This is a genomic window from Neobacillus massiliamazoniensis (assembly GCF_001048695.1).
Taxonomy (GTDB): Bacteria; Bacillota; Bacilli; order Bacillales; family Cytobacillaceae; genus Neobacillus; species Neobacillus massiliamazoniensis.
This window is the reverse complement of record NZ_CVRB01000008.1, coordinates 1-56914: the sequence shown is the minus strand read 5'-3', so window position 1 is coordinate 56914 and position 56914 is coordinate 1. Positions and strand designations below refer to the sequence as shown.

At 40.8% G+C, this 56914-nt stretch carries 69 protein-coding genes, 1 rRNA gene and 2 other annotated features; all 70 genes read right to left on the bottom strand.

What is annotated here, in order from left to right:
- Positions 1–74 precede the first annotated feature (74 nt).
- Entirely contained in the window at positions 75–797 is a 723-nt protein-coding gene (gene cwlD, locus BN1082_RS26295; RefSeq protein ID WP_090640325.1) for an N-acetylmuramoyl-L-alanine amidase CwlD, read from the bottom strand.
- Positions 798–870: 73 nt separating this feature from the next.
- The gene (locus BN1082_RS26290) at positions 871–1314 is read right to left on the bottom strand and encodes a YbaK family protein (RefSeq protein ID WP_090640323.1); all 444 of its coding nucleotides are present in this window, start codon (positions 1312–1314) and stop codon (positions 871–873) included.
- A gap of 118 nt (positions 1315–1432) precedes the next feature.
- Complete coding sequence (locus tag BN1082_RS26285; RefSeq protein ID WP_090640321.1) at positions 1433–2152, bottom strand: YebC/PmpR family DNA-binding transcriptional regulator; 720 nt, start codon at positions 2150–2152, stop codon at positions 1433–1435.
- Between the two features lie 80 nt (positions 2153–2232).
- Positions 2233–2625, bottom strand: a complete 393-nt coding sequence (rpsI, locus tag BN1082_RS26280; protein WP_090640318.1) for a 30S ribosomal protein S9 — start codon at positions 2623–2625, stop codon at positions 2233–2235.
- A 20-nt stretch (positions 2626–2645) separates the two neighbouring features.
- Entirely contained in the window at positions 2646–3083 is a 438-nt protein-coding gene (gene rplM / locus BN1082_RS26275) for a 50S ribosomal protein L13 (protein WP_090640315.1), read from the bottom strand.
- 245 nt (positions 3084–3328) lie between these two features.
- Positions 3329–4069, bottom strand: a complete 741-nt coding sequence (gene truA / locus BN1082_RS26270; protein ID WP_090640312.1) for a tRNA pseudouridine(38-40) synthase TruA — start codon at positions 4067–4069, stop codon at positions 3329–3331.
- Positions 4070–4081: 12 nt separating this feature from the next.
- Complete coding sequence (locus tag BN1082_RS26265; RefSeq protein WP_090640309.1) at positions 4082–4879, bottom strand: energy-coupling factor transporter transmembrane component T family protein; 798 nt, start codon at positions 4877–4879, stop codon at positions 4082–4084.
- On the bottom strand, positions 4876–5745 hold the full coding sequence (locus BN1082_RS26260) for an energy-coupling factor ABC transporter ATP-binding protein (protein ID WP_090640307.1): 870 nt from the start codon (positions 5743–5745) through the stop codon (positions 4876–4878). The genes BN1082_RS26265 and BN1082_RS26260 overlap by 4 nt, the downstream gene beginning before the upstream one ends.
- Entirely contained in the window at positions 5730–6560 is an 831-nt protein-coding gene (locus tag BN1082_RS26255; RefSeq protein ID WP_090640304.1) for an energy-coupling factor ABC transporter ATP-binding protein, read from the bottom strand. The genes BN1082_RS26260 and BN1082_RS26255 overlap by 16 nt, the downstream gene beginning before the upstream one ends.
- A gap of 508 nt (positions 6561–7068) precedes the next feature.
- The gene (gene rplQ, locus BN1082_RS26250) at positions 7069–7431 is read right to left on the bottom strand and encodes a 50S ribosomal protein L17 (RefSeq protein WP_090640303.1); all 363 of its coding nucleotides are present in this window, start codon (positions 7429–7431) and stop codon (positions 7069–7071) included.
- 63 nt (positions 7432–7494) lie between these two features.
- Positions 7495–8439: a DNA-directed RNA polymerase subunit alpha gene (locus tag BN1082_RS26245; RefSeq protein ID WP_090640300.1), complete on the bottom strand. Its 945-nt coding sequence runs from the start codon at positions 8437–8439 to the stop codon at positions 7495–7497.
- Between the two features lie 176 nt (positions 8440–8615).
- Entirely contained in the window at positions 8616–9005 is a 390-nt protein-coding gene (gene rpsK / locus BN1082_RS26240; protein ID WP_090640297.1) for a 30S ribosomal protein S11, read from the bottom strand.
- A gap of 22 nt (positions 9006–9027) precedes the next feature.
- Positions 9028–9393, bottom strand: coding sequence for a 30S ribosomal protein S13 (gene rpsM, locus BN1082_RS26235; RefSeq protein WP_026574108.1), 366 nt, complete (start codon positions 9391–9393; stop codon positions 9028–9030).
- Between the two features lie 23 nt (positions 9394–9416).
- Complete coding sequence (gene rpmJ, locus BN1082_RS26230) at positions 9417–9530, bottom strand: 50S ribosomal protein L36 (RefSeq protein ID WP_000868344.1); 114 nt, start codon at positions 9528–9530, stop codon at positions 9417–9419.
- 36 nt (positions 9531–9566) lie between these two features.
- On the bottom strand, positions 9567–9785 hold the full coding sequence (gene infA / locus BN1082_RS26225; protein WP_007085268.1) for a translation initiation factor IF-1: 219 nt from the start codon (positions 9783–9785) through the stop codon (positions 9567–9569).
- A 274-nt stretch (positions 9786–10059) separates the two neighbouring features.
- Positions 10060–10710 carry an adenylate kinase gene (locus BN1082_RS26220; protein ID WP_090640294.1) on the bottom strand — a complete coding sequence of 217 codons (651 nt, stop codon included), beginning with the start codon at positions 10708–10710 and terminating at the stop codon, positions 10060–10062.
- A gap of 59 nt (positions 10711–10769) precedes the next feature.
- A complete protein-coding gene (gene secY, locus BN1082_RS26215; protein WP_090640292.1) occupies positions 10770–12065 on the bottom strand; it encodes a preprotein translocase subunit SecY in 1296 nt (431 codons plus the stop codon).
- The gene (rplO, locus tag BN1082_RS26210; protein WP_090640289.1) at positions 12065–12505 is read right to left on the bottom strand and encodes a 50S ribosomal protein L15; all 441 of its coding nucleotides are present in this window, start codon (positions 12503–12505) and stop codon (positions 12065–12067) included. The genes secY and rplO overlap by 1 nt, the downstream gene beginning before the upstream one ends.
- Before the next feature lie 32 nt (positions 12506–12537).
- Entirely contained in the window at positions 12538–12720 is a 183-nt protein-coding gene (rpmD, locus tag BN1082_RS26205; protein ID WP_090640286.1) for a 50S ribosomal protein L30, read from the bottom strand.
- 13 nt (positions 12721–12733) lie between these two features.
- The gene (rpsE, locus tag BN1082_RS26200) at positions 12734–13234 is read right to left on the bottom strand and encodes a 30S ribosomal protein S5 (RefSeq protein WP_090640284.1); all 501 of its coding nucleotides are present in this window, start codon (positions 13232–13234) and stop codon (positions 12734–12736) included.
- Positions 13235–13258: 24 nt separating this feature from the next.
- The gene (gene rplR / locus BN1082_RS26195; RefSeq protein ID WP_090640281.1) at positions 13259–13621 is read right to left on the bottom strand and encodes a 50S ribosomal protein L18; all 363 of its coding nucleotides are present in this window, start codon (positions 13619–13621) and stop codon (positions 13259–13261) included.
- A 31-nt stretch (positions 13622–13652) separates the two neighbouring features.
- Positions 13653–14189, bottom strand: a complete 537-nt coding sequence (gene rplF / locus BN1082_RS26190) for a 50S ribosomal protein L6 (protein WP_090640278.1) — start codon at positions 14187–14189, stop codon at positions 13653–13655.
- A 31-nt stretch (positions 14190–14220) separates the two neighbouring features.
- Positions 14221–14619 (bottom strand): 30S ribosomal protein S8, encoded by a 399-nt coding sequence (rpsH, locus tag BN1082_RS26185; RefSeq protein ID WP_090640276.1) that lies wholly within the window; start codon positions 14617–14619, stop codon positions 14221–14223.
- Between the two features lie 30 nt (positions 14620–14649).
- Positions 14650–14835 carry a 30S ribosomal protein S14 gene (gene rpsN, locus BN1082_RS26180; RefSeq protein ID WP_001085700.1) on the bottom strand — a complete coding sequence of 62 codons (186 nt, stop codon included), beginning with the start codon at positions 14833–14835 and terminating at the stop codon, positions 14650–14652.
- A gap of 24 nt (positions 14836–14859) precedes the next feature.
- A complete protein-coding gene (gene rplE, locus BN1082_RS26175; protein WP_090640273.1) occupies positions 14860–15399 on the bottom strand; it encodes a 50S ribosomal protein L5 in 540 nt (179 codons plus the stop codon).
- 26 nt (positions 15400–15425) lie between these two features.
- Complete coding sequence (gene rplX, locus BN1082_RS26170) at positions 15426–15734, bottom strand: 50S ribosomal protein L24 (protein ID WP_090640270.1); 309 nt, start codon at positions 15732–15734, stop codon at positions 15426–15428.
- 34 nt (positions 15735–15768) lie between these two features.
- Positions 15769–16137 carry a 50S ribosomal protein L14 gene (rplN, locus tag BN1082_RS26165; protein WP_090640268.1) on the bottom strand — a complete coding sequence of 123 codons (369 nt, stop codon included), beginning with the start codon at positions 16135–16137 and terminating at the stop codon, positions 15769–15771.
- Positions 16138–16175: 38 nt separating this feature from the next.
- Positions 16176–16439 carry a 30S ribosomal protein S17 gene (gene rpsQ / locus BN1082_RS26160; RefSeq protein WP_042453972.1) on the bottom strand — a complete coding sequence of 88 codons (264 nt, stop codon included), beginning with the start codon at positions 16437–16439 and terminating at the stop codon, positions 16176–16178.
- 19 nt (positions 16440–16458) lie between these two features.
- Entirely contained in the window at positions 16459–16659 is a 201-nt protein-coding gene (rpmC, locus tag BN1082_RS26155; protein WP_090640267.1) for a 50S ribosomal protein L29, read from the bottom strand.
- Positions 16649–17083, bottom strand: a complete 435-nt coding sequence (gene rplP, locus BN1082_RS26150) for a 50S ribosomal protein L16 (protein ID WP_090640264.1) — start codon at positions 17081–17083, stop codon at positions 16649–16651. The genes rpmC and rplP overlap by 11 nt, the downstream gene beginning before the upstream one ends.
- A 2-nt stretch (positions 17084–17085) precedes the next feature.
- Entirely contained in the window at positions 17086–17742 is a 657-nt protein-coding gene (gene rpsC, locus BN1082_RS26145) for a 30S ribosomal protein S3 (protein WP_090640262.1), read from the bottom strand.
- A 3-nt stretch (positions 17743–17745) separates the two neighbouring features.
- On the bottom strand, positions 17746–18087 hold the full coding sequence (rplV, locus tag BN1082_RS26140) for a 50S ribosomal protein L22 (RefSeq protein ID WP_090640259.1): 342 nt from the start codon (positions 18085–18087) through the stop codon (positions 17746–17748).
- 17 nt (positions 18088–18104) lie between these two features.
- Positions 18105–18383 (bottom strand): 30S ribosomal protein S19, encoded by a 279-nt coding sequence (gene rpsS, locus BN1082_RS26135; protein WP_090640257.1) that lies wholly within the window; start codon positions 18381–18383, stop codon positions 18105–18107.
- Between the two features lie 60 nt (positions 18384–18443).
- On the bottom strand, positions 18444–19274 hold the full coding sequence (gene rplB / locus BN1082_RS26130; protein WP_090640255.1) for a 50S ribosomal protein L2: 831 nt from the start codon (positions 19272–19274) through the stop codon (positions 18444–18446).
- 29 nt (positions 19275–19303) lie between these two features.
- Entirely contained in the window at positions 19304–19588 is a 285-nt protein-coding gene (gene rplW, locus BN1082_RS26125) for a 50S ribosomal protein L23 (RefSeq protein ID WP_090640252.1), read from the bottom strand.
- Positions 19588–20211 carry a 50S ribosomal protein L4 gene (rplD, locus tag BN1082_RS26120; RefSeq protein WP_090640249.1) on the bottom strand — a complete coding sequence of 208 codons (624 nt, stop codon included), beginning with the start codon at positions 20209–20211 and terminating at the stop codon, positions 19588–19590. The genes rplW and rplD overlap by 1 nt, the downstream gene beginning before the upstream one ends.
- Before the next feature lie 29 nt (positions 20212–20240).
- The gene (gene rplC, locus BN1082_RS26115; RefSeq protein WP_090640246.1) at positions 20241–20867 is read right to left on the bottom strand and encodes a 50S ribosomal protein L3; all 627 of its coding nucleotides are present in this window, start codon (positions 20865–20867) and stop codon (positions 20241–20243) included.
- A gap of 39 nt (positions 20868–20906) precedes the next feature.
- Positions 20907–21215: a 30S ribosomal protein S10 gene (gene rpsJ / locus BN1082_RS26110; protein ID WP_034676072.1), complete on the bottom strand. Its 309-nt coding sequence runs from the start codon at positions 21213–21215 to the stop codon at positions 20907–20909.
- An 894-nt stretch (positions 21216–22109) separates the two neighbouring features.
- Positions 22110–23297: an elongation factor Tu gene (tuf, locus tag BN1082_RS26105; protein WP_090640243.1), complete on the bottom strand. Its 1188-nt coding sequence runs from the start codon at positions 23295–23297 to the stop codon at positions 22110–22112.
- Between the two features lie 129 nt (positions 23298–23426).
- The gene (fusA, locus tag BN1082_RS26100; RefSeq protein ID WP_090640241.1) at positions 23427–25508 is read right to left on the bottom strand and encodes an elongation factor G; all 2082 of its coding nucleotides are present in this window, start codon (positions 25506–25508) and stop codon (positions 23427–23429) included.
- A gap of 48 nt (positions 25509–25556) precedes the next feature.
- On the bottom strand, positions 25557–26027 hold the full coding sequence (gene rpsG / locus BN1082_RS26095; protein WP_090640239.1) for a 30S ribosomal protein S7: 471 nt from the start codon (positions 26025–26027) through the stop codon (positions 25557–25559).
- 41 nt (positions 26028–26068) lie between these two features.
- The gene (gene rpsL / locus BN1082_RS26090; protein ID WP_090640236.1) at positions 26069–26488 is read right to left on the bottom strand and encodes a 30S ribosomal protein S12; all 420 of its coding nucleotides are present in this window, start codon (positions 26486–26488) and stop codon (positions 26069–26071) included.
- 101 nt (positions 26489–26589) lie between these two features.
- Complete coding sequence (locus tag BN1082_RS26085; RefSeq protein ID WP_090640233.1) at positions 26590–26838, bottom strand: 50S ribosomal protein L7ae-like protein; 249 nt, start codon at positions 26836–26838, stop codon at positions 26590–26592.
- A 227-nt stretch (positions 26839–27065) separates the two neighbouring features.
- Entirely contained in the window at positions 27066–30665 is a 3600-nt protein-coding gene (gene rpoC, locus BN1082_RS26080) for a DNA-directed RNA polymerase subunit beta' (protein WP_090640231.1), read from the bottom strand.
- A gap of 191 nt (positions 30666–30856) precedes the next feature.
- Positions 30857–34417, bottom strand: a complete 3561-nt coding sequence (gene rpoB, locus BN1082_RS26075) for a DNA-directed RNA polymerase subunit beta (protein ID WP_090640230.1) — start codon at positions 34415–34417, stop codon at positions 30857–30859.
- Between the two features lie 255 nt (positions 34418–34672).
- The gene (locus BN1082_RS26070; RefSeq protein ID WP_090640227.1) at positions 34673–35272 is read right to left on the bottom strand and encodes a class I SAM-dependent methyltransferase; all 600 of its coding nucleotides are present in this window, start codon (positions 35270–35272) and stop codon (positions 34673–34675) included.
- Positions 35273–35554: 282 nt separating this feature from the next.
- Positions 35555–35917 carry a 50S ribosomal protein L7/L12 gene (gene rplL / locus BN1082_RS26065; RefSeq protein ID WP_090640225.1) on the bottom strand — a complete coding sequence of 121 codons (363 nt, stop codon included), beginning with the start codon at positions 35915–35917 and terminating at the stop codon, positions 35555–35557.
- Positions 35918–35973: 56 nt separating this feature from the next.
- Positions 35974–36474 (bottom strand): 50S ribosomal protein L10, encoded by a 501-nt coding sequence (gene rplJ / locus BN1082_RS26060; protein ID WP_090640223.1) that lies wholly within the window; start codon positions 36472–36474, stop codon positions 35974–35976.
- A gap of 34 nt (positions 36475–36508) precedes the next feature.
- Positions 36509–36650 (bottom strand) — a sequence feature (ribosomal protein L10 leader region).
- A gap of 52 nt (positions 36651–36702) precedes the next feature.
- A complete protein-coding gene (gene rplA, locus BN1082_RS26055; RefSeq protein ID WP_090640221.1) occupies positions 36703–37401 on the bottom strand; it encodes a 50S ribosomal protein L1 in 699 nt (232 codons plus the stop codon).
- 170 nt (positions 37402–37571) lie between these two features.
- Entirely contained in the window at positions 37572–37997 is a 426-nt protein-coding gene (gene rplK / locus BN1082_RS26050; RefSeq protein WP_042453928.1) for a 50S ribosomal protein L11, read from the bottom strand.
- A gap of 241 nt (positions 37998–38238) precedes the next feature.
- Complete coding sequence (gene nusG / locus BN1082_RS26045; protein WP_090640219.1) at positions 38239–38772, bottom strand: transcription termination/antitermination protein NusG; 534 nt, start codon at positions 38770–38772, stop codon at positions 38239–38241.
- A gap of 308 nt (positions 38773–39080) precedes the next feature.
- Complete coding sequence (secE, locus tag BN1082_RS26040) at positions 39081–39263, bottom strand: preprotein translocase subunit SecE (protein WP_090640217.1); 183 nt, start codon at positions 39261–39263, stop codon at positions 39081–39083.
- 48 nt (positions 39264–39311) lie between these two features.
- The gene (gene rpmG / locus BN1082_RS26035; protein WP_090640213.1) at positions 39312–39458 is read right to left on the bottom strand and encodes a 50S ribosomal protein L33; all 147 of its coding nucleotides are present in this window, start codon (positions 39456–39458) and stop codon (positions 39312–39314) included.
- A gap of 111 nt (positions 39459–39569) precedes the next feature.
- Complete coding sequence (gene sigH / locus BN1082_RS26030; protein WP_090640210.1) at positions 39570–40220, bottom strand: RNA polymerase sporulation sigma factor SigH; 651 nt, start codon at positions 40218–40220, stop codon at positions 39570–39572.
- A gap of 69 nt (positions 40221–40289) precedes the next feature.
- Positions 40290–40799 carry an NYN domain-containing protein gene (locus BN1082_RS26025; RefSeq protein ID WP_090640207.1) on the bottom strand — a complete coding sequence of 170 codons (510 nt, stop codon included), beginning with the start codon at positions 40797–40799 and terminating at the stop codon, positions 40290–40292.
- 2 nt (positions 40800–40801) lie between these two features.
- A complete protein-coding gene (gene rlmB / locus BN1082_RS26020) occupies positions 40802–41545 on the bottom strand; it encodes a 23S rRNA (guanosine(2251)-2'-O)-methyltransferase RlmB (RefSeq protein WP_090640204.1) in 744 nt (247 codons plus the stop codon).
- On the bottom strand, positions 41542–41967 hold the full coding sequence (locus BN1082_RS26015) for a Mini-ribonuclease 3 (RefSeq protein ID WP_090640202.1): 426 nt from the start codon (positions 41965–41967) through the stop codon (positions 41542–41544). The genes rlmB and BN1082_RS26015 overlap by 4 nt, the downstream gene beginning before the upstream one ends.
- A 3-nt stretch (positions 41968–41970) precedes the next feature.
- The gene (gene cysS / locus BN1082_RS26010) at positions 41971–43368 is read right to left on the bottom strand and encodes a cysteine--tRNA ligase (RefSeq protein ID WP_090640199.1); all 1398 of its coding nucleotides are present in this window, start codon (positions 43366–43368) and stop codon (positions 41971–41973) included.
- Complete coding sequence (gene cysE / locus BN1082_RS26005; RefSeq protein ID WP_090640197.1) at positions 43349–44017, bottom strand: serine O-acetyltransferase; 669 nt, start codon at positions 44015–44017, stop codon at positions 43349–43351. Before cysE ends, cysS begins: the two co-directional genes overlap by 20 nt.
- Before the next feature lie 319 nt (positions 44018–44336).
- Positions 44337–44595: a binding site (T-box leader), on the bottom strand.
- 47 nt (positions 44596–44642) lie between these two features.
- A complete protein-coding gene (gene gltX / locus BN1082_RS26000) occupies positions 44643–46100 on the bottom strand; it encodes a glutamate--tRNA ligase (protein ID WP_090640194.1) in 1458 nt (485 codons plus the stop codon).
- Positions 46101–46486: 386 nt separating this feature from the next.
- A complete protein-coding gene (gene ispF / locus BN1082_RS25995) occupies positions 46487–46975 on the bottom strand; it encodes a 2-C-methyl-D-erythritol 2,4-cyclodiphosphate synthase (protein WP_090640191.1) in 489 nt (162 codons plus the stop codon).
- A gap of 15 nt (positions 46976–46990) precedes the next feature.
- Positions 46991–47677, bottom strand: coding sequence for a 2-C-methyl-D-erythritol 4-phosphate cytidylyltransferase (gene ispD / locus BN1082_RS25990; protein ID WP_090640190.1), 687 nt, complete (start codon positions 47675–47677; stop codon positions 46991–46993).
- A 148-nt stretch (positions 47678–47825) separates the two neighbouring features.
- Positions 47826–48914, bottom strand: a complete 1089-nt coding sequence (locus BN1082_RS25985) for a PIN/TRAM domain-containing protein (protein ID WP_090640187.1) — start codon at positions 48912–48914, stop codon at positions 47826–47828.
- 216 nt (positions 48915–49130) lie between these two features.
- A complete protein-coding gene (gene disA, locus BN1082_RS25980) occupies positions 49131–50204 on the bottom strand; it encodes a DNA integrity scanning diadenylate cyclase DisA (protein ID WP_090640185.1) in 1074 nt (357 codons plus the stop codon).
- 3 nt (positions 50205–50207) lie between these two features.
- Positions 50208–51587, bottom strand: coding sequence for a DNA repair protein RadA (radA, locus tag BN1082_RS25975; RefSeq protein WP_090640182.1), 1380 nt, complete (start codon positions 51585–51587; stop codon positions 50208–50210).
- A gap of 108 nt (positions 51588–51695) precedes the next feature.
- Positions 51696–54140, bottom strand: a complete 2445-nt coding sequence (gene clpC / locus BN1082_RS25970) for an ATP-dependent protease ATP-binding subunit ClpC (protein ID WP_090640178.1) — start codon at positions 54138–54140, stop codon at positions 51696–51698.
- A 12-nt stretch (positions 54141–54152) separates the two neighbouring features.
- Positions 54153–55217 (bottom strand): protein-arginine kinase McsB, encoded by a 1065-nt coding sequence (gene mcsB / locus BN1082_RS25965; protein ID WP_090640176.1) that lies wholly within the window; start codon positions 55215–55217, stop codon positions 54153–54155.
- A gap of 1 nt (position 55218) precedes the next feature.
- Entirely contained in the window at positions 55219–55767 is a 549-nt protein-coding gene (gene mcsA, locus BN1082_RS25960; protein ID WP_090640173.1) for a protein-arginine kinase activator protein McsA, read from the bottom strand.
- Positions 55768–55794: 27 nt separating this feature from the next.
- On the bottom strand, positions 55795–56256 hold the full coding sequence (locus BN1082_RS25955; protein WP_090640170.1) for a CtsR family transcriptional regulator: 462 nt from the start codon (positions 56254–56256) through the stop codon (positions 55795–55797).
- A 539-nt stretch (positions 56257–56795) separates the two neighbouring features.
- Positions 56796–56912 (bottom strand): 5S ribosomal RNA (rrf, locus tag BN1082_RS25945).
- Between the last annotated feature and the right edge of the window lie 2 nt (positions 56913–56914).

Below are 56914 nucleotides of genomic sequence, written 5' to 3'. Positions count from 1 at the left end.
TACCATAACAAATTACCGATACAGTTAAATGAAAGCGTAAGAAAAAGAAATAAAGGAAGGTATCCTGACCTTCCTCACTCTGTTTCTTTTAATTCCTTTTCATTTGTAAAGTAACGCAATATCCCTTTATAAATGGATATAGACACTTTTTCCTGGTAGGAGTCTTTTTTTAGCTTTTCTTTTTCAGTTGGATTAGACAAAAAACCAACTTCGACTAAAACGCCGGGCTTCTTCGCATTTTTTAATATATAGACTTGGTTAATCGGCTTTGCCTTACGGTTTGTATTCCCTAAGTTTTTGCGAAGCTCCTCTTGAATAAATTTTGCCGCTCTTGCATTTTCCTCATGCTGTGGTGCATAAAAGGTTTGGGCCCCGCTCCATCTTGAAGACGGAATGGCATTTAAATGAATGCTGACAAAAAAATCATTATCTGAATCGTTGATCATTTTTAATCGTTGTTTCAAGTCTTCTACTTTTCTTCTGCTATAGCCTCTTGTATCGGGATCTGCTAGGTCTGTATCCGTTACTCTCGTCATGACAACAAGGGCACCTTGTTCCTGTAAATAATCCCTTACCTTTAACGTGATTTTTAAAGCAATGTCCTTTTCTAATGTATCACCACTGCCAGCTCCCCCATCCGGACCGCCATGACCCGGGTCAAGCAAAATTATTTTCCCCGACAAGGGTAGATTCCATGTTTTCCATGAAACTTTATCCAAAAAATTATGCTGTAAAATGAGAAATAAAACAGCCAGTCCAATGATGAAACCGATCGTTTTCAGCCAACGCTTTCTCAATCCAGATCATTCCTTCCCGCTCGCCCCTGTTCCCTTTAACTATATGGGACAAGGGGAAGTTTTAGAACTGATATTAATGAAGCCTCAGCTTATGCCGTCTCTGGCCCTTTTCGAAGCCCTCCCGCCACCACACCTGTACGTATTGCTCGCAATGGTAGAATAGAGACTCACTCATCGCTCCTTCATGACCGGATCCCCAATAAAGTAAAAAATTATACAAAGTATCCATTAAATGCTTTTCTTCACGCATACAGCGCAAGCGCACTTCTTCTATTCCTTCTCCGTGGAAGCCGAATTTGCTAAATTTCGCTCCTAACAGATAAGCTTCAAGCGCCACATCATAACATGCCTCTTCGATACCAGTGTTCATAAGAATGCTTGAAGCAATTCTAGTTGATCCAAAGTATTGCTTTACTCGTTCCTTTAACGTGTTTATCGATAAATCCCGCAGGACTGAACGCTCATATTTGACTTGCCTCTCACGGCGTTTATCATTAAGGGTTGTAATTACATTCACTTACATTTCACCTCTTAGGACTATTCTTCATCCCGCGATGTGAAGAAATACAAGGACTCGATTGCCAATATTTGATTTTAAAAAAACTCCAACCAAAAATGGCTGGAGTTTTTCCTAACTATTCACCTAAATCAACATTGTGGTACACTCGTTGAACATCATCTAAATCTTCTAAAACATCGATCATTTTTTCAAACTTTGCTTGTGCATCTTCTGGAAGAGTGAGATCATTTTGTGCAAGCATTGTTAGTTCAGCAACAGTAAATTCTGTTATCCCTGCATTTTTGAACGCTTCCTGAACTGCGTGGAACTGATCAGGCTCTGCATAAACGATGATCTGGTCCTCTTCTTCGATAATGTCACGAACATCTAGATCAGCTTCCATTAAAAGTTCTAACACTTCATCTGAAGATTTTCCCTCAACACCGATGACAGCTGTTTGATCAAACATATACGCAACAGAACCGCTTACGCCCATGTTCCCGCCATTTTTACCAAAAGCCGCACGCACATCAGAAGCTGTTCGGTTTACGTTATTTGTCAATGCATCTACAATGACCATGGAACCATTTGGACCGAAGCCTTCGTAACGAAGTTCGGAATAGGCTTCATCTGAATTGCCTTTCGCTTTGTCAATTGCACGATCAATAATGTGTCTTGGTACATTATATGTTTTTGCACGCTCGAGGACGAATTTTAGCGCCTGATTTCCTTCCGGATCTGGTACACCTTGCTTTGCTGCTACGTAAATTTCAACCCCAAACTTTGCATATATACGACTCGTATTAGCATCCTTTGATGCCTTTTTGTCTTTAATATTGTTCCATTTACGACCCATTATGAACACTCTCCTTCTTTTGTGAATCTCCAAAAAAGACTCCCAAACCAAATGGTCTGAGAGCCTTGAATACCAGCAAATTAACGCTTTGAGAACTGAGGCGCACGACGAGCACCTTTAAGACCGTATTTTTTACGTTCTTTCATACGTGGGTCACGAGTTAACAGACCAGCGCGTTTTAAAGATGGGCGGTATTCTGGATCAGCTTGAAGTAATGCGCGGGCAATACCGTGGCGAATTGCGCCAGCTTGACCAGTGTAACCTCCGCCGCCTACGTTTACAAGAACATCGTAGCTGCCAACTGTTTCAGTCGCAACTAATGGTTGTCTTACAATAACACGTAAAGCTTCAAATGGGATATAGTTTTCAATGTCACGATCGTTGATAATAATTTTTCCTGTGCCTGGAACTAGACGCACACGTGCGACAGAGCTCTTACGACGGCCAGTACCAATATATTGAACTTGTGCCAAGTTAATTCCCTCCTTCTAAATTAACCGCGAAGTTCGTAAACTTCTGGTTTTTGTGCTTGATGCGGATGTTCGCTACCAGCATATACATGTAATTTTTTGAACATTTGACGGCCAAGAGAATTCTTTGGAAGCATGCCGCGAACAGCAAGCTCAAGCATTTTCTCTGCATAGTTCGTACGCATTTCTAAAGCAGTTCTAGTTTTTAAACCACCTGGATGTAAGCTGTGACGGTAGTAGACTTTGTCAGTTAATTTCTTACCAGTTAACTCAACTTTAGATGCATTAAGAATGATAACATGATCACCAGTGTCAACATGTGGTGTGTAAGTTGGCTTATGTTTACCACGTAGGATTGATGCAACTTCAGAAGCAAGACGACCTAAAGTTTTGCCTTCTGCATCAACTACGTACCATTTGCGTTCGATATTATTGGCATTTGCCATAAACGTAGTACGCATGAATTTCCCTCCTAAAATAAATCCAATAAAGATTAATATTTTTCGCGTTTCAATGGAGCATTCTGAGCTTCAAACTGTTCCGGGAATGAAAGTCAAATGCCTTTTAACGCCTTAGTTTTGGTTTCGTATATTTCAATCACGATGAAGACTTTCCGGGGCTTTATCGTGGGATTAAAACACATACATATGATATGATAAACGCTTAATGCCACAAAGTCAAGAAAATGTTACACCAGGATGGGTTGTTATTTGTAAAAAACCTTCCACAAATATAATCCATGTCCCGGCGCCGTTTTTCCGGCGAAGCGGCGATCTCTTTTGGCTATAATATCCGGTATGTCAGATGGAAGTCTATCCCCTGTTCCAACCTCTAGTAATGTACCAACAAGAATACGAACCATATTATACAAAAATCCATTGCCAACAAAGCGAAAGCATAGCTTGTCTCCTTCTAGGGTGATCTCAATGGCATTAATCGTTCGAATACGGTCCTCTATCTCAGTCTTTGCCGAACAAAAGCTAGTAAAGTCATGCGTCCCTATTAAATATTGACTGGCTTCTTTTATTGTTTCCAGATCCAGCTTATAAGGGTATTGATACGCATAATTTCGCTGAAATGGGTCTCTCACCGATGACATTTGCAGATAATAGCGATATTCCTTCCCAATGGCATCGTATCTGGCATGGAAAGTATCCTTTGCCTTTTCAACCGATAAAACAGAAAGATCATCAGGCAACAAGGAGTTCAAAGCCATTGCCCACTTTTCCATTGGAATGACAAGTGGGGAATCAAAGTGAATAACCTGACCCTTTGCATGGACACCCGCATCGGTTCTTCCGGAAGCAGAAACCTTAACAGCCATGCCTTTATGCATTTTTGCTAAAACCGCCTCAAGCTCACTTTGAACCGTTCGTTTATTCGGTTGGACCTGATAACCGGAAAAGCCGATGCCGTCATATGAAATGATGCATTTATACCGTTGCATGATATCGCTCCATCATTTACGAAATAATAGTAAGAGAATGGTTAAAATGGCTAGGAACACAATTTGAAGTGAATCAGGAACGCTCCAGCTTAACTGCCGATACTTTGTTCTTCCCTCACCGCCACGATATCCTCTTGCCTCCATCGCAATAGCGAGCTCCTCAGCTCGTTTAAACGCACTGACAAACAATGGGATTAACAGAGGAATAACTGCTTTAATTCGATCTTTGATGGGACCGGAATTAAATTCCACTCCACGGGCTATTTGCGCCTTCATAATTTTGTCGGTCTCTTCCATAAGGGTTGGGATAAAACGTAAGGAAATGGACATCATCAACGCCATTTCATGTACGGGAAAACGGACCTTTTTTAATGGATTTAACAATGTTTCCAATCCATCTGTTATTTCAATAGGTGTCGTTGTTAATGTTAATAAGGATGTCATTAATATAAGGAAAAAGAATCGTAATGAGATAAAGATTCCTTGTTTAACACCTTCATCATAAATTTTAATAGGGCCTAGCTCATATAATAAATTCCCACTCTTTGTAAAAAACAATTGCAAAACTAATGTGAAAAGGACAAGCCAAATGACTGGTCTTAAACCTGCGTACAAAAAACGAACCGGGATTCGTGACAGTCCGAGCATCATAAAAGTATATATCGCTATAAGTGCGTATGTTACACCATTATTTGCGAGAAAAATAATACACACAAATAAAAAAATAATGATTAGCTTCGAGCGGGGGTCGAGCTTATGAATCGAAGAGTCAGCAGGTACATATCGGCCAAAGATCATTTTTTCCATCATACCCGCTCACCACTTTGTAAAAAATCTGTCACCGCTTTTGATAACTCATCAATCGACAAAAAGATTTTTCCTAATTTCTTGCCCATTCTTTTCTCTAATTTAAGCTGAAAGCGAACCACCTCTGGTACGTCGAGCCCCATTTGAATCAAGTCCGAAGGTGCAGAAAAAATCTCTTGCGGTGTACCTTTTTTCATTACTTTGCCATGCTGCATGATGACAATTTGATCTGCGTATCTAGCGGCATCCTCCATACTGTGAGTTACCAGGATCGTAGAAAGGTTACGTTCCTTATGGAGATGGTAAAACATATCCATAATCTCCTTGCGTCCGCGTGGGTCGAGTCCAGCCGTAGGCTCGTCCAATACGATTACTTCTGGGTCCATGGCCAGAACACCCGCAATCGCAACCCTGCGCATTTGGCCGCCTGACAAATCAAAAGGAGACTTTTCTAAAATTTCTTCCTGTAAGCCTACATGATTGAGAGCCATTCGCGCCCTCTTTTTCGCTTCTCCTTCTGATACCCCAAAATTCATCGGTCCAAAGATAATATCCTTTTCAACCGTTTCTTCAAACAATTGATGCTCAGGAAATTGAAAAACAATCCCTACCTTTTGGCGGATTGGTTTAAGATTTTTATTTTTTTGCTTTGCCTTCAATTCACGCTCCCCAATCCTAACGCTGCCATCAGTTGGCTGAAGGAGAGCATTTAAATGCTGCAAAACAGTGGATTTTCCAGAGCCGGTATGTCCAATGATTGCCATGTAGGTACCTGTCGGGATATCTATGGAAACATCTTGAATGGCAAGGTGTTCAAAGGGGGTGTTTGCCTGATAGCGAAAATCTACATGTGTTAGCGCGATGTCCATAGCTCATTCACCAACTCTTCTTCTGATAAATAGTGCTTTGAAAAATGAATCCCATTTTGACGAAATGCTTTACTCATTTTTACTGAGAATGGAATATCAAGCCCTAACTGAATTAATTGTTCATCCATTGAGAAAATTTCCTCAGGTGATCCTTCCCGGAATACTTCACCTTTATTCATCACGATAATCCTGTCAGCTTTGGCCGCTTCCTCTAAATCATGCGTAATCGAGATTACTGTTAACGATTTTTCATCCTTTAATTGGCGGACAGTCTCTAATACTTCTTCACGCCCTCTAGGGTCTAGCATCGAAGTCGCTTCATCTAAAATAATAATCGCGGGTCTCAAAGCAAGGACTCCCGCAATTGCTACCCGCTGCTTTTGACCGCCTGATAGATGGTGGGGCTCTTGATTAAGAAAACGATCCATTTTCACTCTTTTAAGTGAATCCTCGACCCGTTGGACCATTTCATCTCTAGGTATTCCGTGATTTTCTAAACCAAAAGCCACATCATCCTGAACCGAGGTACCAACGAATTGATTATCCGGGTTTTGAAAAACCATCCCTAATTTGCTCCGAATATCCCAAACGGATTCTTCGGTTAGTTTGCTGCCACACACATTGATTTCCCCTTGATTTGGGAAATGCAGCCCGTTTAACAGCTTAGCCATCGTCGATTTTCCAGATCCATTATGCCCGACAATCGCCAGCCATTCGCCTTCGTAAATATCGAAGGAGACATTATTAAGCGCATACCTGTCCCCTGTATCATATTGAAAACAAACACCCTTTAGAGATACAATCGATTTTTTCAAAGCACGAATCCTCCCCTCACCTAGTCTCAACTATTCTAGTCTATTTTAAGAAAACGCAAGCACCTTGGTCAGCCCCAACAAGAAAGCATAAAATGCTCCCAAGAGAAAATGCGCTTTTTGACTTCCTTTTGGGAGTGTCTTATTACCATAGAAGGGCTTGGCGCTTGAGTTAGACATTTCTCGAAGTTCAATAATAGAAAATCTGATTCTAACAAAAAAAGCCTGCACCTCTCCCTAGGCAAAAAACGATTTTCATCTGCCTACTAACGGAATTTCCTAAAATAGAAATAGGAGAGGTGCACCAGAGCTAGACGAGACGTGAAAAGGAAAAGCTTCTTCCTTCCAAAGAGATAGTTACTCTCTACAAATGCTCCAAAAAAGGAGTCACGCTCATCATAACACTCGCTTGGCTTGCTTCGTACGTATTATAGAATTCACTTACAGAAAAAGGGCAAAGAACAAGTTTGTTAGTAAACTGTCCAGCGCCCTTGTTGTCTGTGAAATAGTATTAAACTAACTCGATAATAACCATTGGTGCAGCGTCACCGCGGCGTGGTCCAATTTTCATGATTCGAGTATATCCGCCTTGACGCTCTTGATAACGTGGAGCGATATCAGCGAAAAGTTTTTGTACTGCATCTTGACCATTTTCAGCATTAGCAACTTCATTACGAACGTAAGAAGCAGCTTGACGACGAGCATGCATGTCACCGCGTTTGCCTAAAGTGATCATCTTCTCAACAGTTGAACGAATTTCTTTCGCACGAGTTTCTGTTGTTTCAATGCGCTCATTAATAATTAAATCTGTTGTTAAATCACGTAGCATAGCTTTACGTTGTGCACTTGTGCGTCCTAACTTTCTGTATGCCATGAAGGGTTCCCTCCTTTGTTGAAGTCATTAATCAGAGAGGATAGCGATAAAGATTAATCTAGGTTAATCATCTTTTCGCAAGCCTAATCCCAGCTCTTCTAATTTTGCTTTCACTTCTTCAAGTGATTTGCGGCCTAAATTCCGAACCTTCATCATATCTTCTTCAGTCTTATTCGCTAATTCCTGAACAGTGTTGATACCAGCACGTTTTAAGCAGTTATACGAACGAACGGATAGATCAAGCTCCTCAATTGTCATTTCAAGAACTTTTTCTTTCTGGTCTTCTTCTTTTTCAATCATTATTTCAGCATTCTGAGCTTCGTCGGTCATACCTACGAAAATATTCAAATGCTCAGTTAAAATTTTTGAACCAAGAGCAATTGCTTCTTTTGGCCCAGTGCTTCCATCTGTCCAAACATCAAGTGTCAGCTTATCATAGTTTGTCATTTGACCAACACGGGTATTCTCTACCTGATAGGACACACGAGAAATCGGAGTATAGATGGAATCAATCGGAATCACACCAATTGGCTGATCCTCTCTTTTGTTTTGGTCAGCCGGTGTATAGCCGCGACCGCGTCTAGCTGTTAACCGCATCCGAAGATGTCCGTTTGCTGCTAATGTAGCAATTTGAAGATCAGGGTTTAAAATTTCAACATCACTGTCATGGGTAATGTTTCCTGCCGTAACCGGTCCTTCGCCCTGAACATCAATTTCAAGTGTTTTCTCTTCGTCAGAGTAGATTTTTAAAGCTATTTTTTTAATGTTTAAGATGATGGAGGTTACGTCCTCTACGACGCCTTCAATTGTTGAGAACTCGTGAAGTACCCCATCGACCTGAATCGATGTTACAGCTGCACCTGGGAGTGAAGATAATAGGATACGACGTAAGGAGTTACCCAAAGTGGTACCATATCCACGCTCAAGTGGCTCTACGACGAACTTACCGTACTTGGCATCATCGCTGATCTCAACCGTCTCGATTTTTGGTTTTTCTATTTCGATCATCAACTAACCCTCCTTCAAAACGTCGAAACCTCGACTAGTAAATCCCTAATCGAAATTCCCCCATGTATACGTTCCCGTTTTGTGCACAACAACTGGAATAAATCTTCTGTAAAAAAGGCATAAAACAAGTATCATATCCCATTATAGACGGATGATACAAATTTTATACAGAAAAATTAAACACGACGACGTTTTGGTGGACGGCATCCATTATGAGGAACAGGTGTAACGTCTTTGATAGCTGTTACTTCAAGACCAGCAGCTTGAAGTGCACGAATTGCAGCTTCACGGCCTGCACCAGGTCCTTTAACGGTTACTTCTAATGTTTTCATACCGTGTTCAATCGAAGTTTTTGCAGCTGTTTCAGCGGCCATTTGTGCAGCATATGGAGTGGATTTACGTGAACCTTTAAATCCTAGTGCACCTGCACTTGACCATGAAATCGCATTACCATGAACATCAGTGATGGTTACGATCGTATTGTTAAAAGTTGAACGGATATGAGCAATACCTGCTTCAATATTCTTTTTAACACGACGTTTACGTGTATTTGTTTTACGTGCCATTTACATTAACCTCCTTTGCCGATTACTTCTTCTTGTTCGCAACAGTCTTACGAGGACCTTTGCGAGTACGAGCGTTGTTTTTCGTATTTTGTCCACGAACCGGTAAACCACGACGATGACGTAATCCACGGTAGCAGCCGATTTCCATCAATCGCTTAATGTTTAAAGAAATCTCACGACGAAGATCTCCTTCAACCTTTAACTTGTCGATGATGTCACGGATTTTATTTAATTCGTCTTCTGTTAAATCACGAACTCTAGTATCTTCAGAAACGCCAGCTTCTGCCAAGATCTTTTGAGCAGTATTTTTACCAATACCATAAATATATGTTAAAGAGATAACCACACGCTTTTCACGTGGAATATCTACACCAGCAATACGTGCCATATTTAAGCGCACCTCCTTCAGTATTAACCTTGTTTTTGTTTATGTTTAGGGTTTTCGCAGATAACCATAACTTTTCCGCGTCTACGGATAACTTTGCACTTTTCGCAGATCGGTTTTACAGATGGTCTTACTTTCATTATCCTAACCTCCTTAATAGTACGGAGTGCAACAGATTATTTAAAACGGTACGTAATTCTACCGCGAGTTAAGTCATATGGAGAAAGCTCAACAGTCACCTTGTCACCCGGAAGAATTCGAATGAAGTGCATCCGAATTTTACCAGAAACATGAGCTAACACAGTATGACCATTTTCTAATTCTACCTTAAACATTGCATTTGGCAAAGTTTCAATTACTTTACCCTCAATTTCAATTACATCATCTTTGGCCATCGATCGCATCTCCCTTCTTTTGTCAAACATAGTAAGCAGGTCTTTTCATTCGTACAGTATTAGCAACCTTACAATTTTAACATATTGTTTTGTCTTTGTCCGCAAGTAATTTCTACATTATGAGTAATACAGGTTTCCTCATGAAGTCTTGCCCAACTCTCGGTCCTACATACTCAGTACAATAGAAAAGCCATATGTTTTCGCATACTTATGAACCTTATGGGAGATGTTCGAGAGTCGCATGCCCGGTTTTTCGGGGTATTGCAAGGAATCATTAATGTAAGCCCCCGAATAATTGCTCGATATCAGCAAATACTTTATGAATATCCTGCTGACCATCAATCGTACGTAAATAACCCTTTGTTTCATAAAAATCCAATAATGGTTTGGACTGTTTGATGTTAACATCTAAACGATTTTGAACAGTCTCTTCGTTATCATCTGCTCTTTGGTATAGTTCTCCGCCGCAACGGTCACATACGCCCTCTTTTGCCGGAGGATTAAAAACAAGATGATAAGTAGCGCCACAATCCTTACAAATACGGCGGCCCGTCAAGCGCTCCAATAAAATGCCCTTATCAACATCAATATTGATCACATAATTGATCACTCTATCTAATTCAACAAGAAGATTTTCCAAAGCTTCTGCTTGAGGTACTGTTCTAGGAAAGCCATCAAGTAAAAAACCCTTTTGACAATCAGCTTTACATAATCGTTCACGAACAATTCCAATGGTGACTTCATCTGGAACAAGTTCACCTTTATCCATAAAGGATTTTGCTTTTCTGCCTAGTTCCGTTCCTTCTTTAATCGCTGCACGGAACATATCTCCGGTAGAGATATGAGGGATGCCGTATTTCTCGACGATTTTTTCGGCCTGCGTGCCTTTACCGGCACCTGGAAGCCCCATTAATACTAAATTCACACGTGTTCCCCCTCGTGCTATAAATAGGTTTCAGGGCCCATTAGGTCCCTAAAACCATTCTATTTTATAAAGCCTTTATAATGACGTTTAACCAATTGTGCTTCAAGTTGTTTCATCGTATCGAGGGCAACACCGACGAGGATGAGCAAGCTTGTTCCGCCGATCTGTGCTGATTGCGGCAGGTTTGCAAATTTTATAAATAAAACAGGCATGACTGCAACAACAGCTAGGAAAAGTGAACCGACAAAGGTTAAACGATATAAAACGCGTGTTAAGTATTCCTGCGTACTTTTCCCTGGACGAATACCAGGAATATATCCGCTTTGCTTTTGCAAGTTTTCCGCAGCTTGTTCCGGATTTACCTGAATAAAAGCATAGAAATACGTAAAAGCAATGATTAATGCTGCATAAATAATCATACCAACTGGTTTGGTATAATCAAATACATTCATAATCCAAGTTGTTACACTATTCTGTGGGAAGAATGATGCAATCGTCCTCGGTGTAACGATAAACGAAACGGCGAAGATGACAGGGATAACACCCGCAGCATTTACCTTTAACGGCATATGCGTAGATTGTCCCCCAACCGGATTACGACCAGCAACCATGTGCTTTGCATACTGGATAGGAATCTTACGGTTCGCTTGTTGGAAAAAAATAACCCCAACAATAATCGCAATGATGGCAATAGCAATGATGACTACAGTTACAATCCGTAAGAATAATGCATCTCCTGCATTCGTAAATTGTTGAGTTAAATATTGAGTAACGGTCGTTGGGATATTTGCAACAATACCTGCAAAGATGATAATAGAAATTCCATTTCCAACACCTTTTTCAGTAATCTGCTCCCCTAACCACATCAAGAAAGAAGTTCCGGCCGTTAACACAACAGCGATTAATAAATACGTTCCAATTCCAGGGTTTTTAATTAATTGACCGCCGGCTAAATTATTAAAACCATATGACATCCCAAGTGCTTCAATAAATCCAAGTACGATAGTCATATAGCGAGTCAATTGAGCCGTTTTTCGACGACCAGCTTCCCCTTGTTTCGACCATTCCGTTAATTTCGGAACAACGTCCATTTGCAAAAGCTGAATAATAATTGATGCAGTAATATACGGCATAATCCCCATGGCAAAGATGGAGAATTTTTTTAACGCTCCACCGCCAAAGGTATTTAAAACACCAAATACACTAAGTTTATCTTGAGCACCTAGTAAATCTGCATTTACATTCGGTACCGGAATAAACGTACCAAGTCGAAATACGACTAACATTAAAAGGGTGTATATAATCTTACGTCTTATATCACCCACGCGCATAAAATTGGAGATCGTCTGAAACATTAGAGCACCTCAGTAGTTCCACCAGCAGCTTCGATTGCTTCCTTAGCGGCAGAGGAAAATTTATGAGCTTTAACAGTCAATTTTTTCTCTAGCGTTCCTTTAGCAAGAATTTTGATTCCTGCTTTTTCGTTACTTACAACGCCTGTTTCGATCAGAAGTTCTGGAGTAACTTCTGTACCGACTTCAAAGCGGTTTAATGCATCAAGATTGACAACAGCGTACTCTACACGGTTGATATTGGTAAAACCACGTTTAGGTAAACGACGGAATAAAGGTGTTTGACCACCCTCGAATCCAAGACGTACACCACCACCAGAGCGGGCATTTTGACCTTTATGACCTTTTCCAGCAGTTTTTCCGTTACCAGAACCAATGCCGCGTCCCTTACGTTTACGTTCTTGACGAGAACCCTCCGCAGGTTTTAATTCATGAAGTTTCATATTGGCACCTCCTTATGAAAGAAAACAAACCATTATTGTTCTTTTACTGTTACAAGGTGAGCAACTTTGTTAATCATACCGCGAATAGCAGCGTTATCTGATTGCTCAACTGTTTGATGAATTTTTCGTAAACCTAAAGCTGTAACTGTTGCGCGTTGGTCCTCGGGGCGACCAATGACACTACGGTTGAGGGTAATTAAAAGTTTATTCGCCATTTGATTTCCCTCCTTATCCTAACAGTTCTTCTACTGATTTACCACGTAATTTTGCTACGTCCTCAGCACGTTTTAATTGTTTTAACCCCTCAACGGTTGCACGAACCATGTTGATTGGGGTATTTGTTCCTAGTGACTTAGAAAGGATATCAGCTATCCCAGCTAACTCAAGAACGGCACGAACCGGACCACCAGCGATAACTCCTGTACCTTCAGAAGCAGGTTTTAGAAGGATTTCGCCAGCACCAAAACGTCCAATTACTAGGTGAGGAACAGTTGTTCCAACCATTGGGACTTCAACCAAGTTTTTCTTTGCATCTTCAATTGCTTTACGAATTGCATCTGGTACTTCTTGCGCTTTACCAGTACCAAACCCGACATGACCGTTTTTATCTCCAACTACTACAAGAGCAGTGAAACGGAAACGACGTCCGCCTTTTACAACTTTAGCAACACGGTTAACCGTTACTACGCGTTCTTCTAGTTCAAGTTTGTTTGGATCAATACGACGCATCTTTTTGTGTCCCTCCTTTGTCTATTAAAATTGTAAGCCGTTTTCGCGGGCTGCATCTGCTAATACTTGAATACGTCCGTGATATAGGTAGCCTCCACGATCAAAGACAACAGCAGTGATACCTTTTTCTACCGCACGTTTTGCTACTAATTCTCCGACCTTTTTGGCAGCTTCAACGTTACTTGTAGAATCAAGAGATAAATCTTTGTCTAAAGTAGAAGCACTTGCTAAAGTAACACCATTTAGGTCATCGATTACTTGAGCATAAATATGTTTGTTTGAACGAAACACATTAAGACGTGGACGAGCTGAAGTTCCGCTAAGTTTCGCACGAACACGAGCATGTCTTTTCTTGCGAGTAGCGTTTTTATCAAGCTTCGTAATCATTTACGTCACTCCTTTCTTTACAAATAAGGCATTACTTACCTGTTTTACCTTCCTTACGGCGAACGAATTCACCTTCGTAACGAATCCCTTTACCTTTATAAGGCTCTGGAGGACGAACTCCACGAATATTGGCAGCTAATGCACCAACGCGTTCTTTGTCAGTACCTTTTACAGTGACCTTTGTATTCGTAGGCACTTCAATTTCTAAGCCTTTTTCAGGTTCAATTTCAACTGGGTGAGAGTATCCAACGTTTAATACAAGTTTGTTACCTTGCTTAGAAGCACGGTATCCAACCCCGATTAATTCTAAATTTCTTGCGAAACCATTGGAAACACCTTCAACCATATTGGCGAGGACTGCACGAGTTGTTCCGTGCAATGCGCGGTGTTTTTTCTCATCAGATGGACGAGAGATATTGATGATATTATCTTCAACTTTGATATCGATATCAGGATTAAAAGTACGAGTAAGTTCACCTTTTGGTCCTTTTACGATAACAGCACTATTGTTAACAGTAACTGTAACTCCTGCAGGAATTTCAATCGGTTTTTTCCCTATACGAGACATTTATTGCACCTCCATTCATTCAGATACAAGTTTACCAAACGTAAGCTAATACTTCTCCGCCGATTTGTTTGGAGCGAGCTTCTTTATCTGTGATAACACCTTGTGATGTTGATACTAGCGCGATACCAAGACCGTTAAGGACACGTGGTACCTCATTAGATTTTGCATATACGCGAAGTCCAGGTTTGCTTATGCGCTTCAACCCAGTAATAACACGTTCGTTATTTGCACCGTATTTTAAGAAGATACGGATAATACCTTGTTTGTTGTCTTCGATAAATTCGAAGTCACGTACGAAACCTTCACGCTTTAGAATTTCAGCGATTTGTTTCTTCACATTAGAAGCAGGCACTTCTAATTTTTCGTGACGTACCATGTTCGCATTACGAATGCGAGTAAGCATATCAGCAATAGGATCTGTCATGACCATTATTTTTACCTCCTTCCACAGCCTCTAGTTTTACCAGCTAGCTTTTTTAACACCAGGAATTTGTCCTTTGTATGCTAATTCACGGAAACAAATACGGCAAAGCTTAAATTTGCGGTATACAGAGTGTGGACGTCCGCAGCGTTCGCAGCGTGTGTACTCTTGTACTTTGAATTTAGGCGTGCGTTTTTGTTTCGCAATCATTGACTTTTTAGCCACGTTTTCGCCTCCCTTATTTAAGGATTACTTTTGGAACGGCATTCCAATTTGAGTTAAAAGTTCTCGAGATTCTTCATCAGTGTTTGCAGTCGTTACAATAACGATATCCATACCACGAACTTTGGTTACTTTATCGTAATCAATTTCAGGGAAGATTAATTGTTCTTTTACACCCAAAGTATAGTTACCACGACCATCGAATGCTTTCTTAGAAACACCACGGAAGTCACGTACACGAGGTAAAGAAACAGAAACTAATTTATCCATGAATTCGTACATGCGTGCACCGCGAAGAGTAACTTTTGCGCCGATTGGCATACCTTCGCGAAGACGGAAGCCAGCGATCGACTTTTTCGCACGAGTAACTACAGGTTTTTGTCCTGTAATTTGTGTTAGTTCTTCCACCGCATTATCAAGTGCTTTCGCGTTTTGAACGGCATCACCAACACCCATGTTTATCACGATTTTTTCAAGTTTTGGGACTTGCATAACTGAATTATAATTAAACTTGCTCATAAGAGCAGGAGTAATTTCTTTTACATACTTATCTTTTAGGCGGCTCATTCATTGTACCTCCCTTCTAATTTAAACTATTTATCTAGAACGTCACCGGATTTTGCTACGCGGACTTTTTTACCATCAACCACTTGGTATCCAACACGAGTTGGATTGCCAGACTTAGGATCGATTGGCATAACGTTTGATACATGAATCGGAGCCTCTTGGCTAATGATTCCGCCTTGCGGATTCACTTGAGAAGGTTTAGCGTGTTTTTTCACGATGTTAATACCTTCAACAAGTACGCGGGCTTCTTTTGGATAGGCAGCTAGGATTACGCCTGTTTTGCCTTTATCCTTACCAGAGATCACTCTTACCTTGTCGCCTTTTTTCACATGCATCCGAAAGCACCTCCTTAAAGGCAATTAAATTTTATTATAGTACTTCTGGAGCTAAAGAAACAATTTTCATGAAGTTGTTGTCGCGCAATTCGCGAGCAACTGGTCCGAAGATACGAGTTCCGCGTGGGCTCTTATCATCTTTAATGATGACACATGCGTTTTCATCAAAACGAATGTAAGAACCGTCTGGGCGGCGAACAGCGCTCTTTGTACGAACGATAACTGCTTTAACAACATCACCTTTTTTAACAACGCCACCTGGTGTTGCTTGTTTTACCGTACAAACAATAATGTCACCGATACCAGCAGTTTTGCGGCCGGAACCACCAAGGACTTTAATAGTAAGGACTTCACGTGCACCAGAGTTGTCAGCAACCTTTAAACGTGATTCTTGTTGAATCATGTGTGTAACCTCCCTTCGGATGAACCTAATCCGAACAATTAAATAATAACTGCTTTTTCTACAACTTCAACTAAACGGAAGCGTTTCGTAGCGGAAAGTGGGCGAGTTTCCATGATACGCACGATGTCGCCAACTTTTGCTTGGTTTTGCTCATCATGAGCTTTAAACTTTTTAGAGTATTTAACGCGTTTACCGTAAAGAGGATGCTTTTTATATGTTTCAACAAGAACAGTAACGGTTTTATCCATTTTGTCAGAAACAACGCGTCCAGTGTAAACTTTGCGTTGGTTACGTTCACTCATTATGTGAACCTCCTCTCATTTACTTGTTAACGCTGATTTCTCTTTCGCGAATCACAGTTTTCATGCGAGCAAGCGCTTTGCGCACTTCACGAATACGAGCTGTATTTTCAAGTTGTCCTGTCGCCAATTGAAAGCGAAGGTTGAAAAGCTCTTCTTTTAACGATTTTACTTTTTGTTCAATTTCAGCAGTGGTAAGGTCACGAAGTTCATTAGCTTTCATTTGATTCACCACCAATTTCTTCTCGTTTTACAAACTTACATTTTACAGGAAGTTTGTGTGATGCAAGACGAAGTGCTTCACGTGCGATTTCTTCAGAAACGCCAGCGATTTCAAACATAATTCTTCCAGGCTTAACAACTGCTACCCAGCCTTCAGGTGCCCCTTTACCGGAACCCATCCGCACTTCTAGTGGCTTAGCTGTATAAGGCTTATGAGGGAAAATTTTAATCCATACTTTACCGCCACGTTTCATATAACGAGTCATGGCAATACGAGCAGCTTCGATTTGGCGGTTAGTAATCCATGAAGCTTCTAATGATTGTAGGCCGTATTCACCGAATGATACTTCGGCACCGCCTTTTGCGTTTCCACGCATTTTACCGCGATGTTCACGGCGATATTTTACGCGTTTTGGCAATAACATAATTATTTGCCTCCTTCCGCATTTTTCTTCTTAGTAGGAAGGACTTCTCCACGATAGATCCATACTTTCACGCCAAGCTTACCATAAGTAGTATCAGCTTCAGCAGTAGCATAGTCGATGTCAGCGCGAAGAGTATGAAGTGGAACAGTTCCTTCGCTGTAGTGTTCTGCACGAGCAATATCAGCGCCGCCTAAACGACCGGATACCATTGTTTTAATACCTTTCGCACCAGCACGCATAGCACGTTGAATTGCTTGTTTTTGTGCACGACGGAAAGAAACACGGTTTTCTAATTGACGAGCAATATTTTCAGCAACTAGTTTCGCATCAACATCTGCTCTTTTGATTTCAAGAATGTTGATATGAACACGTTTGCCAGTAAGTTGATTTAATGCTTTACGAAGAGCTTCAACTTCAGTACCACCTTTACCAATTACCATACCAGGCTTAGCTGTATGGATGGTAACATTAACACGGTTAGCAGCACGTTCGATTTCTACTTTAGAAACAGAAGCATCTTTTAAACGTTTCGTGATGTACTCACGAACTCTAATGTCTTCGTGTAAAAGCTCAGCAAAGTCTTTACCTGCGTACCATTTTGATTCCCAATCACGGATGATCCCGATACGCAATCCGACTGGATTTACTTTTTGACCCACTGATTATCCCTCCTTCTTTTCAGATAAAACAATTGTAATGTGGCTAGTACGCTTGTTAATTTGGCTTGCACGGCCCATTGCGCGAGGACGGAAACGTTTTAAGGTTGGTCCTTCGTCAACAAAAGCTTGAGCAACTACCAAGTTATTTACGTCCATTTCATAGTTATGCTCGGCGTTTGCCATAGCGGATTTAAGTACTTTTTCTACGATTGGAGAAGCAGCCCTAGGAGTAAGATTTAAAATCGCTACCGCTTCACCAACTTGCTTTCCTCGAATTAAATCGACGACTAAACGTGCTTTACGAGGAGCAATACGAACTGTTCTTGCAACAGCTTTAGCTTGCATGTGGATGCCCTCCTCTCTTAACGTCTTGTTTTCTTATCATCGTTACCGTGGCCTTTGTAAGCACGTGTTGGAGCGAATTCTCCAAGCTTGTGTCCTACCATGTCTTCAGTAACATATACAGGCACATGTTTACGGCCATCATATACTGCGATTGTGTGACCAATAAATTGTGGGAAGATCGTAGAACGACGAGACCAAGTTTTAATAACTTGCTTACCCTCAGTTTCATTTAACTTTTCGACCTTAACCATTAAATGATCATCAACAAATGGTCCTTTTTTTAAGCTGCGACCCATGAAGGAACCTCCCTTCGTGATTGGTCTACGGTTCGTTCAGTGAACCGTAGTTCAACCCCGTTATTTTTTACGACGACGCACGATAAATTTATCTGATTTGTTTTTCTTCTTACGAGTTTTGTATCCAAGAGTTGGTTTACCCCATGGAGACATTGGTGACTTACGTCCGATTGGAGAACGACCTTCACCACCACCGTGTGGGTGATCGTTAGGGTTCATAACAGATCCACGAACAGTTGGGCGAATGCCTAACCAGCGTGAACGTCCAGCTTTACCAATGTTGATTAACTCGTGCTGCTCGTTACCAACTTGACCTATAGAAGCACGGCATTCAGCAAGGATCATACGAGTTTCACCAGAAGTTAAACGTACTAGTACGTATTTGCCTTCTTTACCAAGAACTTGGGCTGAAGTACCAGCAGAACGGACTAATTGACCGCCTTTACCAGGCTTCAACTCGATGTTGTGAACAACAGTACCAACAGGGATATTAGCAAGTGGAAGTGCATTTCCTACTTTAATATCTGCTTCTGGGCCAGACATAACTTCCATGCCCACTTCTAAGTTTTTAGGAGCTAAGATATAACGCTTTTCTCCATCAACATAATTAATTAATGCAATATTTGCAGAACGATTTGGATCGTACTCGATAGTGGCAACGCGTCCTGGAATGCCATCTTTGTTACGTTTAAAATCAATTAAACGATACTGACGCTTATGACCGCCACCTTGATGACGAACAGTTAACTTACCTTGGTTGTTACGGCCACCTTTGCTCTTTAATGGAGCTAAAAGTGATTTTTCCGGAGTGCTAGTTGTGATTTCAGCGAAATCAGATACTGTCATGCCGCGACGACCATTAGAGGTAGGTTTGTATTTTTTAATCGCCATTTTATTTCCCTCCTCTTCTTGTTAGGTTCTTATGCTTCAAAGAATTCGATTTCTTTGCTGTCAGCAGTTAGTTTGATAATTGCTTTACGGCGTTTGTTTGTGTAACCGCCGAATTTACCCATACGCTTGAATTTACCTTTATAGTTCATGATGTTTACTTTCTCAACATCAACACCAAAGATCTCTTCAACTGCATCTTTGACTTGTGTTTTGTTAGCTTTTACATCAACTTCGAACGTATATTTCTTTTCAGCCATTAGGTCAGTAGAACGTTCAGTGATAACGGGGCGCTTAATGATATCGCGTGCATCCATTATGCAAGCACCTCCTCTACTTTTTCAACCGCTTGTTTCGTCATAATTAACTTATCATGACTTACAACGTCTAATACATTAATTCCAGTTGCTGTTACTACTGTTACACCAGGAATGTTACGAGCAGAAAGTGCTACATTTTCATCTAGGTCAGCTGTAACGATTAGTGCTTTTTGATTAACAGAAAGACCGCTAAGTACTACTTTAAAGTCTTTTGTTTTTGGAGCATTGAAAGCAAGGCTTTCTAATACTACGATATTTTCTTCTAATACCTTTGAAGATAACGCAGATTTAATTGCTAAACGGCGAACCTTCTTAGGTAATTTATAGCTATAGCTACGTGGTTGTGGTCCAAATACAGTACCACCTCCGCGCCATTGTGGGGAACGGATTGACCCTTGACGAGCACGGCCTGTTCCTTTTTGGCGCCATGGCTTACGACCACCGCCAGCTACTTCAGAGCGATTTTTTACTTTATGAGTTCCTTGACGTAAAGAAGCTCTTTGCATAACGACAGCTTCAAAAATTACGTGTTGGTTAGGCTCGATACCGAAAACTGAATCATTAAGTTCGATTTCACCAACTTCTGATCCGTTTTGGTTTAATAATGCTACTTTTGGCATTCCAATGTTCCTCCTTTCTCACGAAGATTTTATGCTTTTACCGCACTTTTGATTTTTAGTAATGCTTTTTTAGCTCCTGGAACATTACCTTTGATTAGTAATAAATTACGTTCTACGTCAACTTTTACAATTTCAAGGTTTTGTACAGTAACTTGTTCTCCACCCATGCGACCAGGTAATAATTTACCTTTGAATACACGGTTTGGAGCAACAGGTCCCATTGAACCAGGACGACGGTGATAACGAGAACCGTGAGCCATTGGGCCGCGAGATTGTCCGTGGCGCTTAATCGCACCTTGGAAACCTTTACCTTTTGAGATTCCTGTAACATCTACCGCTTCGCCTGCAGCGAAAATATCAACTTTGACTTCTTGACCAACTTCATATGCTGCTAAGTCAACTCCGCCAATTTCGCGAACGAAGCGCTTAGGAGCAGTATTTGCTTTACTTACGTGTCCTTTTTCTGGTTTGTTAGCTAACTTTTCACGTTTATCTTCAAAACCAATTTGAATAGCTTCGTAGCCATCATTTTCAACTGTTTTCTTTTGAAGAACAACGTTAGAAGCTGCCTCAACAACAGTAACAGGAATTAAGAGCCCGTTTTCCGCAAATACTTGAGTCATACCAATCTTTCTTCCTAAGATTCCTTTGGTCATATCAGTCACACCTCCTAAATACTTGTTTATTTATTTTGATTAAAGTTTAATTTCGATATCAACACCGGATGGTAAGTCCAAACGCATCAAAGCATCAACAGTTTGTGGTGTTGGGTTAACGATGTCGATAAGACGCTTATGTGTCCGCATTTCGAATTGCTCACGAGAATCTTTGTACTTGTGAACCGCACGAAGAATCGTATAAATACTCTTTTCAGTTGGAAGCGGAATCGGACCCGAAACTGCCGCACCTGAACGTTTTGCTGTTTCAACGATTTTTTCTGCTGATTGATCAAGAATCCTGTGATCATACGCTTTTAACCGGATACGAATTTTTTGTTTTGCCATAATTTTCCCTCCTTTATCGCCTATTTTCTAAATAGACATTTCTCAGTGAAAATTTCCCACACACTCGCCATGGCAAAGCGGCCGGGTGTGTCAGCAACCTCTCACTTCATCGCAGTCAGAGACCAACATTGTCTATTATACATAAAACATAAAACAAACGCAAGCGTTAATTACGTTTTCCCTCATGTTTTAAACACTTTTCTTATTATAATGGCTCATAATCTTTTTTTCAACTGTAAAACGGGTTATCCAGTAAAATCCTAATACTTTTCTTTTATTTAGCAAAGCTATATATATAGTAGAAACTCAATTCTTTAAAAAGTAACTTATTGAAATTTTAGTAGGCCTATATAAAAGTGAGATAAAAGGAGTCTCTTTGCATTAAATGTGTCTGAAACAGTTATATGGGACGAATAGAATAGGTTTACGTGCACAAAAAGGGTTTAGATAAGTAGATTAGTTCACGTAGAATTGGCTCTACATGCATAAAAAGAGGTTGATACTGTGATTTCGTTTACGTAGATTGACTCTACGGGCATGAAAAGTGCTTGGTACTGCGGTTTCGTCCACTTAGATTGACTCTACGTGCACTAAAAGTGGTTGAAACTGTAGTTTCGTCCACGTAGATTGGCTCTACGTTCACAAAATGTACTTGATACTGTGGTTTCGTCCACGTAGATTGGCTCTACGTGCACAAAATGTACTTGAAACTCTAGATTCGTCCACGTAGATTGACTCTAAGTGCACAAAATGTACTTTATACTGTGGTTTCGTCCACGTAGGTCAACTATACGTACATAAATCATAAATCGATAATAAATAAAAAAACCAGGTGGATCGTCACCCACCTGGTTTTCGTGGATCGTCACCCACCTGGTTTTCTATGAAAATTTATTATTTTTCGATAGTAGTGATTGAACCTGAACCTACTGTACGGCCACCTTCACGAATTGAGAACTTAGTTCCTTCTTCAATCGCAACTGGAGCGATTAGCTCAACAGTCATTTCGATGTGGTCGCCAGGCATAACCATTTCAGTACCTTCTGGAAGGTTACAAATACCAGTGATATCAGAAGTACGGAAATAGAATTGTGGACGATAGTTTGTGAAGAATGGAGTATGACGTCCACCTTCTTCTTTTGTTAAAACGTAAACTTGTGCTTTGAACTTTGTGTGTGGAGTGATTGATTTTGGCTTAGCCAAAACTTGACCACGCTCAACTTCTTCACGTGCAACACCACGAAGAAGGGCACCAATGTTGTCACCAGCTTCTGCAAAGTCAAGAAGCTTACGGAACATTTCTACACCTGTTACAGTAGTAGATTTTGGTTCTTCAGTGAAACCTACGATTTCAACTACGTCACCAACTTTAACTTGACCACGCTCTACACGGCCAGTAGCAACTGTTCCACGGCCAGTGATTGAGAATACGTCCTCAACAGGCATCATGAATGGCTTATCAGTGTCACGTGTTGGAGTTGGGATATAGCTATCAACAGCGTCCATTAATTCATGGATTTTTGCTTCCCACTCAGCATTGCCTTCTAATGCTTTAAGAGCAGAACCTTTGATAACAGGGATATCATCGCCAGGGAAATCGTATTCAGAAAGAAGATCACGAACTTCCATTTCTACTAATTCAAGTAATTCTTCGTCGTCAACCATGTCACATTTGTTCATGAATACAACTAGGTATGGTACACCTACTTGACGAGAAAGAAGAATGTGTTCACGAGTTTGTGGCATTGGGCCGTCAGCAGCAGATACTACAAGAATACCACCGTCCATTTGCGCAGCACCAGTGATCATGTTTTTAACATAGTCAGCGTGTCCTGGGCAGTCAACGTGTGCATAGTGACGTGCTTCAGTTTCATATTCAACGTGTGCAGTAGAGATTGTGATACCACGTTCTCTTTCTTCTGGTGCACCGTCGATTTGATCGTATGCACGAGCTTCTGCTTTACCTTCTTTTGCAAGAACAGAAGTGATTGCAGCAGTTAAAGTAGTTTTACCATGGTCAACGTGTCCGATTGTACCAATGTTAACGTGTGGCTTTGAACGGTCGAATTTAGCTTTTGCCATTTGGAAAATCCTCCTTTGGATTATAAAAGTTAAGTATATTATAATATGGAAACTGCAAATAGGATTGTCCAATTACGCAGTTTCCACTCTTACATAAGTAGTTATACTTTAAAGAAAGGTGAAAATCAATTATTCACCTTTATTTTTTTTGATGATTTCTTCAGAAATTGATTTTGGTACTTCTTCATAGTGGTCAAAGTGCATAGAGAATACTCCACGACCTTGTGTACTTGAACGAAGTGCTGTTGCATAACCAAACATTTCTGAAAGTGGAACCATTGAACGAACCACTTGTGCATTACCGCGAGCTTCCATACCTTCAACACGACCACGGCGTGCAGTGATTTGTCCCATGATATCCCCTAGGTAATCTTCAGGGATAACAACCTCAACCCTCATAACAGGCTCAAGGATAACTGGTTTACACTTAGAAGCAGCATTTTTAAGAGCCATTGATGCGGCAATTTTGAACGCCATTTCAGAGGAGTCGACATCATGGTAGGATCCATCAAACAATCTTGCTTTAATATCAACTAAAGGATATCCAGCAAGTACCCCTCTATCAAGAGCATCTTCAAGACCAGCTTGAACCGCAGGGATGTATTCACGAGGAACGACACCACCGACAATACCGTTTTCAAATTCGAATCCTTTACCTTCTTCGTTTGGTGCGAATTCGATCCAAACGTGACCGTATTGTCCACGACCACCGGATTGACGAGCAAACTTACCTTCAACTTGTGCAGAAGCACGGAAAGTTTCACGATAAGCAACCTGTGGTGCACCTACGTTTGCTTCAACCTTAAATTCACGACGCATACGGTCAACGATGATATCAAGGTGAAGTTCACCCATACCAGCGATGATAACCTGCCCAGTTTCCTGGTCAGTATGCGCACGGAATGTTGGATCTTCTTCTTGAAGCTTTTGTAGTGCAGTAGTCATCTTGTCTTGGTCAGCTTTTGATTTTGGTTCAACGGAAAGTTGAATTACTGGTTCAGGGAATTGCATAGACTCTAGAATAACAAGGTTTTTGTCATCACAAAGAGTATCACCAGTTGTAGTATCTTTCAGACCTACAGCAGCAGCGATGTCACCAGCAAAAACCTTAGAGATTTCTTGACGGCTATTTGCGTGCATTTGTAGAATACGTCCGATACGTTCGCGCTTTCCTTTAGTAGAGTTTTGAACATATGATCCAGACTCTAAAGTACCAGAATAAACGCGGAAGAATGTTAATTTACCAACATAAGGGTCAGTCATAACTTTGAACGCAAGAGCAGAGAATGGCTCTTCATCACTTGAATGACGTTCAATAAGATCTTCTTCATCATCAACAGCATGACCTTTGATTGAAGGTACATCTAATGGAGATGGAAGATAGTCAATAACTGCATCCAGCATTAGCTGAACACCTTTGTTTTTGAATGCAGATCCACAGATTACTGGGTAGAATTCAACGTTTACAGTACCTTTACGAATCCCTGCTTTTAGTTCTTCTTTAGTGATTTCTTCACCACCAAGGTACTTTTCCATTAAATCTTCATCAAGTTCTGCAACTGCTTCAACAAGCTTTTCACGATATTCTTCAGCTTGTGCTTTGTATTCTTCTGGAATTTCACGAACTTCAATATCAGTTCCTAAATCGTTTCCGTAGAATACTGCATTCATTTCCACAAGGTCAATGATCGCTTCGAATTGATCTTCAGCACCGATTGGTAACTGAATTGGATGTGCATTTGCTTGCAGACGATCATGTATTGTTTTTACAGAGTACAAGAAGTCTGCACCAATTTTGTCCATCTTATTAACAAATACAACACGTGGAACGCCATAGGTAGTTGCTTGACGCCAAACTGTTTCAGTTTGTGGCTCTACGCCTGATTGCGCATCAAGTACAGCTACTGCACCATCAAGTACACGTAGGGAACGTTCTACTTCAACTGTGAAGTCTACGTGCCCTGGTGTGTCGATGATGTTAACACGGTGGCCCTTCCACGATGCAGTTGTTGCAGCGGAAGTGATAGTGATTCCACGCTCTTGTTCCTGCTCCATCCAGTCCATCTGTGAAGCACCTTCGTGTGTTTCACCGATTTTATGAATTTTACCTGTGTAGTAAAGCACACGCTCAGTGGTGGTAGTTTTACCGGCGTCGATATGCGCCATGATCCCGATATTGCGAGTGTTTTCTAAGGAGAACTCTCTAGCCATTTAAGTCTTTCTCCTTTCTAATATGAAAGTTTTATTTTGAAGGTTAAATTACCAACGATAGTGAGCAAATGCTTTGTTTGCTTCTGCCATTTTGTGTGTATCTTCACGCTTCTTAACAGATGCACCAGTATTGTTAGCTGCATCCATGATTTCGTTAGCTAAACGCTCTTCCATCGTTTTTTCTCCACGAAGACGTGAATAGTTTACTAACCAACGAAGACCTAGAGTTGAACGGCGGTCAGGACGCACCTCAACTGGAACTTGGTAGTTAGCACCACCTACACGGCGTGCTCTTACTTCAAGTACAGGCATGATATTTTTCATTGCTGCATCGAATACTTCCATTGGCTCTTTACCAGAACGTTCGCGAATTGTATCAAACGCAGAGTAAAGAATTTCTTGGGATTTCCCTCTTTTACCGTCAACCATCATTTTGTTGATGAGGCGAGTAACTAATTTTGAATTGTAAAGCGGATCTGGTAACACGTCTCTTTTTGCTACAGGACCTTTACGTGGCATGCTATTTTCCTCCTTTCAAAGAAGCTTAATCATTTATCTGCTTATTTTTTTGCTTTTGGTCTCTTTGTACCATACTTAGAACGACCTTGCATACGGTTGTTTACACCAGCCGTATCAAGTGCTCCACGAACGATGTGATAACGTACCCCTGGTAAGTCTTTTACACGTCCGCCACGGATTAGAACAACACTGTGCTCTTGAAGATTGTGACCGATACCAGGAATGTATGCAGTCACCTCAATACCGTTTGTCAAACGTACACGCGCATATTTACGTAACGCTGAGTTCGGTTTCTTCGGAGTCATTGTACCAACACGAGTACATACTCCGCGTTTTTGTGGTGAAGATACGTTAGTTTGTGATTTTTTGAAGCTGTTGTAACCTTTATTTAGCGCAGGTGATTTTGACTTTTCCTCTTTAGATGTACGAGGTTTGCGCACTAATTGGTTAATAGTAGGCATGTTTTTTCCTCCCTTCGTTATTTGTAAGCCCACACATCCAGGTGGTTCATCTTTTTGCAAAAACAAAGTTTTTGCAGATTCTTTATCTACAAAAACAGTTTTTAACAGATAATTGCAACAGTCGAAGCACCAACCTCGATTCCACATGCTTTACCGAGTTTTTTCATCGAGTCCACATGTTGAATTGGCACATTGTGCAAGAGAGCTTCATTTACTACCTTTGCCGTTACCTTAGCATCTGCATCACTAGCAATGATTACATCTCGTATTATGCCTTCTTTGATCGCTTTTACTGTTTGTTTTGTTCCTATAACAACTTTTTTGGCCTGTAATACTTTTTCATAAGACATTTTCCATATCCTCCAAAGTATCAGGTGAATAGGAGCACCTTTGATATATTATCATTTTCATAATGGGATGTCAACAAGACTTTTCGTGATTTCTTTAAAACGAGGATGTCCTCAAACAAAGTGTCAGACCCCTCAACCAACAATATATAGCTGAACTTAACATAATGCAGCTATTATTGAATGTTAAGTGAGAGGTCAGACCCTTTGGAGACACCCTCTAAATACCATTAATCAATTGTTATCGTTTCTTCGGATGTTGTATCTCTTAGCACAGGATCTGCTTTGCGATAGCGCTGCATTCCAGTTCCAGCTGGAACAAGCTTACCGATGATAACATTTTCCTTCAAGCCAAGCAATTCATCACGTTTTCCTTTAATGGCTGCATCAGTTAGAACTCTTGTTGTTTCTTGGAATGACGCAGCAGACAAGAAGGAATCCGTTTCAAGCGATGCTTTTGTAATACCGAGTAACACCGGACGCCCAGTTGCCGGCAATTTGCCGTTTACTAATGCCTTTTCGTTGGCATCAGTGAATTGATGGATATCTAAAAGTGTACCTGGTAATACATCTGTTTCACCTGCATCCACTACACGAACCTTTTTCAGCATTTGACGGACCATAACTTCGACGTGCTTATCGCCGATTTCAACCCCTTGCATCCGGTAAACCTTTTGTACTTCACGTAATAAGTACTCCTGTACCGCAGAAACGCCTTTGACTTTAATTAACTCTTTCGGGTCAATAGAGCCTTCTGTCAATTCTTGACCACGGCTAATCTGAGTACCTTCTGCGACTTTTAACCGTGCCGTATACGGAGCATTATACGTGCGTTTTTCAACTTCACCTTGGATCACAATTTCATGCTGACGATCGCGACCTTCATTAATTTCGATAACAACACCGTCAAGTTCAGAAATAACTGCTTGACCTTTAGGATTACGTGCTTCAAAAATTTCTTGAATACGCGGTAAACCTTGAGTAATGTCGTCTCCGGCAACTCCCCCAGTATGGAAGGTACGCATTGTTAACTGTGTACCTGGCTCACCGATGGATTGTGCAGCGATAATACCTACTGCTTCACCGACTTCAACCTCTTGACCTGTTGCCAAGTTGCGTCCGTAACATTTCTTACATACTCCATGGCGTGTATTACACGTAAATGCTGAGCGGATTTTAACTTCTTCGATCCCTGTATTCACAATGGTTTCAGCCAAGTCTTCAGTAATAAGTCCGTTTGCAGGAACAATGACTTCCATCGATTCAGGATGCTTGATGTCATTACGAGCATAACGTCCAATCAATCGTTCCTCTAGTGATTCGATGACCTCTGTTCCATCCTTTAATGAACTGATCAATAATCCACGGTCGGTTCCGCAATCATCCTCTCGGACAATAACATCCTGAGCAACGTCGACTAGACGTCGTGTTAAATAACCAGAGTCAGCTGTTTTAAGGGCTGTATCAGCAAGACCTTTACGGGCACCGTGTGTGGAGATAAAGTACTCTAATACAGTCAAACCTTCACGGAAACTGGATTTAATCGGCAATTCAATAATCCGTCCAGCTGGGTTGGCCATCAAACCACGCATACCAGCAAGCTGGGTAAAGTTTGAGGCATTACCACGGGCACCGGAATCACTCATCATAAAGATTGGATTCGTTTTTTCCAAGGATTTCATTAGCTTACCTTGAATGGTGTCTTTTGATTGACTCCAAATCGCAATGACACGATCATAGCGCTCTTCTTCGGTAATCAAACCACGTCTAAACTGCTTCATCACATTATCTACTTTTACTTGAGCATCGTGAAGAATTTGCTGTTTTTCACCAAGTACGACAATGTCTGCCACACCAACTGTGATCCCGGCCTTTGTCGAATGTTTAAATCCTAAATCCTTCATACGGTCGAGCATTTTCGATGTTTCTGTTATTTTGAAACGCTTGAACACTTCGGCAATGATATTTCCTAGAATTTTCTTTTTAAACGGATCTACAAGAGGCATTGCCTGTATTTTAGCGCGAATGTCTTCACCTTTTTCGACAAAATACTTTTCAGGAGTTTTCACTTCTAAATTGTCTCTTGTCGGTTCATTAATGTACGGGAATGATTTAGGAAGAATTTCATTAAAAATAAGCTTACCAACCGTTGTGATCAAGAGCTTATTGTTTTGTTCTTCCGTAAAGGTTTCATTTCCTAATGAACCAGCATGGACTGCCACACGAGTATGGTAGTGAGCATAGCCATTTTGATAGGCAAGGATTGCCTCATTGGTATCTTTAAAAATCATTCCCTCACCGATGGTGCCTTCTCTTTCCAAAGTTAAATAATAGTTACCAAGCACCATGTCTTGGGAAGGAGTAACAACTGGCTTTCCATCTTTAGGGTTCAAAATGTTTTGGGCTGCAAGCATTAACAAACGCGCTTCTGCTTGGGCTTCAGATGAAAGTGGAACGTGAACCGCCATTTGGTCACCGTCGAAATCCGCATTGTACGCCGTACAAACAAGCGGATGGAGGCGAATAGCTCGGCCTTCAACAAGCGTTGGTTCAAATGCCTGAATCCCCAATCTATGCAACGTAGGGGCACGGTTTAACAAAACCGGATGCTCTTTGATTACATCTTCGAGCACATCCCAAACATCAGGTGACACTCGTTCTATCTTCCGTTTAGCCGATTTAATATTATGTGCTAAACCTTTTTCAACAAGTTCTTTCATCACAAATGGCTTAAAGAGTTCAAGTGCCATTTCTTTAGGAAGACCACATTGGTACATTTTTAAGTTTGGTCCAACAACAATTACGGAACGCCCAGAATAATCAACACGTTTTCCGAGCAAGTTTTGACGGAAACGACCTTGTTTCCCTTTTAGCATATGGGAAAGAGATTTTAATGGACGGTTTCCTGGACCTGTTACCGGACGGCCACGACGGCCGTTATCAATAAGAGCGTCAACCGCTTCTTGTAGCATTCGTTTTTCGTTCTGAACAATAATGCTTGGTGCACCAAGATCCAATAAACGTTTTAAACGATTGTTTCGATTAATAACACGGCGGTATAAGTCGTTTAAGTCAGAAGTTGCAAATCTTCCTCCATCTAACTGAACCATAGGACGAAGTTCCGGTGGAATAACAGGAAGTACGTCTAGAATCATCCACGAAGGCTCATTACCAGAACCACGGAAGGCTTCTAAAACTTCAAGGCGTTTAATCGCACGGGTGCGTCTTTGACCTTGTGCTGTTTTTAACTCTTCTTTTAACGACTCTACTTCCTTATTTAAATCAATATCAGAAAGAAGCTTTTTAATCGCTTCAGCCCCCATCGCAGCTTGGAACTTATTGCCAAACTTTTCGCGGTAGGCACGATATTCTTTTTCAGAAAGTAATTGTTTCTTCTCAAGGGCAGTATCCCCTGATTCTGTAACGACATAAGAAGCAAAGTAAATTACTTCCTCCAAAGCTCTTGGAGACATGTCTAATACAAGTCCCATTCGGCTTGGAATCCCTTTGAAATACCAAATATGGGACACTGGTGCGGCAAGCTCAATATGGCCCATCCGCTCACGGCGAACCTTTGCACGCGTTACCTCAACGCCGCATCGATCACAAACGACACCTTTGTAACGAACACGTTTGTACTTTCCACAATGACATTCCCAGTCCTTAGTTGGACCGAAAATTCTTTCGCAAAACAAACCGTCTTTTTCAGGCTTTAATGTACGATAGTTAATGGTTTCAGGTTTTTTTACCTCTCCAAATGACCATGAACGAATTTTATCTGGAGAAGCAAGACCTATTTTCATAAATTCAAAATTATTTACATCCAGCAAGGGGCCGACCTCCCTTTCGATCTGCGGGTATTACCCTTAGGCTAAATAAAGCGGAAGCACACCGTCCGGGCCCGATAAAGATGACTAGTCAATCGCAAGCGGGGCAAGCTCATGATTTGTCAGTCTTTTCCGCTACAGAAAGCGTCAGCCTTCTGTAGCTATGGTCGGGATCGGTGCGCTGCAGCTAAAGATTACTCTTTTGAACCTACTATTTCTGATTCAAAGCTCTGCTTTTCAGGAGCGATATTCAACGTATCAACCTGTTGTAATTCATCTTCATCTTCTAAATCACGCATTTCAATTTCTTCTTCGTCACCTGAAAGGATTTTTACATCCATACCAAGACTCTGAAGCTCTTTAATTAATACCTTGAATGACTCTGGTACACCAGGTTCTGGTACATTTTCACCTTTTACAATCGCTTCATATGTTTTCACACGACCAACAACGTCGTCTGATTTAACAGTAAGAATTTCTTGCAGTGTATATGCAGCTCCATATGCTTCAAGAGCCCAAACCTCCATCTCACCAAAGCGCTGTCCACCAAACTGGGCTTTACCACCGAGTGGCTGCTGCGTAACAAGTGAGTATGGTCCGGTTGAACGGGCATGCAATTTATCGTCAACCATGTGTGCAAGTTTGATCATATACATGACACCGACAGATACACGGTTATCAAACGGTTCACCACTACGGCCATCATATAGGACAGTTTTCGCATCGCGGGCCATGCCTGCTTCTTCGATCGTTGCCCATACGTCTTCTTCACGGGCACCGTCAAATACCGGTGTAGCCACATGAATGCCTAATGCTCTTGCTGCCATACCTAAATGCAGCTCAAGTACCTGCCCAATGTTCATCCGCGATGGAACCCCTAACGGATTTAACATGATATCGACTGGTGTGCCATCTGGTAAGTATGGCATGTCTTCTTCTGGCAAAATCCGTGAGATAACCCCTTTGTTACCGTGACGGCCTGCCATCTTATCCCCTTGATGAATCTTACGCTTCTGAACGATATAAACACGTACAAGCTGGTTTACACCTGGAGGAAGCTCATCTCCATCTTCGCGGTTAAAGATTTTTACATCGTGAACAATTCCGCCGCCGCCGTGAGGCACCCTTAAGGATGTATCACGAACTTCACGGGCTTTTTCACCGAAAATAGCATGTAAGAGACGTTCTTCTGCAGTTAATTCTGTTACCCCTTTTGGTGTAACTTTCCCTACTAAAAGATCTCCGTCTTTTACTTCTGCTCCGGTACGGATAATACCACGCTCATCCAAATTACGAAGGGCATCTTCACCAACGTTTGGAATATCACGGGTAATTTCTTCCGGTCCAAGCTTTGTATCACGAGACTCTGATTCATATTCTTCAATATGGATTGAGGTGTAGACATCATCTTTAACGAGACGTTCGCTCATGATGATCGCATCCTCATAGTTATAGCCATCCCAAGTCATAAAGGCAACAAGAACGTTGCGTCCAAGGGCTAATTCACCTAATTCCATAGAAGGACCGTCAGCAAGAATTTCACCTTTTGTTACACGGTTGCCAACTGCCACAATCGGGCGTTGGTTATAGCATGTTCCTTGGTTGGAACGTATGAACTTTAATAAACGGTATTTATCAAGATCGCCTTTTGTCTCTTGTCCGTCTACCTCTTTAATACGACGGACCCATACTTCACGAGCTTCGACATGCTCCACAATACCATCATATTTACAAATAACAGCTGCACCAGAGTCCTTACCGGATACATATTCCATACCTGTACCTACTCTTGGCGCTTCAGGCTGCATAAGCGGAACAGCTTGCCGCTGCATGTTGGCCCCCATCAACGCACGGTTCGAGTCATCATTTTCAAGGAACGGAATACAGGCTGTAGCTGCAGACACAACTTGTTTTGGTGATACGTCCATATAATCAATGCGTTCGCGTTTTACTACCGTGTTTTCACCACGGAAGCGGGCTACGATATCCTCATCAAGGAATGAACCATCATCACCAAGTCGTGAATTTGCCTGGGCGACAACATAATTATCTTCTTCATCCGCCGTTAAGTAGTCAATTCGGCTTGTTACCTTCCCGGTTTCAGGGTCAACCCGGCGGTAAGGTGTTTCAATAAAGCCAAATCGGTTTACTTTCGCATAGGATGACAACGAGTTAATCAAACCGATGTTTGGACCTTCCGGCGTTTCAATCGGACACATCCGGCCATAGTGTGAATAGTGAACGTCACGAACTTCAAAGCCTGCACGTTCACGTGTCAAACCACCAGGTCCTAGTGCTGACAGACGGCGCTTATGTGTTAATTCAGCAAGCGGGTTGGTTTGATCCATGAATTGCGACAGCTGTGAGCTACCAAAAAACTCTTTGATTGAAGCAATTACCGGACGAATATTAATTAACTGCTGCGGTGTAATCGTGGCTGCATCCTGAATGGACATTCTTTCACGAACCACACGTTCCATACGAGACAAACCAATACGGAATTGGTTTTGTAAAAGTTCCCCAACAGAACGAAGACGTCTGTTGCCTAAATGGTCGATATCATCCGTGTTTCCAACTCCATGTAGTAAATTGAAGAAATAACTAATGGATGCAATGATATCAGCCGGTGTAATATTTTTTATCGGTTCAGCAACATAAGCGTTGCTCAACACATTAATTACCTTTTCGCCTTCCTCATTCGGGGCATAGATTTTAATACCTTGAAGAATGATTTCATCCTCCACTACCCCGCCAACAGGATTAAAGCCTTTAAAGTTTACATCTTTTTCAAGCGCAGGCAAGATGCGATCAAGGTTTCTACGATCCAAGATCGTTCCTTTTTCTGCAATAATTTCACCTGTTTCCGGATCTACAAGCGTTTCTGCTAAACGCTGGTTGAATAGTCGATTCTTTATATGAAGCTTTTTGTTGATTTTATAACGACCCACGTTTGCTAGGTCATATCTTTTTGGATCAAAGAATCTGGACACTAATAAACTTTTCGCATTTTCAACCGTTGGAGGTTCACCAGGACGAAGGCGTTCATAAATCTCAAGTAACGCTTTTTCTACCCCTTCTGTGTTGTCCTTCTCTAACGTATTGCGAATATATTCGTTATCGCCAATCAATTCAATGATTTCTTGATCGGACCCAAACCCAAGTGCACGCAAAAGAACCGTAACGGGCAGTTTCCGAGTACGATCGATTCTGACATACACGACATCTTTGGCATCTGTTTCATATTCAAGCCAAGCGCCGCGGTTAGGAATAACAGTAGCTGTAAAGCCGCGTTTCCCATTTTTATCAACTTTTCCATTGAAGTAAACGCTAGGTGAGCGCACTAATTGAGAAACAATAACACGTTCGGCACCATTAATGACAAACGTACCTGTTTCGGTCATTAGCGGAAAGTCACCCATGAAAACATCTTGATCTTTTACTTCGCCAGTTTCTTTATTGACTAGACGCACTTTAACACGCAGTGGTGCAGAATATGTAACATCCCGTTCTTTTGATTCCGCAACAGAATACTTAGGATCGCCAAGGCTGTAATCAATAAAATCTAGTGATAGGTTACCAGTAAAGTCTTCAATCGGTGAAATATCCTGGAACATTTCACGCAATCCCTCATCAAGAAACCATTGATATGAAGAGGTTTGAATTTCAATAAGATTTGGTAACTCTAATACTTCACTGATTCGCGCGTAACTCCTTCGTTGGCGGTGTCGTCCATACTGAACTAGTTGACCTGTCAACTGATTCACCCCTCAAATCAAGCGTTATAATGAAATCTATTTACGTCTCACGAAGGGAACCAAAGTCCTTTCATAAAACAAAAAGAAAAAGGGTTTTTTAACTCAAAAACCACATTTTCACATTTCAGCTATTATTTTGTCATCTTTTCCGACTTAAACCGTTTTTATACAAAAAAGTTAATAAATTATAGGCATAAACCGGAAATTATTATGATGGCATTTTATAATGCTAACACAATGATATTTTTGCGTCAACTATTTTCTTGCATTTATTATAAAATAACCTTTTGCTTTGTTTACCGTTACTACTTCAGAAAACATTTCCTCTAATTTTTCCAGTGCTGAAGGTGCCCCTTGTTTCTTTTGAATGACAACCCAAAGCTCACCACCTGAAACAAGATGGTCATAACTTTGCTCAAATATATCATGAACCGTCTTTTTTCCAGCCCTAATCGGGGGATTTGTTAAGATGGCAGCAAAGTTTGTCCCCTTTACATTTAGCAGTCGATCACTTTCGTAAATCTCGACATTCTCCACCTTATTGAGCGCTGCATTTTCCTTGGCTAATTCGAGAGCTCGGTCATTGACATCAATCATTTGAATAGTCCGCTCCGGAAAACTCTTGGCCATTGCAAGGCCAATCGGCCCATAACCGCAGCCAGCATCTAGAATCGGTCCGTCTACTTCTGGCATTTGAAACGATTCAATCAATAACCGTGAACCAAAGTCTACTTCTTTTTTTGAAAAAACACCATTATCGGTTTTAAATCGGAATGTTTTACTCCTTAGTGTATAATCCCAATATTTCGGATCACTTCCAACCTTTTGAGTACGAGAATAGTAGTGTTCAGACAAGAGCCCACCTCCGGAGAATGATGTGTTGAAGAAAATTGAGGAAATTAGAAAAGCGCAAGCGCCTCGGTCAGCCTCGACAAGCATAAGACGAGCCGGCAGGAAGGTTGCTTTTTAACCTTCATGACGGATTGGCTTAGACCAGAGAGAGGCTAGGCGCTGAAGCTAGACAATTCTCGAAGTCTAAATTTATACTCTAATATCAGTCAAAAAAAGCCCGCTTTGCAGCGAGCTTTTCTAATTGTCAGGGTTGGCTACACCGCCGAAGCGTATTGCCTTCCTTCATTACTTAACTTCAACGTTTGCTCCAACTTCTTCAAGTTTAGCTTTGATTGCTTCAGCTTCTTCTTTAGCAATGCCTTCTTTAAGTGGTTTTGGAGTGTTGTCAACAAGATCTTTTGCTTCTTTAAGACCAAGACCAGTGATTTCACGAACAACTTTAATAACTTTAATTTTTTGATCGCCTGCGCCAGCTAAAATTACGTCAAATTCAGTCTTTTCTTCAGCAGCAGCAGCGGCACCTCCGCCAACAACTGCAACAGGAGCAGCAGCAGTTACGCCGAATTCTTCTTCGATTGCTTTTACTAAGTCATTAAGTTCTAAAACAGTCATATTTTTAACTGCTTCAATGATTTGTTCTTTAGTCATGATTTAATTTCCTCCTTAAATTTCGTTTGAATGATGGTTAAGCGTTAATTATTAACTTACGCGCCTTGTTCTTCTTTTTGATCTGCAACAGCTTTTGTAGCAAGAGCAAGATTGCGAATTGGTGCTTGTAGTACGCTGAGTAGCATAGAAAGCAAGCCTTCGCGAGAAGGTAGGTCAGCAAGAGCTTTAACTTCTTCAACTGTTGCGATGTTTCCTTCGATTACACCTGCTTTAATTTCAAGTGCTTCGTGTTTTTTCGCAAAGTCATTTAAGATTTTAGCTGGTGCTACTACATCTTCGTTACTGAACGCAATTGCATTCGGACCCGTTAATGCTCCGTTCAATTCAGAAAGCTCAAGAGCTTCCGCAGCACGGCGAGTCATAGTGTTTTTGTAAACCTTAAATTCGACGCCTGCTTCGCGAAGCTGTTTACGAAGTTCAGTCACTTCAGCAACAGTCAGACCGCGATAGTCAACGACAATAGTTGATTTGCTAGCTTTTAATTTACCGGCAATTTCGTCAACAATTACTTTTTTTGATTCGATAGCAATGCTCATCTTTACACCTCCTGTAGAATCTCTACATTTATACCAGGTAAAGTAAAAACCTCCATATCCTTAATAGACATGAAGGCATGAACGAATAGCTGTTTAACAGCAATTTTATCGTATTACCTCGGCAGGAATTTAAGCACAATGGCACCTGCTGTCTACAGTACAAATGTTTATATTTAAAACAACAAAACATATTATATAAAATATATGTTTTGTTGTCAATTAACAAAATTATCTAGCTGTTACGGAAGAAGCATCAACCTTTACGCCAGGTCCCATTGTTGAAGTAACGGTAACGTTCTTCATGTAAGTACCTTTTGCAGCAGCAGGCTTAACTTTAACCAATATGTCAAAAACAGTAGTGAAGTTTTCAACAAGCTTTTCTGTTTCGAAAGATGTTTTACCGATTGGCACATGGATATTTCCAGCTTTATCAACACGGTATTCAACTTTACCTGCTTTAATTTCGTTGATTGCTTTAGTTACATCAAATGTAACAGTTCCTGTTTTAGGGTTTGGCATTAAACCTTTAGGTCCTAATACACGACCTAGTTTACCAACTTCACCCATCATGTCTGGAGTTGCTACGATTACATCAAACTCAAACCAACCTTGTTGGATTTTATTAATGTACTCAGAATCTCCTACATAATCAGCACCAGCAGCTTCTGCTTCTTTCACTTTTTCACCCTTTGCGAATACTAAAACGCGTTGAGTTTTACCAGTTCCATTTGGTAGAACAACTGCACCACGGATTTGTTGGTCAGCTTTCTTAGGGTCAACTCCTAAGCGAAAAGCAGCTTCAAGGGTTGCATCAAATTTTACAAAATTTGTTTTCTTTGCAAGTTCAATTGCTTCTACAATTGGGTAAGCTTTTGTACGATCTACAAGCTTAACTGCTTCTAAATACTTTTTACCTTTTTTAGCCATTGTTTTTTCCTCCTAGATTGTGGTTTTAGCGAATTATCTCTCCCACACCGAAAAGCAGGGGCGCCTTAAGCAGTCCCGAGGGGCTAGGCGCCACAGCTAGACAGTATAAAGGTTGCGAGTGAATTTTTCAGCATCGCAACCCTTCATTTCATCAAACAGTTTCACATGGATTAGTCTTCGATAACGATACCCATGCTGCGTGCAGTACCTTCAACCATGCGCATTGCTGCTTCAACGCTAGCTGCGTTTAGGTCAGGCATTTTTTGTTCCGCAATCTCGCGTACTTTATCACGCTTTACTGTTGCTACTTTATTACGGTTAGGCTGGCCTGAACCAGACTGAATTCCAGCTGCTACTTTTAAAAGAACTGCAGCAGGAGGAGTTTTCGTAATAAATGTAAATGAACGGTCTTCAAATACCGTGATTTCAACAGGGATAATCAAACCAGCTTGATCTGCTGTACGAGCGTTAAATTCTTTACAGAATCCCATGATATTCACACCTGCTTGACCTAGTGCAGGACCAACCGGTGGCGCTGGATTCGCTTTACCAGCAGGGATTTGTAATTTAACGACTTTAATTACTTTTTTAGCCACGAGACACACCTCCTTAAAGTCCGTGATGTGGTAATAGGGTCCATTTAACCCTCCCACTCAGGCATCTGTCTTTATATAAAAATAAAGAACTTGACAAAAGTCTAGTCTCTATTGAGACATACTGACCTATGAAATATTATCATTTTTTCATATTAATTTCAAGTTTTTTTACATAACTGATTATTTTTTTTGAAATTAGATAATTGGCAAGCTCCCAGAACAAGTGCCTTCGCCATTTTATTTACATTTTCTCAATTTGCGAGAAATCAAGCTCAACCGGGGTGTCACGACCGAACATATTAACAAGAACTTTAAGCTTGGCTTTATCTTTATCCATCTCTTCAACCGTCCCTGTAAAGTTCGCAAACGGACCTTCCTTGACTTGTACTGTGTCACCAATAACATAATCGACATCAATCCGTTTTTCTTCAACACCCATGCGTTTTAAAATGACTACAACTTCCTCAGGAAGTAGCGGAGTCGGTTTTGAGCCCGAACCTGCCGAGCCTACAAATCCTGTTACACCTGGTGTATTGCGGACAACATACCAAGAGTCATCCGTCATGACCAACTCTACTAGTACATAACCCGGAAAAACTTTGCGTTTTACTACTTTTTTCTTACCGTTTTTGATATCTGTTTCTTCTTCTTCAGGTACGACTACACGGAAAATTTTATCCGCCATACCCATGGATTCAACCCGCTTTTCTAAATTGGCTTTAACTTTGTTTTCGTAGCCAGAGTAAGTATGAACCACATACCAATTCTTTTCCATTTAAGAGGACTTAATCGTCCTTCCCTCCCTACTATTTAATTGGAAATTTATCGAAAAATAAATTTGATCATACTGTTTTAAAGAATAAGAAAGTATAAGTTTTGACTTCTGAGCAATAAGGAAAGCTTCCTTGAACAGTCCTCGCAGGAACAAGCAGTGCTTGTTCCGAAGGGGCTCCCGCTTTTCTTTTGTCCAGCTCCAGCGCCTAGGCGCTTCCACTTTTCTTATTCCAAATTAAAAAACCCGCGAAACGGGTTTTTGATAAAATTTCCTGCATTATTCACCATTATACCATGAAGTAATATCTATTATTCAAGAATTAAACGAATCAATTTTGAAATTCCTAAATCTATAACCCCGAAGAAAATGGAAAAGAAAGCAACAGTTGCTATAACAGTAACGGTATAACGAACTAATTCACTGCGCTTCGGCCAGCTAACCTTTCTCATTTCACGGAAAACATCACTGAAGAACTTCTTTATGCGTTGCATATTCGTAACCCCCAACTAACTTTATAACACTGCTAGAATTCATTTCAATTATTTTGTTTCTCGGTGGATGGTATGAGAAGAGCATGTCTTGCAGAATTTTTTCAATTCTAGTCTTTCAGATTGTGTCTTGCCCGAGACCGTTGAGTAATTACGTGACCCGCATTCAACACATGCCAGAATAACTTTCTTGTTCATGTTGACACCTTCATTAAATTGACCTATTACATCTTTAAAAATGTAACACAACCCCTAATTATTGTCAATACTATGAAAATTGTTTCGTATAAATGAAAAAATTAATAGTTTTCAAAGCGAGAACTCTCGAATCTCCAAATATCTTTCCAATTTCCTTTTAACCCGTTGCAGGGCGTTATCAATTGACTTTACATGGCGATTTAGTTCTTCAGAAATCTCTTGGTACGATTGACCATCCAAGTATAAGGCAAGCACCTTTCTTTCTAAATCGCTCAACAATTCAGTCATTTTTACCTCTATATGGTCATACTCTTCCTGATTGATGATCAGTTCTTCAGGATCGAGAATCTTTGCCCCAGACAAAACATCCATCAATGTTCGGTCGGATTCTTCATCATAAATAGGCTTGTCCAATGAAATATAGGAATTCAAAGGAATATGCTTTTGCCTTGTAGCGGTTTTAATGGCAGTAATAATTTGTCTCGTAATACAGAGTTCGGCAAATGCCTTGAATGAAGTGAGTTTGTCCTCACGAAAGTCACGAATTGCCTTATAAAGACCAATCATTCCTTCTTGTACAATATCCTCTTTATCTGCTCCGACCAAAAAATAGGATCTCGCTTTGGCACGTACAAAATTTCGATACTTGTGGATTAAATAATCCAATGCTTCACTGTCTCCTTGGTGCACAAAATCAACAATTCCTTCATCATCCATCGTAAAAAATTGCTCGTTGACTTTAGTCCCGAATTCTGTACTCACTAGATCCCCCTCCACCGAACAAGCATAGCTATCAATATTATACATTAGGAATTTTTTGGGCGTCAACGATCATTTTTCCCCTCTGCGCCACTTTTCAAAAATTTCAGCCATCTCATCACTAATTGGTATTTTATATGCAGGTTGTCTATCTTGGATTTTTTTTACGTTTTTATTGATTCCTTTTTCAATCGACGCCATTTCAATAAGCAGTTCACGAGCGGATTTTCTTAATGCACCTTTTCCAAAAATTTGCCACTGCTCTGTAAAATCAGAGGTAGCTACATGGATTTGCGTTTTTCGATTTGCCAAGCTAATCGCCATTTTTTCAATCCGCTCATCTGCTGTTTCGTTCTCTCTCGTAAAAATGACTTCGACCTTATGATTTCGATACTTTTTTTCAGTCCCCTGAACATAATAAGCATCAAATACAATTATCACACGATATCCGGAATAGGCTTGGTATTCTGCCATTCTTTCGATTAATCGATCCCTTGCCGCGGGTAAATCATGATCCCTTAGCCTTTTTAGTTCTGGCCATGCTCCAATAATGTTATATCCATCGACAAGCAGAATGTCCATATCTATCCCTCAAGTGGATTTCGTCTTCGGTAGACTTCGTACATTAACAGGGCAGCAGCAACAGATGCATTCAAGGAGGTTACTTTTCCTACCATGGGCAAATGTATGAGAAAATCGCATTTATCTCTGACTAGACGGCCCATCCCTTTTCCTTCGCTGCCGATAACAAGGCCCAGTGGGAGTGCTCCATCAAAGTGCCGATAATCTTCTTTCCCTTTTGCATCTGTACCAGCTATCCAAATCCCGCGTTCTTTTAACTCATCAATGGTTCTCGCCATATTGGTCACGCGAACAACAGGTATATATTCAATCGCTCCCGTAGATGCTTTGGCTACGGTAGCTGTCAGGCCAACCGCTCTTCGCTTTGGAATAATAATGCCATGGGCACCCACCGCATCAGCCGTTCTCATAATCGATCCAAGATTGTGCGGGTCCTCAATTTCGTCCAATAACAAAAAGAAAGGAGGTTCATTTTTCTCCGCTGCTACTGCGAACAAATCATCCATTTCTGCATATTGGTACGCGGCAATATAGGCGAGAACACCCTGATGATTTTGATCGGTGATTTGGTCTATTTTTTTCTTAGGGACAAATTGGATCACAACATTTCTTTCTTTGGCAAGCAGGGTGATTTGCTGCATTTGCCCATGCTGTGAGCCCTCAGCAACTAAAATTTTATTAATATCCCGATTTGATTTTAACGCTTCAATGACTGGGTTTTTCCCCACAATATATTCTTGATTCATTCTGTCATTCCTCCTTTCTTTTCCTCAACGAATGCAAAGACCTTTAAAATAAGCTCTTCTAGTCTCTCTTTTTGATCTTTTAAATACAGATATCCTATTAATGCTTCAAACGCTGTGCTGTAGTGATAGGTTTGAACATCGGTATTTTTTGGAACAGTGTTTGATTTTGCATTTCTTCCTCTTATAACAACTGCCATTTCTTCTTCACTCAGAGTATTTTCATTCATTAAATAAAATAAAGCCTGGCATTGTGCTTTTGCGGAAACATATCTTGTCCCTTCTCGATGTAAGTGATTAGGCTTCACTTTGCCGCTATGCAGGAGGTGACGCCTAACATAAATTTCATATACAGCGTCACCCATATAGGCAAGTGCCAGGCTATTCAATTGGTTTGCATCCACTTTTCCTTCATAATCCAGCATGAATTAGCCTCTTTTCCATCTTGGTCCCTGTGGTGTATCCTCTAAAATAATATTCATATCCTTCAATTGGTCTCTGATTTGATCGGATAATTGGAAGTTGCGGTCTTTACGAGCCTGAATCCGTTTTTCAATTAACGCATCAATTTCTTCATCCAGTATTTCTTCTTGTTCAAGGGTAAGTCCTAAAACATGAAATAATTGTTCAAATTCGCTTAAGAAGGCATCGATGACTTCTACAGCCGTATTTTTCTCTAACAAATAGTAATTTGCCAGCTTGGAAAGCTCAAATAACACGGAAATTCCTTTTGCTGTATTAAAATCATCATCCATATCCACAATAAATTGTTCTCTTAATGCATCTATTTTATCAAACCATTCTTGGTTATCCTCTGTCAGACCTGAGCTCGCTTCTTTCCGATGCTTTAAATTTTGATAAGAGGTTGTTAATCGTTCAAAAGCAGCCTTTGTACTATCTAATAATTCTTCGCTGTAATTGATCGGGTTTCGATAATGAACAGATAACATAAAGAATCGTAAAACCTGTGGATTATGTTTCTTGATAATGTCATGGACAAGAACAAAATTCCCAAGTGATTTTGACATTTTTTCATTATCGATATTGATATAACCATTATGCATCCAATAGCGAGAAAAGGTTTTGTCGGAAAGAGCTTCGGATTGCGCAATTTCATTTTCATGATGCGGGAAGGTTAAATCCTGGCCTCCCGCATGGATATCAATGGTTTCGCCAAGATATTTCTTCGCCATAGCCGAGCATTCGATATGCCAGCCCGGTCTGCCTATTCCCCATGGACTTTCCCAGAAGATTTCCCCTTCTTTGGCCGCTTTCCATAAAGCAAAATCTAAGTCATCCTGTTTCTTATCCCCTACTTCAATCCGTGCTCCTACCCGTAGTTCGTCAATCGATTGATGGGAAAGCTTACCGTAAGTATCAAACTTTCTTGTCCGGAAATAAACATCGCCTTCTGATTCATATGCATACCCTTTTTCAATCAGCTGGCTAATAAATTCAATGATGATGTCCATATTTTCCATGACGCGAGGATGGACATCTGCGGCTCTGCAGCCTAATGCTTTCACATCTTCAAAGTAGGCATTGATAAAACGATCTGCAATTGTCGGAACATCTTCGCCCAGCTGATTGGCTGCCCGGATCAACTTATCATCAACATCAGTGAAGTTGGAAACATATTGAACACTATAGCCTCTATATTCAAGATAGCGGCGGACAGTATCGAAAACAATTGCCGGACGGGCATTTCCTATATGAATATAATTATAGACTGTCGGACCGCAAACATACATTTTTACTTTTCCTTCTTCGAGCGGTACAAAATCTTCCTTTTTTCGAGTCAGTGTATTATAAAGTTGAATGGCCATTGATTTTAGTCCTTTCTTCTTTTAATTGGGCTAATTCTTTCTTCATTTGATCTAGTTCATCCTGCATTTCTTTAAAGCGATCGGCTATCGGATCTGGGAGATCACAATGATTTAAATCCCTTTTTATTTTTTTTCCATCCTGGATAACTACCCTTCCCGGAATCCCAACTACTGTTGAGTTAGGGGGAACCTCTTTTAATACAACAGAGCCTCCACCAACTTTGGAATTTTCACCTATTGTTATCGAACCAAGCACTTTTGCTCCAGTGGAAATCAGGACATTATCCTTTATTGTTGGATGCCGCTTGCCTTTTTCTTTCCCCGTCCCCCCAAGGGTAACCCCTTGGAAAACCGTAACATTATCGCCGATTTCACACGTTTCCCCAATGACAACCCCCATCCCATGATCAATAAAAAATCTTCTTCCTATTTTTGCACCGGGATGAATTTCAATTCCTGTAAGAAATCGACTGGCCTGAGATATCACTCTGGCGATAAAATAAAGCCTTCGCTTGTAAAATGCATGTGCAATTCGGTGTGCCCAAATTGCATGTAAGCCTGAATAGGTTAGGATCACTTCCAAGTAAGTTCTAGCTGAAGGGTCTTGTTCAAAAACAACTTCAATGTCTTCTCTCAACCGTTTGAACATGGTTGATTCCCCCATTATTTTTTAATAAAAACTCCCCTTGCCTTCTAATAAAAAGGCTGTGTTAAACTTGCCCGTTGATTTGCGCTCCAGACGCTTCGCTTGCCGCGGGCGTTCCGGGGAGCCTACTCGGCGCTTGAGCGCCTGTGGGGTCTCCCCTGCCCCTTACTCCCGCAGGACGTTGAATCAGCATCTTTGAATCAACACCGCACGAAGGCGATAGCATTTTCGAGGATCTCGTGCCCTCCGCTCCAATCAACATAGTTTCAAAAATCAACAATGACCTTTAACACAGCCAATAAAAAAACGCCTCTGTCGTATAGACAGAGACGCTATTTACGTGGTTCCACTCTGATTAGACCGAAGCATCATACAAGCAAATCATTTGCATATAGCTTAATATCGGTCTCACTTTAACCTGTTAACGGAAGGGGTCCGCCCAAATCTACTCAGATCAGAGTCTTTTCAAAATGGGGCTCAGAGGTGCATTTCAAAAAATGAGAGGCCTAAACCACTTTCAGCCGGTGATGGTTCTCTCTTTAAAGCTTCATTTTTTTACTTATCCTCTTCAACGCTAATTATTCGTATAAAGTTATTTCTTTTACTATATTATATTTTTCCTTTAATGTTAACTAATTATTTTTTGAATTCGGTTTTGAACCTTTGTTTTTCCTAATAATTCAATTGACTTCGGCAAATCTGGACCATGTGTTTGTCCTGTTACAGCAGCTCGAATTGGCATAAAGAGATTTTTTCCCTTTTGTCCGGTTGCTTTTTGAACAGCCTTCATCGCTGCCTTTATTCCTTCAGCTTCGAAGTGTTCTAACTGATCAAGTTCATGAGAGAAAGCCTTTAATACTTCCGGGACTTGTTCCCCTGCTAATATTTCCTTCGCCTCTTCTTCAGTTTCTGCCACGTCATTAAAGAACATATCCGAAAGTTCAACGATTTCTGCACCAAAGCTCATTTTTTCCTGTAAAAGCGATACTAGGCTTCGTACCCATTGTCTTTCTTCCTCGCTAAGATTTTCACTTAATCTTCCTGCTTTTATTAAATGAGGCAACGCAAGGTCTACCACCCGGTCAAGGTCAACCTTCTTCATGTATTGGTTGTTCATCCAGGTAAGCTTGTGCTTATCAAATAAGGCAGGTGATTTAGATAAGCGGTTTGCATCAAAGATCTCGATAAACTCATCTATCGAATAGATTTCTTCCTCGCCGGCAGGAGACCAACCAAGCAAAGTAATAAAGTTAAATAATGCTTCAGGAAGGTAGCCTAATTCTTCGTATTGTTCAATGAACTGAATAATTGACCCATCCCGCTTACTTAATTTTCTGCGGCTTTCGTTTACAATTAACGTCATGTGACCAAATATTGGCGGTTCCCAGCCCAATGCTTCATACACCATCAACTGCTTCGGCGTATTAGAAATATGGTCATCCCCGCGCAGTACATGAGAGATCTCCATTAAATGGTCATCAATTGAAACAGCAAAATTATAGGTTGGGATGCCATCCTTTTTGACCATGACCCAATCGCCTAAACCTTCAGATTCAAATGAAACGGTACCCTTTACCATATCATCAAACGTATACGTATGTCCTTCCGGAACTAAAATACGAATGCTTGGTTGTCGGCCTTCATTTTCAAGCTGCTGACGTTGTTCTGCTGTTAAATGACGGCATCTTCCGGAGTATTGCGGAGTTTCGCCTTTTGCTAATTGTTCTTCGCGCTCTCTTTCAAGCTCTTCTTCCGTACAATAACATTTATAAGCCTGACCGTTCTCTAACATTTGATGGTAGTATTCTTGATAAATGTCATTTCGTTCAGATTGCCGATATGGTCCGTATTCTCCGCCGACATCGACACTTTCATCCCAATCCATTCCAAGCCATTTCAAATACTTTAATTGGCTTTCTTCGCCGCCTTCAATGTTCCGCTTTTGATCGGTATCTTCAATCCGGATTATAAATTTACCTTGTTTGCTGCGGGCAAATAAATAATTGAAAAGGGCCGTACGGGCATTTCCAATATGTAAAAATCCGGTTGGACTTGGTGCATACCTAACACGAACTTCTTTTCCCATTTTGTTTAAAGCCTCCAATTCAGAAAAGCGCAAGCGTATTGCCTAGGGACTGTAGTCCTAAAAGCCTATAGGCGATGTAGCAAGACAACTTTTCATTTTTCATACGATTTATTTTACCACTGAGTATGAACACAGCAAAGTTAAATACCAACCTTTTTTAATAAAAAGCTATGTTAAACTTGCCTGTTGATTTGCGCTCCAGGCACTTCGCTTTCCGCGGGCGTTCCGGGGAGCCTCCTCGGCGCTTAAGCGCCTGTGGGGTCTCCCTTGCCCCGTACTCCCGCAGGACGTTGAATAAGCTTCCAAGAATCATCACCGCACGAAGGAAATGCGTTAGCATTTTCGAGGATCTCGCGCCTTCTGCTCCAATCAACATAGTTCAAAAATCAACAATGACCTTTAACACGGGCTAATAAAACCACTGCCTGGGAGGCAATCCCTTCTCCCCGGCCTGTGAAACCTAATTTTTCTGTCGTGGTTGCTTTTACATTCACTTGCTCTGGTGATGCTTCAAGTAATTCAGCAATTCTAGCTTTCATTTGTTCAATGTATGGAGCCATTTTGGGTTTTTGAGCGATTATTGTACAATCTGCATTAACAAGTTCATACCCTTTTTCCTTTACGAGGCTCCACACATGTTCCATTAACTTTGCGGAATCGGCATCTTTAAAGTTTGGATCCGTGTCAGGAAAATGCTTCCCGATATCCCCTTCTCCAATAGCACCAAGACAGGCGTCGGATATCGTATGCAGCAGGACATCCGCATCTGAATGACCTAAAAGACCTTTATCATAAGGTATGGTGATCCCGCCAATAATGAGGGGGCGTCCCTCCGTTAATTGATGGACATCAAAGCCCTGTCCAATTCGATACATCTGCAAAACTCCTTTTTACCCCCGATTTCTTTTCTTTAAAATAGCTTCTGCAAAAAATAAATCTTCAGGTGTTGTCAGCTTAATATTATCATAATCCCCTTCGACAATTGAGACAGGGTGGGAGATTCTTTCCACTAAACTGGAGTCATCCGTTCCAATAAAATGGTCGTCCTCTGCTCTTTTATAGGCTGCATGCAACAACGAAATACGAAAAGCTTGTGGGGTTTGTATTACCCACAAGCTAGATCGTTCGACAGTTTCTACTATTACCCCATTGTGTACCTTTTTCATTGTATCCTTGGCAGGTACACCAATAATCGCAGCACCCGTTTCGTTTGCCTTTTGAACCAACAGATGAATCTGCTTTTTTTGAATAAAAGGGCGGGCAGCATCATGGACGAGAATGATCCCTTCAGGATGGACGGTTTTCAGTGCATTATATATGCTATGCTGACGTTCAGGGCCTCCATGTACGAACTTGATTTCTTTATGAATATGATATTTTTTTATTAATTCCTTAAATTCCATTTCATCTTGAGGATGAATGGCTAAAATGATGCGATTGCAAAGCGCATCTTCCTCAAATACTTTTAAGGTATGGATTAAAACAGGAACTCCATTTAACTCTAATAAGAGTTTATTTTTCCCTGCTCCCATTCTTTTCCCCTGACCCGCGGCCGGTAGAATGACCTGGTAAGTCATATAAAAACCCCAATCTCTCTTTCTGTCTAGCTCCAGCGCCTAGGGGCTCGGGGTCATAAGCCAATCCGTCCTGAAGGTTAAAAAGCAACCTTCATGCAGGCTTGTCTTATGCCTGTCGCCCCTGACCAAGGCGCTTCCGCTTTTCTTGCTACAAAGCTTTTTCTAATAATTTCGGTTTGGCAAAAATCATTCTGCCAGCCGATGTCTGAAGAACGCTTGTAACAAGAACCTCAATTCGTTTTCCGATATATTCTCTTCCTTCTTCGACGACAATCATCGTACCATCATCTAAATAAGCAACGCCCTGATGATACTCTTTACCATCCTTGATAACTTGAACCGCTAATTCTTCACCAGGAAGAACAACCGGCTTCACAGCATTGGCTAAATCATTAATGTTTAAAACCGATACATTTTGCAATTCACAGACTTTATTCAGGTTGAAATCGTTCGTAACAAGAATCCCACTTGTTATTTTCGCCAGCTTAACCAGCTTGCTGTCCACTTCTTGTATTTCCTCAAAATCACCCTCATAAATTTCCACTTTAATTGCCAGTTCTTTTTGAATTCGGTTTAAAATATCCAAACCTCTGCGACCGCGGTTTCTTTTTAAAACATCAGAAGAATCAGCAATATGCTGAAGTTCCGCAAGCACAAATTGTGGAATCACAATCGTTCCTTCTAAAAAGCCTGTCTGACAGATGTCCGCAACACGACCGTCGATTATAACGCTCGTATCTAGAATTTTCAATGAGTGGCTTTCGGCTTTTTCATTTTCCTCTTCACCGGATTTTTTCTTACCAATACGGTTCGTAAACAGACCCAAAAGTTCATCTCTCTTTTTAAACCCTACCTGAAAACCAAGATACCCAAAAAGCAATGTCAATAAAATAGGTGCGATAGCATGTAAAATCGGTACTTGAACAGCATTTAAAGCAAAACCAATTAAAAAGGCTACTATTAGTCCAAAAATTAACCCAACACTTCCAAAAAGCACATCTGTGACAGGAATTTTGATCAGAGAATCCTCCGCCCATTTAATAAATTCAAATACATAATCAACTGCCCAAAAAGTAATAAGATAAAAAATAATAGCACCTAAAATAGCGGCAACATATGAGTTACTGACAATGGGAATGTTATTCATATTCATTAATTTTAATAATTCTGGGATCAGCAATATCCCGAGTGTTCCTCCAATGATAAGGAAGCAAACTTGAACAATTCGTTTTAACAATCCCTTCACCTCCTTTACTCATTATAAACATATTCGTAAAATTGAAACCTTCATTAAATAATATTTTTCCAAAATGTAACCAATTTGCAACATAGGGCTATTTTCGGATAAAAGGAAATCTATTTCCTTCTCATAGGGTAGCATTTTCGAAAATCATGTGTCAAACAAATAGAAATTTAATATTTTAGCATAGAAAATTGCTGATTTCAATGCTTTCTACAGATGTCGTTCCGTGAAAAGGCGTTCCTTCATCAGTTTAAAGCCCTCTTTAATTTTTTTTGCACGAACTTCCCCAATTCCTTCTACTTCATCCAATTCTTCCACTGTTGCCGAAATAATATTTGAGAGAATACCAAATCTTGTAATAAGGTTTTCGATAATCACAGCAGGAAGGCGAGGAATTTTATTTAATATCCTGTAACCACGCGGGCATTTATTTTCATCTAAATGAACATAGCCAACGTACCCCATCAATTTTAACAGAGCCATATCTTCAATAGTTTCGTTGCCGGTTATTGCCTGTATTCTTTGGAGAATTTCCTGTGCTTTGATGTCTCGCTCAAATGCATAGTCTTTAATGATCAATATCGTTTCCCTTTCCAAATCGGGTAAAATTTCATCCATTTGCAGGCGAATAAGGCGACCTTCTGTCCCTAGCTCATTTAAATAAGTTAATAATTCATTTTTGATTTTTAATACCATTTCAAAGCGGTGAAGAACAAGCAAAAAATCATTATAGGTAACCGATTCTTCAAACTCCAGGATACTTAAATTTGTAATACTCCGCCCAAGGACCGTCTTGTATTTTTCAAGCGTCTGAATCGCTTGATTTGCTTTAGTGAAAATCACACCGATGTCCTTTAAAGCATAACGAAAATTACCTTGATATAAAGTTATGACATTTCTCCTTTGTGAAATGGCGATGACAAGCGCTTTAGTTTGCTTCGCAACCCTCTCGGCCGTTCGATGACGCATTCCTGTTTCAGATGAGGGAATAGTGGAGTCAGGTGCCAGCTGGGCATTGGCAAAGAGAATTTTATTTCCAAATTCATTTAGAATGATGGCTCCATCCATTTTGGCTAATTCATATAAAAAGCTAGGGGAAAAAGGACAGTTTAATTGAAATCCTCCGTCTACAATCGCTCTTACCTTTTCATTATAACCAACAACAATGAGTCCACCCGTTTTCGCCCTTAGCACATTGTCTATTCCTTCTCGAATTGGCGCTCCTGGGGCGACAAACTGCAACACGTCATTCATTGAGTGCTCACCAAGCTTTTTATTTTCCATTAGCTACCCTCCTAAAGCTACTCTTAACGCTTCATTTACAGAAGAAACACCTATTAATTCAACTCCCCTAGGTCCTTTCCAGCCGCTGAGATTGTTAGCAGGTAAAATAACCCGCTCGAAGCCAAGCTTCGCTGCTTCCTGTACGCGCTGCTCTATTCGTGAAACTCTTCTCACTTCTCCTGTAAGCCCTACCTCCCCAATAATACAGTCTGTCGGTCTTGTTGGTTGATCACGAAAGCTTGAGGCAATACTCACAGCAACAGCTAAATCAATGGCGGGTTCATCTAATTTTACTCCTCCAGCAACTTTTAAATAGGCATCCTGATTCTGCAGCAGCATACCTGCTCGTTTTTCGAGGACAGCCATTAATAGCGGCACCCTGGTTTGGTCAATTCCTGTTGCCATTCTTCGAGGATTTCCAAAGCTTGTCGGCGAAATCAATGCCTGAATTTCCACAAGAACCGGACGCGTTCCTTCCATAGAAGCCACGACCGTTGACCCTGCTGCTCCCCGCGACCGCTCTTCAAGGAAAATTTCAGATGGATTTTCAACCTCCTCTAATCCAAATTCCTTCATCTCGAAAATACCCATTTCGTTTGTTGAACCAAAACGATTTTTGACAGCCCTTAAAATGCGATACGTATGATGCCTTTCTCCTTCAAAATACAAAACAGTATCCACCATATGCTCTAACAGTCTTGGACCGGCAATTGACCCTTCTTTTGTCACATGACCGACAATGAAAATTGCAATTCCCTTTGTTTTTCCAATTCTCATCAATTCCGCAGTACATTCTCTTACTTGGGAAACACTGCCCGGAGCAGAAGTTACATCCGGATGAAAAACCGTTTGGATTGAATCAATAATCACAAAGCTAGGATTCGTCTCCTCTATCGTACGATTAATTTCCTCCAGATTTGTTTCGGAATAAACAAATAAATTTTCCGAGGATATAGCTAAGCGCTCAGCACGAAGCTTTGTTTGCCTAAGTGATTCCTCCCCGGATATGTATAAAACTTTATTGCCTTTTGTTGCAAGCTGTGAAGAAACCTGAAGCAGGAGTGTGGACTTTCCAATACCGGGATCACCGCCAATCAAGACCAACGACCCCCTCACTACACCGCCGCCAAGGACACGATTCAATTCATTTAATTCTGTGAGAATTCTTGGTTCACTTCCTGTTTCAATCGTAGTGATCGGAGTGGGTTTGGAAACAACAGTGCCGCCCTGGGAATGGGCAAACGCCCCTCTTCTTGTGGCACCCACTACCTCTACTTCCTCGACCATCTTATTCCACTGACCGCATCCAGGACATTTTCCCATCCATTTTGGCGATTCATAGCCGCACTCCTGACACATAAACTTGGTTTTTCTTTTTACCATTTATTTCTACCTCACTCTTGACAGTACTCAAATAAAAAAAGAGATACACGATTTGATTGTATTCACGTGTACCTCTGTCAATGAGACCGTAAGTTTGCTTGAGACTTTTTATTTTGCTAAGCTGGCTTTCTTAGCCTTTTTAACTATAAAGTCTCCCTTCTCTACGTCGATAATAACATGCTGTCCTGTTAAAACTGTGCCTTTTAACAGCTCTTCAGAAAGTCTGTCTTCAATATGCTTCTGAATAGCGCGGCGCAGTGGTCTAGCACCGTATTCAGGATCATAGCCTTCCTGTGAAATCTTAGCCTTTGCCTCTTCCGTTAATTCTAGAGAAATGTGCTGTTCCTTTAAACGTTTAACCAATTGGTCGGAAAGAAGCGTCACAATTTCTTCCAGATGTTTTTTCTCCAGCGAATGGAAAACAATAATTTCATCAATTCTGTTCAAGAACTCAGGACGGAATGCTTTCTTTAATTCATCCATCACTTTACTCTTCATATCCTTGTAATCCCTTGTAGCGGTATCTTGAATATTAAAGCCTACATACTTGTTTCGTTTTAGTGCTTCTGCTCCAACATTGGACGTCATAATTAGGACAGTATTGCGGAAATCAACAGTTCTACCCTTTGAATCTGTCAAACGTCCATCTTCAAGAACCTGAAGTAAAATATTGAAAACATCCGGATGAGCTTTTTCAATTTCATCCAGCAGGATCACGGAATACGGTTTTCTCCGAACCTTTTCTGTTAATTGACCGCCTTCTTCATAGCCTACATATCCTGGAGGTGAACCAACGAGGCGCGAAGTGGAATGCTTCTCCATGTATTCCGACATATCAATCCGAATCATTGCATCTTCATCGCCAAACATTGCCTCTGCAAGGGCACGGGCAAGCTCAGTTTTCCCTACACCGGTAGGACCAAGGAAAATGAAAGAACCAATCGGACGTTTTGGATCCTTTAGTCCTGCCCGAGCACGACGGACGGCTTTGGCAACAGCTATGACCGCTTCTTCTTGACCAATTACCCGTGAATGTAAAATATCCTCCAAATTAAGCAGCTTAGCGGTTTCCGTTTCAGCAAGCTTTGAAACAGGAACTCCCGTCCAGCTTGAAACTACACTTGCAATATCTTCAACGGTTACTTGGTTGTTTTCTTTTCCTTGCTTTTCCTTCCAGCTTTTCTTCGTTTCTTCCAACTGTTCGCGTAGGCGCTGTTCCGTATCCCTTAGAGAAGCCGCCTTTTCAAACTCCTGACTTTGGACAGCAGCATCCTTCTCTTTCCGCACTTCCTCTAACTTAACCTCTAATTCTTTTAAATTAGGAGGAGTCGTGTAGGAACGGAGGCGTACCTTTGAGCCTGCTTCATCAATTAAATCAATGGCCTTATCTGGCAGGAATCGGTCAGAAATGTAGCGATCAGACAGCTTAACAGCCGCTTCAATCGCTTCATCAGTGATCGATACGCGGTGATGTGCTTCATAGCGGTCACGCAAGCCTTGTAAAATTTGAACAGATTCCTCTGCAGTTGGTTCATCCACACGAATTGGTTGAAAGCGGCGCTCAAGCGCAGCATCTTTTTCAATGTACTTGCGATATTCGTCCAGTGTAGTCGCACCAATACATTGCAGTTCTCCGCGGGCAAGGGACGGCTTTAAAATATTGGAGGCATCAATCGCGCCTTCTGCTCCGCCTGCCCCGATTAAGGTGTGAAGCTCATCGATGAAAAGAATAATATTACCGGCCTGGCGAATTTCATCCATTACTTTTTTTAAGCGATCCTCAAATTCACCGCGATATTTCGTACCTGCTACAACCGTTCCCATATCAAGAGTCATAACCCGCTTATCGCGAAGGATTTCTGGAACTTCATTATTTACAATTTGCTGAGCTAAACCTTCAGCAATCGCTGTTTTCCCTACACCCGGTTCACCAATTAATACGGGGTTATTTTTCGTCCGGCGGCTTAATACTTCAATCACTCTCTGAATTTCTTTACTGCGGCCAATGACAGGGTCGAGGCTTCCCTCTCTAGCGATTGCAGTTAAGTCGCGTGCAAGACTATCAAGAGTTGGAGTGTTTGCACTTACAGATGTACCCCCCTGATGTCCGCCTGACTCATTGCTTCCTAAAAGCTGTAGTACCTGCTGACGCGCTTTATTTAGACTGACGCCTAAATTGTTGAGGACGCGTGCCGCAACGCCTTCTCCTTCTCGAATCAAGCCAAGCAAAATATGCTCTGTACCAACATAAGAATGTCCTAGCTTACGCGCTTCATCCATCGACAGTTCAATTACTTTTTTTGCTCTTGGTGTATAATGAATCGTTTGGGAAGTTTCTTGTCCTTTGCCAATTAAATTTTCAACTTCCTTCTGAATTTTATCAGAACCAAGTCCAAGTCCATAAAGTGCTTTTGCTGCTATTCCTTCACCTTCCCGAACCAGACCCAATAATACATGCTCAGTCCCAATATTATTATGTCCAAGTCGGATCGCTTCTTCCTGCGCTAACGCTAAAACCTTTTGAGCCCTTTCAGTAAATCGACCAAACATCATCTTTTTTCCTCCTCACCTATTGAATTCCATATTTAATCGTTCCCTAATTAAAGCAGCACGTCTAATATCTCGGTCATACGGCCTTAAGGGACCTCCTGCATATTGTTGTAGAAAACCAGGCTGAGTTAAAATCATAAGCTCAACTAGAATTTTCTTGGACAGATTTTTAATATAGCCCATATCAATACCTAGTTGTACGTCTGATAAGCATTTGGCTGCTTCTTTTGATTCTATGATTCGACTATTCGTTAAAACACCGTAAGATCGAAATACTCTATCTTCTAATTGTATGTTTGAAGTCTTGCGTAATGCTTCACGTGATGATCTTTCCTGTGAAATTAACTGGCTGACAACCCCTTTTAAATCACGACAAATGTCTTCTTCTGATTTTCCTAGAGTAATTTGATTGGAGATTTGAAATATATTACCTAGAGCTTCACTACCTTCCCCATAAATTCCCCTTACCACTAGCCCTAACTGGTTAATGGCTGGAATAATCCGATTAATCTGCTGTGTAAGGATTAAACCCGGTAAATGCATCATTACGGAAGCTCGGAGTCCAGTTCCAACATTAGTCGGACAGCTAGTTAAATATCCATGCTTTTCATCAAATGCATATTGAATATGACTCTCAACCCAATCATCAATTTGATTAGCTGTTTCTAGAGCTTCTGATAATTGTAATCCTGGATACAAACATTGAATCCGTAAATGATCCTCTTCATTAATCATAATACTAACTTCTTCGTTTTCGGTTATTAAAACTGCCCCATAAGGTGAATCTTCAGCGAGGTGAGGACTGATTAAATGCTTTTCAACTAACACCCTTTTCTGCAAAGGTTGCATTTCATCCATTTTAAGTAAGTCCATCCTGTTGCTATCATCAGTATCTCTTACTATACTTTCCATACTATTAATAATTTGTTTAGCTTCATCAGGTGAGAATAAAGTTGGAAATTTATACTGATCAAGATTTCGGGCTAAACGGACTCGGGAGCTTAGAACAATATCTGAATCAGGTCCTTCTGCTGTCATCCAAGAGCTCACTGCATGATTGATAAATCTTTCGAGTGACAAGTTATTCTCCTCCCTCTAGACTTTCCGCCAATTTCTTTTCTATTGTTCGGATTTCATCTCTCAATTGCGCAGCCTGTTCAAACTCTTCATGTAAAATGGAGCTTCTTAATTGCAACTTTAATTCCTCCATTTTTTTCTTTAGAGAAATTCCTCCACCCATTCGTTTTGGGATTTTCCCGCTATGAGACAAATTACCACTATGCAGACGTCCTAAAACAGGATTAAGTTGATCCTTAAATGTTTCATAGCAATGAGCACATCCAAAACGACCCACCTTTAGAAATTGCGGGAATGTCATCTCACAGTGATTACATTGGAGAATTTCCTCTTGATGAAACGGATTTTGATCGGACTCTTGAAAAGAAAGATCAATATTTAATAACCCTGCCAATAGGTTATTAAAGGCAAACCCTGATCCCCCATTAAAAATAAACATGTCACCTTTTTCTTGCGCACACTTTTCACAAAGATGGAATTCTGTTTTTTCACCATTAATAATTTTGGTAAAATGCAATGATGCAGGCCTTTGATTACATTCCTGGCAATTCATTTTCTCACCTCTCCCGCATGCAAAAAGTTATTTATACTTTATCGTTGTTAACATCGCCCTTAACATTCTTGCTCTTAGTTCATCGCGATAAGGAAGATCAATATATAATACAGAACGGTCAATTACACTTAGCATAATTTTGGCTTCACGATTGGTTATTATGCTTTCTTGCACTAGTCTAATAATAACATCCTCAGCACTTGCTTGGCTGATTCTATTATCAAACAATGATAGCAAATGGTCGATTAAATGTGCTAAATCATGGGATTGGACCTTAATAATTCGAATATAGCCGCCGCCACCTCGTTTACTCTCTACAATATATCCTCTTTCAATCGTAAATCTGGTGTTAATCACATAGTTTATTTGCGAGGGTACACATTGAAACTTATCAGCAATTTCACTTCTCTTTATTTCAACAAGGTCATCCTCACTCATTTCTAACACTTTTTTTAAATAGTTCTCAATAATATCGGAGATGTTTCTCATCCTTCCACCCCCTCTGACTTTGACTATATTTGACTTAAATTATACTCAATATTAAGTGGTGTTGCAACGATTCTGTTACTAATGATTTTCTCCAAATCTTAGGGTTGTGAAACATGGGAAAGATGTTTTTGTTTCTGCGTTGGAATTATTTGAGGTTGTGGAATTGGGAGATGGGATGGGTTGAGTTTTTTGGGGTGAGGTGGTTGTGGGCGAGTTTTTTGGGATTTCGCGGATATATCGGTTGGATTCGATTCGCGGATATATTACTCGGATTCGCAGATAAATTGAAAAAGCAACTGAAAATGTTATAAATTTACTGATGATTTTTTCGATTCGCGCATAATACTGTACTTTTCGCGCATAAAATGAATTTTTCGCGCATATATTTTAAAATTTGCGCATATCACCTTTAGATTCGCGCATATAATTTAATTCACAGTCAAAAACTAGAACAATTTGCTGTTAAAAGTAGTGATTTTTAAAAAAATAGTAATAAAATACAAAAAAGACAACCAAATTCGGTTGTCTTTTATTCATTTGCCTGGCAACGTCTTACTCTCACAGGGGGATAGCCCCCAACTACCATCAGCGCTGAGAAGCTTAACTTCCGTGTTCGGTATGGGAACGGGTGTGACCTTCTCGCTATCGCCACCAGACT

Excerpts from the sequence above, each read along its gene's own strand:
- mcsA (WP_090640173.1), bottom strand. The coding sequence starts at position 55,767 with ATGAATTGCCAGGAATGTAATCAAAGGCCTGCATCATTGCATTTTACC.
- rplW (WP_090640252.1), bottom strand. The coding sequence starts at position 19,588 with ATGGATGCACGCGATATCATTAAGCGCCCCGTTATCACTGAACGTTCT.
- rpsJ (WP_034676072.1), bottom strand. The coding sequence starts at position 21,215 with ATGGCAAAACAAAAAATTCGTATCCGGTTAAAAGCGTATGATCACAGG.
- infA (WP_007085268.1), bottom strand. The coding sequence starts at position 9,785 with ATGGCCAAAGATGATGTAATTGAAATTGAGGGTAAAGTAATTGAAACT.
- rplN (WP_090640268.1), bottom strand. The coding sequence starts at position 16,137 with ATGATTCAACAAGAATCACGTTTAAAGGTTGCTGACAACTCTGGTGCA.
- secE (WP_090640217.1), bottom strand. The coding sequence starts at position 39,263 with ATGCAACGCATAAAGAAGTTCTTCAGTGATGTTTTCCGTGAAATGAGA.
- tuf (WP_090640243.1), bottom strand. The coding sequence starts at position 23,297 with ATGGCAAAAGCTAAATTCGACCGTTCAAAGCCACACGTTAACATTGGT.
- ispD (WP_090640190.1), bottom strand. The coding sequence starts at position 47,677 with ATGACTTACCAGGTCATTCTACCGGCCGCGGGTCAGGGGAAAAGAATG.
- rpsS (WP_090640257.1), bottom strand. The coding sequence starts at position 18,383 with ATGGGTCGCAGCTTAAAAAAAGGACCATTTGTTGATGATCATTTAATG.
- disA (WP_090640185.1), bottom strand. The coding sequence starts at position 50,204 with ATGGAAAATAAAAAGCTTGGTGAGCACTCAATGAATGACGTGTTGCAG.
- rplF (WP_090640278.1), bottom strand. The coding sequence starts at position 14,189 with ATGTCTCGTATAGGGAAAAAACCGATTGAAATTCCTGCAGGAGTTACA.
- rpsL (WP_090640236.1), bottom strand. The coding sequence starts at position 26,488 with ATGCCTACTATTAACCAATTAGTGCGCAAACCTCGTACATCTAAAGAG.
- rplD (WP_090640249.1), bottom strand. The coding sequence starts at position 20,211 with ATGCCAAAAGTAGCATTATTAAACCAAAACGGATCAGAAGTTGGTGAA.
- ispF (WP_090640191.1), bottom strand. The coding sequence starts at position 46,975 with ATGTATCGAATTGGACAGGGCTTTGATGTCCATCAATTAACGGAGGGA.
- rplP (WP_090640264.1), bottom strand. The coding sequence starts at position 17,083 with ATGTTATTGCCAAAACGCGTAAAATATCGCCGTGAACATCGCGGTAAA.
- rpmC (WP_090640267.1), bottom strand. The coding sequence starts at position 16,659 with ATGAAAGCTAATGAACTTCGTGACCTTACCACTGCTGAAATTGAACAA.
- rplE (WP_090640273.1), bottom strand. The coding sequence starts at position 15,399 with ATGAGCCGCCTAAAAGATAAGTATGTAAAAGAAATTACTCCTGCTCTT.
- rpsQ (WP_042453972.1), bottom strand. The coding sequence starts at position 16,439 with ATGAGTGAACGTAACCAACGCAAAGTTTACACTGGACGCGTTGTTTCT.
- radA (WP_090640182.1), bottom strand. The coding sequence starts at position 51,587 with ATGGTAAAAAGAAAAACCAAGTTTATGTGTCAGGAGTGCGGCTATGAA.
- cysE (WP_090640197.1), bottom strand. The coding sequence starts at position 44,017 with ATGTTCAAACGGTTGAGAGAAGACATTGAAGTTGTTTTTGAACAAGAC.
- rplL (WP_090640225.1), bottom strand. The coding sequence starts at position 35,917 with ATGACTAAAGAACAAATCATTGAAGCAGTTAAAAATATGACTGTTTTA.
- clpC (WP_090640178.1), bottom strand. The coding sequence starts at position 54,140 with ATGATGTTTGGTCGATTTACTGAAAGGGCTCAAAAGGTTTTAGCGTTA.
- rpsK (WP_090640297.1), bottom strand. The coding sequence starts at position 9,005 with ATGGCACGTAAAACAAATACACGTAAACGTCGTGTTAAAAAGAATATT.
- rplO (WP_090640289.1), bottom strand. The coding sequence starts at position 12,505 with ATGAAACTTCATGAATTAAAACCTGCGGAGGGTTCTCGTCAAGAACGT.
- rplA (WP_090640221.1), bottom strand. The coding sequence starts at position 37,401 with ATGGCTAAAAAAGGTAAAAAGTATTTAGAAGCAGTTAAGCTTGTAGAT.
- rplQ (WP_090640303.1), bottom strand. The coding sequence starts at position 7,431 with ATGGCATACAGAAAGTTAGGACGCACAAGTGCACAACGTAAAGCTATG.
- rplR (WP_090640281.1), bottom strand. The coding sequence starts at position 13,621 with ATGATTACGAAGCTTGATAAAAACGCTACTCGCAAGAAAAGACATGCT.
- BN1082_RS26260 (WP_090640307.1), bottom strand. The coding sequence starts at position 5,745 with ATGGACATCGCGCTAACACATGTAGATTTTCGCTATCAGGCAAACACC.
- rpmG (WP_090640213.1), bottom strand. The coding sequence starts at position 39,458 with ATGAACAAGAAAGTTATTCTGGCATGTGTTGAATGCGGGTCACGTAAT.
- BN1082_RS26085 (WP_090640233.1), bottom strand. The coding sequence starts at position 26,838 with ATGTCTTATGAAAAAGTATTACAGGCCAAAAAAGTTGTTATAGGAACA.
- BN1082_RS25955 (WP_090640170.1), bottom strand. The coding sequence starts at position 56,256 with ATGAGAAACATCTCCGATATTATTGAGAACTATTTAAAAAAAGTGTTA.
- secY (WP_090640292.1), bottom strand. The coding sequence starts at position 12,065 with ATGTTTCAGACGATCTCCAATTTTATGCGCGTGGGTGATATAAGACGT.
- rplC (WP_090640246.1), bottom strand. The coding sequence starts at position 20,867 with ATGACCAAAGGAATCTTAGGAAGAAAGATTGGTATGACTCAAGTATTT.
- rplM (WP_090640315.1), bottom strand. The coding sequence starts at position 3,083 with ATGCGTACTACGTTTATGGCAAATGCCAATAATATCGAACGCAAATGG.
- truA (WP_090640312.1), bottom strand. The coding sequence starts at position 4,069 with ATGCAACGGTATAAATGCATCATTTCATATGACGGCATCGGCTTTTCC.
- BN1082_RS26245 (WP_090640300.1), bottom strand. The coding sequence starts at position 8,439 with ATGATCGAAATAGAAAAACCAAAAATCGAGACGGTTGAGATCAGCGAT.
- rpmJ (WP_000868344.1), bottom strand. The coding sequence starts at position 9,530 with ATGAAAGTAAGACCATCTGTAAAACCGATCTGCGAAAAGTGCAAAGTT.
- fusA (WP_090640241.1), bottom strand. The coding sequence starts at position 25,508 with ATGGCTAGAGAGTTCTCCTTAGAAAACACTCGCAATATCGGGATCATG.
- rplX (WP_090640270.1), bottom strand. The coding sequence starts at position 15,734 with ATGCATGTGAAAAAAGGCGACAAGGTAAGAGTGATCTCTGGTAAGGAT.
- BN1082_RS26025 (WP_090640207.1), bottom strand. The coding sequence starts at position 40,799 with ATGGACATTCTGCTTGTCGATGGATATAACATTATTGGAGCATGGCCA.
- rpsE (WP_090640284.1), bottom strand. The coding sequence starts at position 13,234 with ATGCGTCGTATTGATCCAAACAAACTTGAACTAGAAGAACGCGTAGTA.
- rpsH (WP_090640276.1), bottom strand. The coding sequence starts at position 14,619 with ATGGTCATGACAGATCCTATTGCTGATATGCTTACTCGCATTCGTAAT.
- rplJ (WP_090640223.1), bottom strand. The coding sequence starts at position 36,474 with ATGAGCATTGCTATCGAATCAAAAAAAGTAATTGTTGACGAAATTGCC.
- cysS (WP_090640199.1), bottom strand. The coding sequence starts at position 43,368 with ATGGCCATTCAACTTTATAATACACTGACTCGAAAAAAGGAAGATTTT.
- rpsM (WP_026574108.1), bottom strand. The coding sequence starts at position 9,393 with ATGGCACGTATTGCTGGTGTAGATATTCCACGTGAAAAGCGTGTGGTT.
- nusG (WP_090640219.1), bottom strand. The coding sequence starts at position 38,772 with ATGGAAAAGAATTGGTATGTGGTTCATACTTACTCTGGCTACGAAAAC.
- BN1082_RS26015 (WP_090640202.1), bottom strand. The coding sequence starts at position 41,967 with ATGCTGGATTATGAAGGAAAAGTGGATGCAAACCAATTGAATAGCCTG.
- rlmB (WP_090640204.1), bottom strand. The coding sequence starts at position 41,545 with ATGAATCAAGAATATATTGTGGGGAAAAACCCAGTCATTGAAGCGTTA.
- rpmD (WP_090640286.1), bottom strand. The coding sequence starts at position 12,720 with ATGGCGAATAAACTTTTAATTACCCTCAACCGTAGTGTCATTGGTCGC.
- gltX (WP_090640194.1), bottom strand. The coding sequence starts at position 46,100 with ATGGGAAAAGAAGTTCGTGTTAGGTATGCACCAAGTCCAACCGGATTT.
- rplV (WP_090640259.1), bottom strand. The coding sequence starts at position 18,087 with ATGCAAGCTAAAGCTGTTGCAAGAACAGTTCGTATTGCTCCTCGTAAA.
- rplB (WP_090640255.1), bottom strand. The coding sequence starts at position 19,274 with ATGGCGATTAAAAAATACAAACCTACCTCTAATGGTCGTCGCGGCATG.
- BN1082_RS26265 (WP_090640309.1), bottom strand. The coding sequence starts at position 4,879 with ATGATGGAAAAAATGATCTTTGGCCGATATGTACCTGCTGACTCTTCG.
- rpsG (WP_090640239.1), bottom strand. The coding sequence starts at position 26,027 with ATGCCACGTAAAGGTCCTGTAGCAAAAAGAGACGTGTTACCAGATCCG.
- BN1082_RS26285 (WP_090640321.1), bottom strand. The coding sequence starts at position 2,152 with ATGGGTCGTAAATGGAACAATATTAAAGACAAAAAGGCATCAAAGGAT.